The sequence below is a fragment of the Vibrio sp. 1401 genome (assembly GCF_033340295.1).
The window spans coordinates 1-43,303 of the sequence record NZ_JAWOWF010000045.1 but is presented as its reverse complement, the minus strand read 5'-3'; the positions used below and the strand labels follow the sequence as shown (position 1 = coordinate 43,303).

Annotated in this window: 42 protein-coding genes and 4 pseudogenes; 41 read left to right on the top strand and 5 right to left on the bottom strand. The window is 46.4% G+C overall.

The annotated features are described in order from the left end of the window. Nucleotides 1–311: 311 nt before the first annotated feature. Nucleotides 312–1,112: pseudogene (locus tag R7Z77_RS19310) on the bottom strand (IS110 family transposase); the annotation flags it as partial. Between the two features lie 278 nt (nt 1,113–1,390). On the opposite strand from R7Z77_RS19310, the gene R7Z77_RS19305 reads away from it, so the two are divergent. The 19 genes and pseudogenes from R7Z77_RS19305 (at nt 1,391) to R7Z77_RS19215 (ending at nt 17,001) form a co-directional block, all read left to right on the top strand. Next, on the top strand, nt 1,391–1,609 hold the full coding sequence (locus R7Z77_RS19305) for a Flp family type IVb pilin (RefSeq protein ID WP_318136790.1): 219 nt from the start codon (nt 1,391–1,393) through the stop codon (nt 1,607–1,609). Between the two features lie 2 nt (nt 1,610–1,611). Next, the gene (locus R7Z77_RS19300) at nt 1,612–2,037 is read left to right on the top strand and encodes a prepilin peptidase (RefSeq protein ID WP_213916492.1); all 426 of its coding nucleotides are present in this window, start codon (nt 1,612–1,614) and stop codon (nt 2,035–2,037) included. Nucleotides 2,038–2,257: 220 nt separating this feature from the next. Then, nucleotides 2,258–3,064 (top strand): Flp pilus assembly protein CpaB, encoded by an 807-nt coding sequence (gene cpaB, locus R7Z77_RS19295; protein ID WP_213916493.1) that lies wholly within the window; start codon nt 2,258–2,260, stop codon nt 3,062–3,064. Between the two features lie 11 nt (nt 3,065–3,075). Further along, nucleotides 3,076–4,404 carry a type II and III secretion system protein family protein gene (locus R7Z77_RS19290; protein WP_213916494.1) on the top strand — a complete coding sequence of 443 codons (1,329 nt, stop codon included), beginning with the start codon at nt 3,076–3,078 and terminating at the stop codon, nt 4,402–4,404. After that, nucleotides 4,401–4,931 (top strand): hypothetical protein, encoded by a 531-nt coding sequence (locus R7Z77_RS19285; protein WP_213916495.1) that lies wholly within the window; start codon nt 4,401–4,403, stop codon nt 4,929–4,931. Before R7Z77_RS19290 ends, R7Z77_RS19285 begins: the two co-directional genes overlap by 4 nt. Before the next feature lie 8 nt (nt 4,932–4,939). Further along, nucleotides 4,940–6,190, top strand: a complete 1,251-nt coding sequence (locus tag R7Z77_RS19280; RefSeq protein WP_262652115.1) for a CpaE family protein — start codon at nt 4,940–4,942, stop codon at nt 6,188–6,190. Continuing rightward, nucleotides 6,187–7,476 carry a CpaF family protein gene (locus R7Z77_RS19275; protein ID WP_262652114.1) on the top strand — a complete coding sequence of 430 codons (1,290 nt, stop codon included), beginning with the start codon at nt 6,187–6,189 and terminating at the stop codon, nt 7,474–7,476. Before R7Z77_RS19280 ends, R7Z77_RS19275 begins: the two co-directional genes overlap by 4 nt. After that, nucleotides 7,473–8,393: a type II secretion system F family protein gene (locus tag R7Z77_RS19270; RefSeq protein WP_213964794.1), complete on the top strand. Its 921-nt coding sequence runs from the start codon at nt 7,473–7,475 to the stop codon at nt 8,391–8,393. Before R7Z77_RS19275 ends, R7Z77_RS19270 begins: the two co-directional genes overlap by 4 nt. Further along, the gene (locus tag R7Z77_RS19265) at nt 8,383–9,291 is read left to right on the top strand and encodes a type II secretion system F family protein (protein ID WP_395237011.1); all 909 of its coding nucleotides are present in this window, start codon (nt 8,383–8,385) and stop codon (nt 9,289–9,291) included. The genes R7Z77_RS19270 and R7Z77_RS19265 overlap by 11 nt, the downstream gene beginning before the upstream one ends. Then, nucleotides 9,284–10,180 carry a tetratricopeptide repeat protein gene (locus R7Z77_RS19260; protein WP_213964795.1) on the top strand — a complete coding sequence of 299 codons (897 nt, stop codon included), beginning with the start codon at nt 9,284–9,286 and terminating at the stop codon, nt 10,178–10,180. The genes R7Z77_RS19265 and R7Z77_RS19260 overlap by 8 nt, the downstream gene beginning before the upstream one ends. Then, nucleotides 10,161–10,679 carry a TadE family protein gene (locus R7Z77_RS19255; RefSeq protein ID WP_213964796.1) on the top strand — a complete coding sequence of 173 codons (519 nt, stop codon included), beginning with the start codon at nt 10,161–10,163 and terminating at the stop codon, nt 10,677–10,679. Before R7Z77_RS19260 ends, R7Z77_RS19255 begins: the two co-directional genes overlap by 20 nt. Next, nucleotides 10,660–11,199, top strand: coding sequence for a tight adherence pilus pseudopilin TadF (gene tadF, locus R7Z77_RS19250; protein WP_213964797.1), 540 nt, complete (start codon nt 10,660–10,662; stop codon nt 11,197–11,199). Before R7Z77_RS19255 ends, tadF begins: the two co-directional genes overlap by 20 nt. 2 nt (nt 11,200–11,201) lie before the next feature. Beyond that, a complete protein-coding gene (locus R7Z77_RS19245) occupies nt 11,202–12,491 on the top strand; it encodes a TadE/TadG family type IV pilus assembly protein (RefSeq protein ID WP_213964798.1) in 1,290 nt (429 codons plus the stop codon). A gap of 367 nt (nt 12,492–12,858) precedes the next feature. Continuing rightward, entirely contained in the window at nt 12,859–13,500 is a 642-nt protein-coding gene (locus R7Z77_RS19240) for an OmpA family protein (RefSeq protein WP_064377408.1), read from the top strand. Between the two features lie 47 nt (nt 13,501–13,547). Continuing rightward, complete coding sequence (locus R7Z77_RS19235; RefSeq protein ID WP_161939216.1) at nt 13,548–13,697, top strand: hypothetical protein; 150 nt, start codon at nt 13,548–13,550, stop codon at nt 13,695–13,697. Nucleotides 13,698–13,831: 134 nt separating this feature from the next. After that, nucleotides 13,832–15,024, top strand: a pseudogene (locus R7Z77_RS19230) (IS4 family transposase). Between the two features lie 126 nt (nt 15,025–15,150). Continuing rightward, on the top strand, nt 15,151–16,566 hold the full coding sequence (locus tag R7Z77_RS19225; protein ID WP_311764737.1) for a DUF262 domain-containing protein: 1,416 nt from the start codon (nt 15,151–15,153) through the stop codon (nt 16,564–16,566). A 24-nt stretch (nt 16,567–16,590) separates the two neighbouring features. Continuing rightward, nucleotides 16,591–16,746, top strand: coding sequence for a hypothetical protein (locus R7Z77_RS19220; RefSeq protein WP_250154047.1), 156 nt, complete (start codon nt 16,591–16,593; stop codon nt 16,744–16,746). Between the two features lie 15 nt (nt 16,747–16,761). Next, nucleotides 16,762–17,001, top strand: coding sequence for a BREX-1 system adenine-specific DNA-methyltransferase PglX (locus R7Z77_RS19215; RefSeq protein WP_250154048.1), 240 nt, complete (start codon nt 16,762–16,764; stop codon nt 16,999–17,001). Here the strand turns inward: R7Z77_RS19215 and R7Z77_RS19210 are convergent. Next, nucleotides 16,998–17,915 (bottom strand): annotated as a pseudogene (locus tag R7Z77_RS19210) (IS5 family transposase). The gene R7Z77_RS19215 and the pseudogene R7Z77_RS19210 sit on opposite strands and share 4 nt — an antisense overlap. 112 nt (nt 17,916–18,027) lie before the next feature. Between R7Z77_RS19210 and R7Z77_RS19205 the strand changes: the two are divergent. From R7Z77_RS19205 to traA, 13 genes are all read left to right on the top strand, one after another. Continuing rightward, the gene (locus R7Z77_RS19205) at nt 18,028–19,062 is read left to right on the top strand and encodes an IS110 family transposase (RefSeq protein ID WP_064377512.1); all 1,035 of its coding nucleotides are present in this window, start codon (nt 18,028–18,030) and stop codon (nt 19,060–19,062) included. A 353-nt stretch (nt 19,063–19,415) separates the two neighbouring features. Beyond that, nucleotides 19,416–19,925 (top strand): hypothetical protein, encoded by a 510-nt coding sequence (locus R7Z77_RS19200; RefSeq protein ID WP_262652107.1) that lies wholly within the window; start codon nt 19,416–19,418, stop codon nt 19,923–19,925. A 90-nt stretch (nt 19,926–20,015) separates the two neighbouring features. Continuing rightward, on the top strand, nt 20,016–22,166 hold the full coding sequence (mobH, locus tag R7Z77_RS19195; protein ID WP_318136789.1) for a MobH family relaxase: 2,151 nt from the start codon (nt 20,016–20,018) through the stop codon (nt 22,164–22,166). Between the two features lie 48 nt (nt 22,167–22,214). Further along, nucleotides 22,215–24,035 carry a conjugative transfer system coupling protein TraD gene (gene traD, locus R7Z77_RS19190; protein ID WP_262652104.1) on the top strand — a complete coding sequence of 607 codons (1,821 nt, stop codon included), beginning with the start codon at nt 22,215–22,217 and terminating at the stop codon, nt 24,033–24,035. 9 nt (nt 24,036–24,044) lie between these two features. Continuing rightward, nucleotides 24,045–24,605 carry a conjugative transfer protein gene (locus tag R7Z77_RS19185; RefSeq protein ID WP_262652102.1) on the top strand — a complete coding sequence of 187 codons (561 nt, stop codon included), beginning with the start codon at nt 24,045–24,047 and terminating at the stop codon, nt 24,603–24,605. Continuing rightward, nucleotides 24,592–25,227, top strand: a complete 636-nt coding sequence (locus R7Z77_RS19180; protein WP_000033753.1) for a DUF4400 domain-containing protein — start codon at nt 24,592–24,594, stop codon at nt 25,225–25,227. The genes R7Z77_RS19185 and R7Z77_RS19180 overlap by 14 nt, the downstream gene beginning before the upstream one ends. A 131-nt stretch (nt 25,228–25,358) precedes the next feature. Beyond that, complete coding sequence (locus R7Z77_RS19175) at nt 25,359–26,465, top strand: Fic family protein (RefSeq protein ID WP_025586949.1); 1,107 nt, start codon at nt 25,359–25,361, stop codon at nt 26,463–26,465. Nucleotides 26,466–26,654: 189 nt separating this feature from the next. Next, complete coding sequence (gene traL, locus R7Z77_RS19170) at nt 26,655–26,936, top strand: type IV conjugative transfer system protein TraL (protein WP_000433891.1); 282 nt, start codon at nt 26,655–26,657, stop codon at nt 26,934–26,936. Beyond that, on the top strand, nt 26,933–27,559 hold the full coding sequence (locus tag R7Z77_RS19165; protein WP_025586950.1) for a TraE/TraK family type IV conjugative transfer system protein: 627 nt from the start codon (nt 26,933–26,935) through the stop codon (nt 27,557–27,559). The genes traL and R7Z77_RS19165 overlap by 4 nt, the downstream gene beginning before the upstream one ends. Beyond that, the gene (locus R7Z77_RS19160) at nt 27,543–28,442 is read left to right on the top strand and encodes a type-F conjugative transfer system secretin TraK (protein WP_262660573.1); all 900 of its coding nucleotides are present in this window, start codon (nt 27,543–27,545) and stop codon (nt 28,440–28,442) included. Before R7Z77_RS19165 ends, R7Z77_RS19160 begins: the two co-directional genes overlap by 17 nt. Next, entirely contained in the window at nt 28,442–29,731 is a 1,290-nt protein-coding gene (locus R7Z77_RS19155; RefSeq protein ID WP_025586952.1) for a TraB/VirB10 family protein, read from the top strand. The genes R7Z77_RS19160 and R7Z77_RS19155 overlap by 1 nt, the downstream gene beginning before the upstream one ends. A 74-nt stretch (nt 29,732–29,805) precedes the next feature. After that, nucleotides 29,806–30,378 carry a TraV family lipoprotein gene (locus R7Z77_RS19150; RefSeq protein ID WP_154216601.1) on the top strand — a complete coding sequence of 191 codons (573 nt, stop codon included), beginning with the start codon at nt 29,806–29,808 and terminating at the stop codon, nt 30,376–30,378. Further along, nucleotides 30,375–30,761 (top strand): TraA family conjugative transfer protein, encoded by a 387-nt coding sequence (gene traA / locus R7Z77_RS19145; RefSeq protein ID WP_025586954.1) that lies wholly within the window; start codon nt 30,375–30,377, stop codon nt 30,759–30,761. The genes R7Z77_RS19150 and traA overlap by 4 nt, the downstream gene beginning before the upstream one ends. Nucleotides 30,762–30,801: 40 nt before the next feature. On the opposite strand, the gene R7Z77_RS19140 is transcribed toward traA, so the two are convergent. Continuing rightward, on the bottom strand, nt 30,802–31,308 hold the full coding sequence (locus R7Z77_RS19140; protein WP_258500909.1) for a GNAT family N-acetyltransferase: 507 nt from the start codon (nt 31,306–31,308) through the stop codon (nt 30,802–30,804). Beyond that, entirely contained in the window at nt 31,299–31,565 is a 267-nt protein-coding gene (locus tag R7Z77_RS19135) for a DUF1778 domain-containing protein (RefSeq protein WP_169701085.1), read from the bottom strand. Before R7Z77_RS19135 ends, R7Z77_RS19140 begins: the two co-directional genes overlap by 10 nt. A gap of 368 nt (nt 31,566–31,933) precedes the next feature. Between R7Z77_RS19135 and R7Z77_RS19130 the strand changes: the two genes are divergently transcribed. From R7Z77_RS19130 to R7Z77_RS19090, 9 genes are all read left to right on the top strand, one after another. Beyond that, complete coding sequence (locus R7Z77_RS19130; RefSeq protein WP_005396831.1) at nt 31,934–32,626, top strand: DsbC family protein; 693 nt, start codon at nt 31,934–31,936, stop codon at nt 32,624–32,626. Then, complete coding sequence (traC, locus tag R7Z77_RS19125; protein ID WP_262660543.1) at nt 32,627–35,029, top strand: type IV secretion system protein TraC; 2,403 nt, start codon at nt 32,627–32,629, stop codon at nt 35,027–35,029. Beyond that, nucleotides 35,022–35,369 (top strand): plasmid-related protein, encoded by a 348-nt coding sequence (locus tag R7Z77_RS19120; protein ID WP_071701358.1) that lies wholly within the window; start codon nt 35,022–35,024, stop codon nt 35,367–35,369. Before traC ends, R7Z77_RS19120 begins: the two co-directional genes overlap by 8 nt. After that, nucleotides 35,353–35,865: a S26 family signal peptidase gene (locus R7Z77_RS19115; RefSeq protein ID WP_175542028.1), complete on the top strand. Its 513-nt coding sequence runs from the start codon at nt 35,353–35,355 to the stop codon at nt 35,863–35,865. Before R7Z77_RS19120 ends, R7Z77_RS19115 begins: the two co-directional genes overlap by 17 nt. Before the next feature lie 10 nt (nt 35,866–35,875). Further along, nucleotides 35,876–37,000: a TrbC family F-type conjugative pilus assembly protein gene (locus tag R7Z77_RS19110; protein WP_262660574.1), complete on the top strand. Its 1,125-nt coding sequence runs from the start codon at nt 35,876–35,878 to the stop codon at nt 36,998–37,000. Next, nucleotides 36,984–38,012 (top strand): TraU family protein, encoded by a 1,029-nt coding sequence (locus tag R7Z77_RS19105; RefSeq protein WP_262660544.1) that lies wholly within the window; start codon nt 36,984–36,986, stop codon nt 38,010–38,012. The genes R7Z77_RS19110 and R7Z77_RS19105 overlap by 17 nt, the downstream gene beginning before the upstream one ends. Nucleotides 38,013–38,014: 2 nt before the next feature. Beyond that, a complete protein-coding gene (traN, locus tag R7Z77_RS19100) occupies nt 38,015–41,707 on the top strand; it encodes a conjugal transfer protein TraN (RefSeq protein ID WP_262660545.1) in 3,693 nt (1,230 codons plus the stop codon). Nucleotides 41,708–41,937: 230 nt separating this feature from the next. Continuing rightward, nucleotides 41,938–42,270 (top strand): hypothetical protein, encoded by a 333-nt coding sequence (locus tag R7Z77_RS19095; RefSeq protein WP_065274332.1) that lies wholly within the window; start codon nt 41,938–41,940, stop codon nt 42,268–42,270. Nucleotides 42,271–42,300: 30 nt separating this feature from the next. Next, the gene (locus R7Z77_RS19090; protein WP_005396850.1) at nt 42,301–42,990 is read left to right on the top strand and encodes a hypothetical protein; all 690 of its coding nucleotides are present in this window, start codon (nt 42,301–42,303) and stop codon (nt 42,988–42,990) included. Here R7Z77_RS19090 and R7Z77_RS19085 read toward each other — a convergent pair. Next, nucleotides 42,968–43,228 (bottom strand): annotated as a pseudogene (locus tag R7Z77_RS19085) (transposase); the annotation flags it as partial. The gene R7Z77_RS19090 and the pseudogene R7Z77_RS19085 overlap by 23 nt on opposite strands. Between the last annotated feature and the right edge of the window lie 75 nt (nt 43,229–43,303).

Here is a 43,303-nt window from a genome sequence, read left to right as displayed (position 1 = left end):
TTTCGATGTAACGCTACCAGAAGTTGCAGGCTCATTGTCATCCAGAATTACGGATAACTTTCAGATATTGAAACCTGTATCTTCAAGTTGAATGGGTATAGCCATGTTATTCATGTTGGCAAACCTGTTTAAAGTAGACCAGATGTTGTGACGACAGCCAAGATCTGTCTGAAATCCGGGAATAGCCTGGAATAGGGCTAAAATCTGGCCTAAAACGCCCATTAATTGGCTTAAATTCGAAATTTAGCGTTTAAAATTTAGGCTGGTAAAGAGAAGGGCTTGATCAAGACCTAAATTGCAGGACTTATTCGCACCTTCCCTAGGCTACTTTTTCCACCCGAGCTATTTTGTTTGGGAACTAATCCACACCAAGCTGAGAATTGCCGACCATTTTGAAACTGTTTGCCAGAGCCTACTTCACTAATAATTGCAGCAGTCAAAATCGGACCAAAACCAGAGATATTCTTAACTGCCTCATACCTTGGATGTTGTTGGCTCAATCTGGTTATACTTTGAGTAACTTTATCAATTTCGTCGCTGATATTGATAAATTTACAGTACAGCGTTTGAAGTAAGCTTCTCATAACATGGGACAACTGATTCTCAGCATCTTCAATCGCTAACGGCAAATGACTCCGCAGTGATTTAATAGACAAAGGGAAAACCACTCCGTACTCAGCAGCAAGTCCTCTGATCTGATTAGCAAGCGCTGTTCTGTTTTCCACTAAACGTTTACGAACACTGCGTATAGCTTTGAGGTCTTGTTGCTCAACAGACTTAACGGGAACAAAATGAATATCGGGTCTTGAAAAGGCCTCGCAAATAGCTCTCGCATCGTTGGCATCGTTCTTTTGTCGCCCAACAAATGGTTTTACGTGCTGAGCTGGGATAAGAGCGACCCTATTGCCCAGCTCTTGAAATATTCTTCCCCAATGATGCGAAGTTGCGCATGATTCCATCGCAATAGCTGTTTGCTCTGGAAATTGACGTACTGTATTAAGAAGCTTGTCACGCTTTACCTTTCGGTTTGACAAGATTTGCCCATCAGCACTCAACACGCATACTTGAAAGAGGTTTTTGGCTATATCGATACCGACAACTTTAATAGACATGATGATTACTCCTGTTCTTACTGGTTGCACCATTAGTTTGGTACATCGGTGCTAGAAGGGAGATGCGTCCATCACATCAAAGCCGAGAGTAATGTAAATTCAGTGCAATATGCCTCATTTTTGAGATGATGCTAGTGAGTGTGTTGAGTTGAAAAACAAATTGTAATATTTACGATAGACATCAAGAGTTTTTTCGTTATGATAAAGACTGAAATCTGGGAAGTCTGGTTTGAGGTAAGACTTTTTCAAAAAATATTTAATTATGAAAAGGAAAAATCATGTTAACGAAAGCTTATGTAAAAACTCGTCTGCTGCTGGAATCGTTTGCCAAAGACCAACGCGGTGTCACCGCAATTGAATACGCGATTATTGGTGTGGCGGTTTCGGCAATTGTTTTAGCGATGTTTAATACGGATCTAAAAACTTCTTTGACTGGGGCTATGACTAAGATTACAACAGCGATAAATGGTGCTGATGCCGCTGCGCCTAAAAAATAACTTTGTTAGTTTTTCTCAATCTCCCCCTGCTACTCCTGATTGCCATAGACGACATCAAATCTCGTTTCATCGATAATCGCGCAGTGGTGGTTTTGGTTGTGCTGATTCTATTAGGCTGGTTCACCCAGCCTAATTGGCATATTTGGCCTTATACCTTGGCGATTGTGCTCGGTGGGCTGTTGCTTTTTCAGCTCGGTGTGCTTGGCGCTGGTGATACAAAACTTTTGGCGGTCATTAGCCTCGGTATTGATCCCAGCTACATGCCACTGACTTTAGTCGGCATCGCCATGGTTGGCGGGGTAATGGCGCTAGGTTATTTGCTGTATGGCTTATTGACGGATTTAACCAAAGTGCGCCAGCGTGGTATTCCTTATGGGGTGCCGATCTGTTTGGTCGGCGGCTTAGCCATTGTCGTTTCTGCGCTTTGAGCGTCATTAAGTGATTGCTGAGCGTTGAACAAAAAGGATTTTTATAATTTCCAAATAACGCCTGAAAAATTTCCCGTTTAATAACGTTGATATCCAACGGCAATGTAGCCACAAACTGCTTATTTAAAATAATCAACGCCATAGTTTGCTCTGACGCATCCATAATGGCGATGTTTAAACGACATTAAGATAAGCCATATTTCTCACTTGGGACGGTGATATGAACTCCAAGCTTTTAATTGCAGTGGCGCTGATGGTTATTGGTATTGGTGGCTATGGCTTGTTGACGCCGTCAGCACCGATCGCTTCTGCGCCTACTGAAGACGCGACACCCAACACGCCCATCAAGCAATATCAAGTGTGGCTGGCAAAACAGCCGCTACAAAAAGGCCAGTTAGTCAGCCGTACTGATCTTGAGCTGCGACGTATCGATGAGGCGCAAGCGCTCAGTCTGGGCGTGAATCAAGATATTGAACTCACTTTTGTGGCCGATCTACGTATCGAGAGAGATTTGGCTGCTGGCGAAGTGGTTTGGCCCGAGTGGTTGATAACCCCTGAACAGCCGGCGTATCTGGATCTAATTTTAACCCCTAACCATGTGCCATTTGCCATTCAGGTTAATCCTCAATCGGTGATTGGCGGTGTAATTCGCCCTGGTTCTTTGGTCGATATTCTTGCTCTTTCTTCTTTAAAGCAGAATCTGGCGACCGAAGAAACGGTGCGCAGTTTTGAAACCGTTTCGCTTACCCCAGTGCTAATGGGTGTCAAAGTGTTGCAAGTCAATCAACAGCCAACTACATCTAGCTCTGGGCGTAACGAAGAGTTGACCAGCCAAGCCAATGTGATTGTTGAGCTAACCCGTAAGCAAGTCGCAACGTTGACCATCGCTCGCCATATTGCCCAGTTGGAGATCCATCTTTCGACCGGCAACAGTTTAGCCAGCGACCTTTCCGCCAACGCAGGCGATGTATTAACCGATTATAAAGCGATTCAGGAGTTTCGTGCTGGCAGCGCGACAACACGTTAAGGATAGAGAAAATGAGACAACGTTATGTGTATGGCTTATTCGCGGTTTTGCTCAGTGTGATTGCCCTGCCCGCCGAAGCGCAGCGGATCCTCAATTTAGCTGAAGGGGATGCGCAAACGTTGCGTTTGGATAGAGAAATCCAATCGGTGTTTATTTCGGATCCGAAAGTCGCCGATTATCAGGTCATTGACCGTAAAACTGTGGTGATTTTCGGTAAACAAGTCGGTAATGCCAGCCTGTTGGTCTTTGGCGAAAACAGTGAAACCCTAGCCAGTCGCCGTTTGGTCGTTAACACCAGCATGGTACATATCCAGCAACAAATTGCGATCAAATATCCGCACGCTGAAGTCTCGATTTACAATCTAGGTCAACAGGTGGTGCTCAGTGGTACCGTTGCAACTGAAAAAGAGCGCGATGAAATTAACCTACTGGTGGGTGAACTGCTGGGAAAATCCTCAACCGACACGGATGTAGAATGGAAAATTGGTGATAACAGTTACAAAATGGACGTTATGCAAAAACGCCATTTTGAAGGGGTGGTCAACAACATTGAAGTCGCCAGTACTAAGCAAATCAATGTCAAACTATCGATAGCTGAAGTCTCGCAAACCTTTATGGAGAAGTTTGGTATTCAACTTGGCAGTATTGGTCAAAGTAGTGGCGTGTTTGTTAACCCATTAAGGCAATTTAGCAGCAGCGATATCATCACTTTAATCACGGCCATTGGCGATGATAACGTCGGGCAAGTACTTGCCGAGCCAAATCTGTCGGTGATTTCGGGTGAAACAGCCAGTTTCCTTGTCGGGGGTGAGTTACCCGTTGTAACCATCGTCGATGGCGGCACTAACGTTTTATATAAAGAGTTTGGTGTACGTTTAGAGATGATGGCCAAAGTGCAACGTGATGACAAAATTAGGCTATCGTTAATGCCTGAAGTCAGTTCACTCGATACCCAATACGCCAATTCAACTTATAATTTACCTGCGCTAAAAACTCGCCGCGCTCGTACTACGGTTGAACTCGGTGATGGTCAAAGCTTTGTATTGGGCGGCTTGCTTAATAAAGAAGAAGCAGAATTGCTGCGTAAAATTCCTTTTATTGGCGATGTTCCTATTCTGGGCGCTCTGTTTCGTCATACCGAAACTACCCGCAATAAAACGGAACTGGTGATCATTGCGACGGTAAATTTGGTACAGCCGATTGAGCCATCAAGTGTTCAACTGCCCACCATGCAGCGCAGCTCAACTTTGGAACGCTTCTTTGCATTGCCTAAAGAGCGTCCTGCCGTCGAACAGCAGCTTAGCCAACAAATCCTGGCGACGGGAGGGTTTAAACAATGAAAAATCCAACTTTGAATGTGCTTTTACTCAGTACTGCGCTATTAGGTTGCAGCTCAGGTTTGCCAGACAAACCCGGCCCGGCAATAGATGTCTACCCCGTGCACAGCGGTTTGTCTTTGCAAACCGATGCGAAACAAGTGACTCAAGCACAACGCTCTTTGGAGCAATTTTTGGCTCAACAACATCACCAGCTGACAACGCAAAACAGTGTGCTGTATTGGAGTACCAAGGCTGGCGAGCGCTTTGCGCTAAAAGCGGAAAAACAGCTGCGCAAACTAGGCGTCGCCCCAGAAAGTATTCGGGTAGAAAAAATGCCGGCAGGCTTTGGCCAACATTTCGATTTTAAAATTGAAATCGTCGCTCATCGTGTCGTCGTACCCTTGTGTGATACGGTAAATATTAGCCAGTTTAGCCAAGAAAGTAATGGTTGCGTGAGCGAGTCGTTGCGTTGGCAATCTATGGTTAACCCACAAAAAATGTTAACAAACCATCCAATTGCATCTCCAGAGATGGCTGTAGGGGAATAGCGCTTATTATGTTTGATTTAGTCGATCGATTAAGTAAAAAACAGTCTAGCGAAGTGATTGAACAACAGAAGATCACGACGGTACTGTTTCATCAAACCAGTGAATGCCAAGAGTTGGTTATGGAAGCCTATCGCTTTGAAGGGATAGTACCGCCTGCCACTGTTAAAAATAGCGATGAAGCGATAGCGGAGCATGTGCGCCAATCCGACATCGAAATTGTGATTGTGGAACTCAATAACAGTCTCAATATCAGCCAAGACGCGGAAAGAATCAGTCACCTACTGCCCAATCATGCTTCTGTGATCATTGTCGGTAGTGAAGATGCCATTTCGACCATTCGTAATTTAAAAAGCATGGGCTTTTACTACGTCTTTTGGCCAGTAACCAAACAAGAGCTGATTGATTTTGTTAAGAGTGTCTACGATAACCGCCAACGCAGTAGCCATCGCGGGCCAGGCCAGAAACGCAGAGCCAAGTATATCACGATACTCGGCAGCAAAGGGGGAGTGGGAACCAGTTTGATCACTGCCGAAGTAGCTCATCAACTCTCCAGTGTACGCAAAACCTCCTGTTTGATCGTTGAGCAGCATTTTCATGGCGGCAATTTAGACATTTTGCTTGGTATTCGCAAAATGGAAAAACGACGAATTCAGAAAGGCTCGCTCTCCTCTTCTCTCGACACTGCTTCCGCGCAGAGCATGGTCTATAAGCACAACAACATGCTGTCGATTTTAGCCTTAACCTCAGAGCAGCTCGACAGCCTATCTCTACTTGATTACAGCAACGCTGTCGTTGATCAGTTATCGGAGGATGTGAATTTCATCCTTGAAGATCTCTCTGCTTCGGTTGGTTTCGCTATTGAAGCAGATAAGTTCGTTGCTCAGGCGGATGTGGTGGTGGTGGTGATTGAACCGACCGTCTCTTCCGTGCGCGAAGCCGCTCGTTTAAAAGAGCGCATCAATAAATGCAACAGCAATCGCGCTCTACGTTTACTGACGGTGTTTAATCACACCTTGCCACTTAAGTTGCAATCCGCCACCAAACAAGATGCGGAAACGATTTTAAAACAAGCGATTGATATTGAAATTCCTTTTTGTGAAACCATCAATCGTACCGTTTTGGAAGATCAAAGAGTGGTGACTTCCAAGTTAAAGGCCGCGGAGCCATTGAAAAACCTTAGCGCCATGATCCTTGGCGAGACGATAAATAACACACCCAGTTTCTTCGCCTCCCTGAAGCAGAGGTTGTCGCGCTCATGATCGGTGCAAAAGCGATATATGTGGGCATTCGTAAGCAAATTTTCGATGCTCTAGAGCCCGAAGCGATCGCGCAGATGACCAAAGAACAACTGGCCAAGCAGTTGGATGGTGCCGTAGGGCTATTGATTGATCGCGAACGGTTAAGCGTGCCTAAAATCATCCGCGCTGAGTTTGTCAAAAACTTGGTGGATGAACTGATAGGCTTGGGGCCTCTACAAACCTTAATGGATGATGACACCATCAGTGACATTATGATCAACGGTCATCATAACGTCTTTATTGAACGTGGCGGTTTGGTGGAAAAGGCACAGATCGACTTTATTGACGAACGCCAGTTACTTGATATCGCTAAGCGAATTGCCTCACGGGTCGGTCGGCGGGTTGATGAATCCTCACCCACTTGTGATGCGCGTTTGCAAGATGGTAGCCGAGTTAACATTGTTATTCCGCCGATTGCCATTGATGGAACTGCCATTTCGATTCGTAAATTCAAAAAACAGAGTATCGACTTTACCAAGTTATGTGAATTTGGTGCCATGAGCCCCGAGATGGCGCAAGTGTTGATGGTGGCGGCAAGATGTCGTCTCAACATTTTGATTTCCGGTGGTACCGGTTCAGGTAAAACCACCATGCTCAACGCGCTCTCACAATTCATTTCAGAAAATGAACGCATTATCACCATCGAAGATGCCGCCGAGCTGCGCTTACAGCAGCCGCACGTTGTCCGTTTGGAAACGCGTACCGCAGGGATTGAAAATACCGGGATGATTAATCAGCGTGATTTGGTGATTAACTCACTGCGGATGCGACCCGATCGAATCATTGTCGGTGAGTGTCGAGGCGCAGAAGCGTTTGAAATGTTACAAGCGATGAATACCGGTCACGATGGTTCGATGTCGACTCTGCATGCCAATACACCAAGAGACGCACTGGCTCGTGTTGAGTCGATGGTGATGATGGCAACGAGTAGCCTTCCTTTGGAAGCGATCCGCCGCACGATAGTCAGCGCTGTGGATCTGATTATTCAGATCAGTCGTCTGCATGATGGTAGCCGTAAAGTGATGAGCATCACCGAAGTGATGGGGCTGGAAGGTTCGAGCGTGGTATTGGAAGAAATTTTCCGCTTCCAACCCAATTTGCGCCAAAGTGAAGATGGCAAAGTCAATGGCCATTTTATTACCTCTGGCTTAATGCAACGCTCGGTGTTGTATGAAAAAGCGCGCTTTTTTGGGTTGGAAGAGAAACTCGCTCAAGCCTTTCGTTCGTTAGAGGAGACATCGGCATGATGTGGTTGCTGCTGCTTATGTTCGGCATCCTGTTGCTGCTGGTGGGTTTGCGGCAAAGGAAAAATGCCCGATATGATTATCTTGCTGAATTTGCTAGAACGGTACATGTTGACTCTATGGTCGCTGAGCATCAAGCGATTGATATGAAGTCACTCTCCGATCGCACAATAAAAGACCGTCTGGATCAGAGTTGGAAAAACCTCAGTAAGCAGTTAGGGAAACTGGCGCTATTTAAGGTGCTTGGTTTTGTTGCCTTACTGATTTTTCTCGGCGTCGAATTTAACCAGCGTTTTGTCCGTGCTTCGGCGCTGATTGTGGTGGTTATTGTCGTTGCGGCAGGGCTAACCTTTGCCTATTTTTGGTTGCAAAAACGTGAACAGACTCAATTTGAAGACAGCTTTCCTGATGCCTTGAATATGCTCAGCAGTGCCGTCTCATCGGGCGAAAGTATCACTCACGCGATCATGTATGTCGGAAATACCTTAAATAGCGATGTTGGCAGAGAGTTCAAGATCATGGGCAAACGTCTGCAACTTGGCGAGTCGCCCGATGATGTGTTTCGTAAAGCTTGCCTGCGCTTTCCTTATCCTTCTTTTCATTTTTTTGTGATTACTTTGCGCGCCAATATGCAGCGTGGTGGTCAATTGAAAGAGGTGATTCTGCGCCTCAATCGCTTATTATTTAATGCTCGTTCGATTGAAAAAAAGAAATTTGCTTTGACCTCGGAAGCACGAACGTCAGCCAAAATTGTCGCTGCTATTCCGTTTTTCTTCTTATTTATGCTGCAATACCTTAGCCCTGAAAATTACGAGTTTGTGATGTTTGATCCTGCCGGTCGTCCCATCCTTTACTACGTACTGATCAGCGAAGCAATTGGTATTGCGATTGTATGGGGGTTAATGAAGAGTGTTCGCTAATGTTTCTTTGACCTCAATTGGTCAAGTTGGTCCACTTTTTTCTATTGCTCTACTACTGCTTGGTGTATTGCTGCTGCTTGCTTCGCTGCGCAAAGAGAAAAGAAGGCAGTTCTGGAAAGATTATTATCTGCATCAAACCGCAGAGCAGACCACGGTAAAAGTCAGCTTACTTGAACGCCTATCGGCAACGCTCAATCGGCTGTTTTCTTCTGACAAGCATCTGCAGCAGCAAAAGATGCTAGCGGCGGGTTTTTATAATGCCAAATTCGCCACCTATTTTATGCCGCTTAAGTATTCGCTATTGCTGTTAGGCGCGGCGGGAATTTATTTTTTATCGTTAAAAACCCTATGGTTGGCAGACAATCTGCTGTTATTTATGGCGCTATGGTTGGTGATCAGTCTAATTTTACCTGATAGTTATTTGGCGATTCGGGCAAAAAACCTGAGCCATAAAATTTCGAATAAACTGCCGTATCTGCTGGATTTAATGGCGGTATGTGTACAAACCGGTATGACGATTGAAGCCGCGATCAGCTATCTTGCCAAAGAGATGAAAGGGTTTGATAAAGACATCAGCTATTTATTGGTGAAAACCGATGATAGAGCGCGTTTAGTCGGTTTAGAGACTGCGCTCGATGAGCTTTACGCTAGGGTGCCCTCAAATGAAATGCGCAGCTTCGTTATGACCTTAAAGCAAAGTTTGCAATATGGCAGCTCGATTTACAGTGTTTTGACCACCTTATCGGCTGATATTCGAGAGGTACAAATGCTGCAGATCGAGGAAAAAATTGGCAAATTGGCGGCGAAAATGTCTATTCCTCTGATTGTCTTTATTATGGTGCCGATTGTGATTTTAATTGCTGCCCCTGGTGTGATGAGGATGATGATCAATGCCTAATAAAATGTCGCGTAAAATACACAGCGGCTTATGGCTGTTCTGTGTTTTATTACTTTCGGGTTGCAGTAGTTTCTATCAAGCGTTCAACAGTGAGGGAAGTCAGACACAAAATCTTGAGAAACCGTTGGACTTTGATCAGGAATCTTTACTAATCAAAACCAATAATCAAGCGGGTTTGATTGAGTTATATAAAACTCAACTTCAGCAGCAAGAAAATCCACAAATACGTTTTAAATTGGCTAACGCCTATTTCAATGGCAAAGATCCGGAATCGAGTCTATTTACCTTGGCTCCTTTGATGACGGCGAAGAGTAGTGTCGCTCGCGATGAGCTGTTTTTCCTTCAAGGTCGAGCACAATATCAACTGGGGCGGATAGAGCAGGCGCAACGTTCACTTTTAGCCGCTCTACAAGTGAACCCAAACAGTGCTAAGGCTTTAAATTCGATCAGCATTATCTATGCGCAGCAAGGGGAGTGGCGAAAAGCACGTGAAGGCTTTAATCGTGCTCGCGAGCTGATGTTTGATGATGTAACGGTCAAAAACAATTTGGCGCTGATTGATATATTAGAACAAGATTATCAAAGCGCCGCCGCGCGTTTATTACCGATTTATCTCAATGGCCAAGCGGATGACATGGTCACCGCGAATTTAGCCTTGATCATGGCCAAAATTGGCAGTTTTGAACACTTACGTTCTTTTTATGGTCAGCAATACAGCGATGAAGAACTATATCTGGCCTATCTTAACCTGCGTGAAATGCAATTAATGAATCACATGCCAGCAGAGGCATCGGCTAATTCAAAAAGCCATCTATTGCAGCCAAATAACAATCACACTGACATTGTTATTCCCGTTGAGGAGCCCAAAGATGCGTCGTTTGTTTTCTAAGCAATCGCCAGAGAGCGGATCAAAGCAATCGGGTGTCGCCACGATTGAGTTTGTCGGCGGTTTTTTTGCCTTCTGGTTAATGTGCATGGCTTGGGTGGAGATGAGTTTTCTTTCTTATGTCTCAAGTTTGGGTGATTTAGCGATTGCCACCGCGGCAAGGGAAACAAAAAAAATCGATGGCGATGATTATCAAGCGCAGTTTAAGACCATTTTGCAGCAGCAAAATAGCCTATGGCGCTATGTAGTAGACGCCAACAACTTCAAAACAAGCATCCAATATGTGAAAAAATTAGACGATTTACACAATTACGAAAAGACTTGCTTGGGTGAGAACGGCGATGAGCTGAACTGCAATGATGCAAAAAATATGGCGATTGCTGTCTATAGCATTAGCTATGATTACACACCGATTTTTAATTTCTTTTTGAATGATAAAACGGTGTTTGCCCGTGAGGCGATGGTGATTCAGGAGTATCAGCGTGAAAAGTTCACCCTCTAAGTTACAGCAGGGCAATTTTACCGTCGAATTTGCTATCGTCGGCGTTTTTTTTGCCTTGCTGTTGGTTTTTAGCGCGGATGTGGTGGTCAAACTTGCTTATAAAGGGAAATTAGAACGGCTTTCTTATTCTGCCGCCAGTATTATGAAAGAGCGTACAGAAATCTATGGTGCGGATCATTTTCCTTTTGAACCAGGAAAACCGATTGGTGCAGAAGCCACGCAATTGTATGACATTGTGCTGGCCTCGTTAAAAAGAACCTCAGGCAATTTCGATGCGGAAAAATTTGGGTTTCAAGTACGTATGGTGCGAGAAAATAAAAACGTGCGTGCGCCTTTCACCCAAGGCATCAATTGCAATAACAGCCAGTCACTGCAACCGCTGGACTTCGTTACGACCTTTGGCCGACATGCCACCCTTTACGAAGTGACATTGTGTTATGAGACACCGAGTTGGTATGGCAATTTAATTGGCAAAGAATTCTCTCGCGTCAGCAGCCGCTCAATCAGCATGGGGAGATAAAGATGAAGCAATATTGTCGTTTACACCGTCAATCCGGACATGCCGCGATTCTTTTTGCGCTGTTTATTCCTTTGTTGTTTGGGGTATTCACTCTAGGTACCGATGGTGCTCGGGCAGTGCAAGATAAAGCGCGCCTATTAGAAGCGGTGGAAGTGACGAGCCTTGCTGTCGCGGGGCAAGGTTCCGATAATGCAGCACTGGCAAAAAACTATTTAGAGTACTATTTCCCCTCCGCGACGATTAATAATAATGACATTCAAATTAAAAAAATTAACTGTGAAGACAACGCCAATTGTAAAAACACTAATCGCCGATTTTTTGAATATCAAGTGTCAGCCAAAATTAGCCAGCCAACCTGGTTCCCCGGTAATGATGCTATTATTGGTTTCGGCGAGAATTATGCGGTGGGTGGTTATTCATCAGCAAGGAAATTTCATGCTGAAACGGTCGATGTGGTTTTGGTTGCAGATTTCTCTGGTTCTATGGCATGGCGTTGGGATAAAAACGGGCCACAAAATTCGGCTAATCCAGTACGTTATATTATGATGAAAGAGATCATTACTGAGATTGCCGATGAACTGGAAAAATTTAATAAAAAAATGGTTAAGAAAAATAAACTGTCAGTTGTTGGATTTGACTATTTTACGGTTGAAAAGCAACCCAATGGTTCTTTCAAACATTATGATCACATAATATGCTCTAATAAGAGATGTAATAGTTATTATCAACCAGGTAAGAATAGTGATGTTTCTAAAAAAACAGTCGTTGACAACATCTTTAATTTGTCTCATATTTCCCATTCAGTTGAAAGGCTGACTACATATGGTGCTGCGTCTGGGGTTTCTACATTTTTTAATATTCCTCTTACTAATGATTTTGACTCTTTAAAAAAAGATGTCAATACATTTATTGTACAAGGAAGTTCTATCAGCGGGACTTCTTCTTATGCTGGTATTATTCGAGGTGCGCAACTTGCCATGGCAGGTGTAAACCCAAGACGATTAATTATCATTTTGTCAGATGGCGAAGATTCTTTTACCACGAATACTAATAATTTGATAGCGGCACGTATGTGTACGAAAATATTGGAGACCTTGAATGCTCAAATTGTTGGTGGAGAGAAAGTCAAAGCTAGGATGGTAGCGGTTGGTTTTGCGTACGATATCACTACTTACCCGCAGATGAAAAACTGCGTTGGTGAAGAGAATGTTTTTTCGGCAAAAAACAGAGACGATATCAAAAACAAAATCCTTGAGTTGATCACCGAAGAAATAGGCCATTTAGCGCTATGAAACACATTACCCTATTTTTGCTAATCAGCGTATTCACCACGCCAAGCTGGGCAGACAATTTATTGCTCTTTATTAATAGTGATGATCAGCTGCAACAACAGTAAGTTAATGTATTTAATCATCTGCTGTTTGAAGAGAAAATTCGTGGTTACGAGACGGTTTACATTATTGATTTAGCTCAAGAGCAACGCCCATTTCGTTGTGAAGCAGAATATATTCACGATGACCAAGGCTTTTACAGTGCTAAGTACCTACCCACTCAAACCCCACAAGTCATGGTGGTTGGCCGCCAAGGTGTGTGCCAATCCTATCGATTAACGGATTTTCTCGGCCACTATTTGTCCCCTTCAGCAAAGGAGTTTCCATAATGAACACAACCAAACGTCAGCTATCGCTTGCTTTATCACTACTTTGCTTTGGGGCTGCTTCGGTCTATGCATCGCCCAACCAAGATCAAAGCGCGTTTCATCATTACTGCAACGGCATCGACCTAGAGTTTGAGCAGAAAGTGCAAATCGCACCGGGTCGGCGCGTTCTACTTAACCACTCGGCTTTTCCGCTTATTGAACAAAGCAGAGAGCACCATGCCAGTGCCACTTTTATCGAACAACAGATGATTGCTGCCGGAGTGCAAGGCAATTGTGCTGAATATCTTTTGAGCCACGCTAAATCTTGGCAAGGGGAATCAAAAGAAGCGTTGGCGCGCGTCTACTTCTCGTTTAACAGTGCCGAATTAACTTCAGCTTCACGCTATTTACTCAACCAGCTTTTGGCACGGCTAAGAACCAATAATACGCTGACGGTAGAAGGGCATACCGATGATGTTGGTAGTGAAGAGTACAACTTTGCCCTAGGGCTACGTCGTGCTGAAAGTGTGGAAGCTTACTTAAAGCAATATGCTCAAACACCTGTGCAATTACAAAGCGTTTCTTACGGTGAAAAGCGCCCCATCACCACGAATGCCAGTGAAACTGGCCGAGCACAAAACCGAAGAGTGGAAATTAAGTGATAACTTAAGATGAAATTTTATAAGTTGGCTTAAACTAAGGAAGATGCATGTTGAGTGAGTGGATCGCAAAATGGCTTGCGCTGCGCGTCGATGATGAACGTTACAAGGATTACTGCTTCTTAGTGATGGCGTTGGTGGCGTTGACTGTCACCAATTTGTTTTTCCTCTTGTACAACATCTTTGCTATTCCTGATTAAATGATGCGAAGTACTGATTAATCCCCTAATGATTTTATAAAAATCATTAGGTTAAGGTAGATACACATCTTGTCATATGATCAAATGGTTTCGCCAAAAATCAATAATCAGACAACAAGACGTGCGAACTCGATATTTTACACGACTCTCTTTACCAATTCTGCCCCGAATTACACTTAAAACGACTCAACAGCTTAACGTTGGCTTGTCACGCATTACTTGACTGTAAACTCTCACTCTTACCGAACTTGGCCGTAACCTGCCAACCAAAGCGAGAACAAAACATAACATCAAACGAATCGACCGATTGTTAGGTAATCGTCACCTCCACAAAGAGCGACTCGCTGTATACCGTTGGCATGCTAGCTTTATCTGCTCGGGCAATACGATGCCCATTGTACTTGTTGACCGGTCTGATATTCGTGAGCAAAAGCGGCTTATGGTATTGCGAGCTTCAGTCGCACTACACGGTCGTTCTGTTACTCTTTATGAGAAAGCGTTCCCGCTTTCAGAGCAGTGTTCAAAGAAAGCTCATGACCAATTTCTAGCCGACCTTGCAAGCATTCTACCAAGTAACACCACACCGCTCATTGTCAGTGATGCTGGCTTTAAAGTGCCATGGTATAAATCCGTTGAGAAGCTGGGTTGGTACTGGTTAAGTCGAGTAAGAGGAAAAGTACAATATGCAGACCTAGGAGCGGAAAACTGGAAACCTATCAGCAACTTACACGACATTTCACCAAGTCACTCAAAGACTTTAGGCGATAAGAGGCTGACCAAAAGCAATCCAATCTCATGCCAAATTCTATTGTATAAATCTCGCCCTAAAGGCCGAAAAAATCAGCGCTCGACACGGACTCATTGTCATCACCCGTCACCTAAAATCTACTCAGCGTCGGCAAAAGAGCCATGGGTTCTAGCAACTAACTTACCTGTTGAAATTCGAACACCTAAACAACTTGTTAATATCTATTCGAAGCTAATGCAGATTGAAGAGGCCTTCCGAGATTTGAAAAGTCCTGCCTACGGACTAGGCCTACGCCATAGCCGAACGAGCAGCTCAGAGCGTTTTGATATCATGCTGCTAATCGCCCTGATGCTTCAACTAACATGTTGGCTTGCGGGCGTTCATGCTCAGAAACAAGGTTGGGACAAGCACTTCCAGGCTAACACAGTCAGAAATCGAAACGCACTCTCAACAGTTCGCTTAGGCATGGAAGTTTTGCGGCATTCTGGCTACACAATAACAAGGGAAGACTTACTCGTGGCTGCAACCCTGCCTGCTCAAAATCTATTCAAACATGGTTACGCTTTGGGGAAATTATGAGGGGATCTCTCAGGGCTATGCTTTAGCGTGAAAAACTGCATCATGTGCTAATTGAAGAAGTGAGCCCGGTTGCGTTTGAGCGACTAACACAGAGATTACCCGTTTGGGACCTTTCTATTCTGGAAGATAAAACCAGGGAACCGGGATAGCTATCAGTTTTATCAGTTCATGCAGCATTACCATGAGCGAGATAACTACCATTGTGAAAATGTCACTCAGTTACCGGAGCGCGAGTTCATTGCCGTCCTAGATGGACAGCAGCGGATTACTGCTTTGAATATCGGCTTACGCGGCTCATTTGCGTGGAAGCTGACAGGTAAATGGTGGAGTAATGATGACGCCTTCCCTGTGCGCAGGCTTCACTTAAATCTGTTAAGCCAGCCCGACTTAGAAACTGGGTCGATGTATGACTTTGAGTTCCTTACCGACGATAAAGCTTCTCTGGATGCTTCTGAACAATACAGGTTCCGTGTAGGCCGGATCATGGAAGAGGAAGAAGATGCACTTATCGATGAAGTTGCTGATGATGCTAGGTTGAGTTCGGAGCAACGCAAAGAGGCTCGCTCAACTCTTCGTCACTTGTATCGAACCATCCATGACAAAGACAAGATTTCGTTTTACGAAGAAAGTGATCAGAGCCTAGAACGTGTTCTGAATATATTTATCCGCATGAATAGCGGCGGTACTACCTTGTCCTACTCAGACTTACTACTTTCAATAGCAGTAGCCCAGTGGAGCTCGTTAGATGCCCGTGAAGAAATTCATGCATTAGTGGATGAGATGAACCGTGTTGGTGATGGATTCAACGTATCAAAAGATCTCGTCTTAAAAGCAGGCTTAATGCTCTCTGACATCGGTAGCGTGGGCTTTAAGGTTGAGAACTTTAACAAGGAAAACATGGCGATTCTGGAAAAGAACTGGACGCCAATTCGTGATGCGTTATTGCTCTCAATGCAGTTGCTGGCAAGTTTTGGTTTTAATGCACAAAACCTCAGAGCAACAAGTGCCATCCTCCCGTTGGCGTATTACCTGCACCACCGAAAGTTAACGGCAAGCTACCTTTCCAGGGTTGAATATGCGGTCGATAGAGAATGTATCAGAAACTGGCTCATTAGGTCCTTGTTGAAAGCGTCAGGCATCTGGGGAAGTGGTTTGGACACCCTGCTTATTATGCTTCGCTCAGACATTAAACAATCGGGTGATACGGGGTTCCCGCTAGCGAAAACTGAAGCGACCATGCAACAGCGTGGTAAATCCTTGCGCTTTGACCCAGAGGAAATTAGTGAACTAGCGCAGTTGGATTATGGTAATCCGCGTACCTTTGCCTTGTTAACTTTGTTGTTCCCCGGATTCGATTTTTCACGACACTTTCATGTGGATCACATTTACCCTCAAGGTTTGTTTACGCGTAACAAGCTTGCAAAAGTTGGTGTCCCAGCTGAACAGCTAGATGAACTCATCGAGGCATCTAACAAGCTGCCAAACCTTCAACTGTTGGAAGAGACAATCAACAACCAGAAGCGGCAAAAAATGCCCCATTAATGGTATGCGTAGCAGTGGCCTGATGTGAATGCAAGACAAGCACATCTGCAATCGCAAGCCATAACATCATTACCTGAACAACTAAACCAGTTTATGGACTTTTACCGCGAGCGTCAGGAAACACTGCTTGCCCGCATTAGAACTGCATTACAACCCGCAAGCAGCGTAGAGACAGAATAAGAGGCGCAAGAACATATGAATACGAACAACATTAAAAAATACGCACCAAAAGCGCGCCGCGAATTTATGGATGCGGTAGCTAAACGATTAAATACCTTTGGTATCACCGCGAATAAAAAGGGCGAGCTACAAATTGCAGAAGCGAATCTACAAGGTTCTGTGCTTCAAATCGCCGGTAACAGTTTTGACGGTAAACTGGCTTTGTTGCGTAATTCAAATGGAAAGCGAAGATGTCCAAAATTGAGTAATTATTAAACATCACACTGAGTTTTGGGCATACCTAGCCCTGTAAGTTTGTTCAACGCTTTGATCATTGCGTAAGTCTCGCCAACCTGAGCGTTGTAATTTCTTAGGCTTAGCTTTCCACCTAACAACTGTTTCACTCGATGCATTGCTGTCTCTGATAGCGAGCGCTTATGATAGCCATACCGCTTTTTCCACTTCTTGTTCGAGCCGTAAAGTTTCTGACAACCTACCGCTAAATTGCGAGGATGTCCTTGTTCCCAGAAGGCTGCTCCTTCCCTTGGTGGGATGAGCGGAACCGCTCGCTTGATCCGTATTGCAATAGCAATGTCTTGTGTCATAAGCACCATCACCTGATATCTCAGTGATTTTACGACGAGTCTGCTTAAGTAGATTGGGAAGAACTTCAGCATCGGTGACGTTAGATAAACTCAGTTCTGCTGCGACTATTTCGTGGGTGCTGGTATCTACTGCTAAATGTAGCTTACGCCAGACTCTGCGCTTCCCATCAGTACCATGCTTTTTGACCTTCCATTCACCTTCGCCATAAACCTTGAGACCAGTGGCATCAATAGCCAGATGTTGTATCACGCCTCTGGTTTTGGTTTTAAATGAAACCTCAACTTCCTTAGCTCGACGGCTTATACAAGTGTAATGCGGACAAACAAGCGGTATGTTAGCCAGCTTAAATACGGAGTCTAGGAAACCTTGTAGCGCTCTCAATGGCATAGAGAAAATGCGTTTTACCATCAGTGCGGTAGTAATAGCTAGGTCACTGAATTGACGAGGCCTGCCTCGTTGTCCTGTTTGCTTTGCTTCCATTCAGCTATCGTTTCCTCATCAATCCAAAAGGTCAGGGAACCACGGTTTATTAAGGCTTGATTGTATTGCTTCCAGTTGGTTGTTTTGTAACGAGGTCTTGGCATGAGGCCACATGAAGTTATGGGTGTAGCCAATGGTATGGACACCCCTCACCCTTATCACACTGGATTAGCTACATTATATAAACATGGTTTATTCGTAGGATGGGAGGCTCAGATGGGAACGATTATTCGTGTGGGTGTCGATTTGGCAAAAAATGTGTTCCATATTCATGCTGTTGATGAAAATGAAAAAACGACCTGGCAGGGAAAATATGCAAGAAACACATGGTTAAAAGCGATCATGAAACGAGTGCCTTTTACAGCAATCATTGGAATGGAAGCATGTGGTTCCTCTCATTACTGGGCAAGAGAACTTATCAAAGCGGGGTATACAGTGAAGCTTGTTGCAGGTCAATTTGTAAAGCCTTATGTCAAAACGAATAAAAATGACAAAGTCGATGCTGAAGCCATTTGCGAAGCGATAAACAGGCCGAATATGCGCTTTGTGTCTGTAAAGACGAGCGAGCAACAAGATATTCAATCAATGCACCGTGTCCGAGAAGAACTAATTGCTCAGAGGACTGCCAGGGCTAATCAGATTAGAGGCTTAACCGCTGAATATGGAATCGTTGCACCTGTTGGTATCAGTAATTTGAGAAAACATATTCCCTACTGGTTAGAAGACGTAGAAAACTCGTTATCATTCCAATTTAGGGAGTTGCTACAAGTATTGTACGAAGATTTAATCACGCTAGATGAACGCATTGATAAGGTAACTAATAAGATAAAATTGAGTCTTAGTGACAACCCTGTTGCTCAAAGATTAATGAAAATCATCGGCATTGGCCCACTCGTTTGCAGTGCACTACTTATTGACCTTGGTGATGGCATGAGTTTTAAAAGAGGTCGAGATTTTTCGGCATCATTAGGGTTGGTTCCTCGACAATACAGTACTGGGGGACGAGAGAGGTTATTAGGTATAAGCAAAAGAGGCAATGGATACCTGAGAAAGTTATTGGTTCATGGCGCCAGAGCTGCATTTCGCTATGTTAAGGATAAAACAGACGCCTTAAGTTTATGGATCAAAAAGCTAAGTATCACTAAGCATCCGAACGTAGCGATCATCGCGCTTGCGAACAAGTTGGCAAGGATCTCGTGGGCTATTGTTGCCAAAGACGTTGAGTATGACGCATCTCGCGCTGCGGCTTAAATGTTATTGATTTTTGAAAACAGTTATATGAAGAATTGCATAGTAAAGAAATGATGGAAAATAGGTCAAACCAACATTATCAAAACCCAACCTGATCAAAGAGCTAATAGCTCGTGTAGCCGTTTGGGAGTTAATGTGCGGATAACGCCATTATGGTTCGATGCGCAATTAAGGCATCACTAATAAAACCGAATACACGTGGGCAGTTATACCTTCATTTTCATTAAAATTTACTTGCAATAGAGGGAGTGTCCATACACGATCAGATCGTAAATTCCTGATTAAGTTCAATTGAATTACGCAACAAAGCCTTCGCCATCGGTAATGCCGAACTGCCATACCAACAAGAGCTGTTGGAGAATGTCATCGACCCCATTGATAATGAGGGCCTGACCAGATCCATTACCATGGAGGTTTTGTCGATAGCTTTTTGGCGTTCCAAAACACTGATCAACAAATTGACTAAAGAGGATCTCGTAGCTTTATCTGGAGGCTTATATGGCTGCCTTGAGTTCGACATCCATAAGGTTGTTAATGATGGGAAAGGATATCAGATCGCGACTCTCTGTAAGCACTTGGAACTTCTTCTTGCACTCCTGAGAAGCCGACGGATTGAAGACGAAGAGTTCAAAATGATTTTCGCCCCAGATAATGACCTGACTAAAAAATATGTGGCATTGGTAGATGATGTTTCCAAAATAGTTATCGAAAGTGACATCGAGCTTAAGTCCCGAATCAGCCTTCAAATTGAAAAGCCTGAAATGTTCCGCAACACTCCCGATCTGTTATACGCATTGCGGATGTATCTAACGGGAGACGCTGGTGCAAGCTCGATAGGAATTACATCTGTTTCGGATGACTAGATTGTCAAGTTAACTAAGTTCTATTTCTTATTACCTATCTTGTTATCGTCTTCTTAGTGAACCTTCACACTATCGTGTCGGAGGTTCACTATGTTCAAAAACCTATTTTTTCAAGCCAAAGCACTACCAGAACTGTCATCGCAACTGGATGCGGAAATTCCACGCTACCCGCCATTCCTGAAGGGGTTGCCAGCTGCGTCACCCGAGGATTTGCAGTCCACACAAGACGAGCTAATTGCCAAACTGCGCCAGGTACTTGGCTTTAATCAGCGTGAGTTTCAAAGGCTGATTCAGCCCTGCATTGATCATCTGGCTGCTTATGTACACTTGTTGCCAGCTTCTGAGCATCATCATCACAGTGGTGCTGGTGGTTTATTACGTCATTCGTTGGAAGTTGCTTTCTGGGCGGCACAAGCAGCTGAAGGGATCATCTTTGTTGCCAGTGGCACACCTGTTGAGAAAAAAGAGCTTGAACCAAGGTGGCGTGTTGCGGCGGCTCTTGGCGGTTTGTTCCACGATATTGGTAAGCCAGTTTCAGACCTGTCTATCACAGACGAAGATGGACGCTATCAGTGGAACCCTTTTTTGGAAACCTTATCTCAGTGGACCACAAATAACAGCATTGAACGCTATTTCATTCGCTGGCGCGACGGACGGTGCAAACGGCACGAGCAATTCTCAATTCTGGTTTTAAACCGGGTGATGACGCCTGAGTTGCTCGCCTGGTTAACACAACCTGGCCCTGAAATTTTGCAAGCCATGCTGGAAGCAATTGGCAATACCGATCCAGAGCATGTCCTGTCTAAATTGGTTATTGAAGCTGACCAAACCAGTGTCCAGCGAGACCTGAAAGCTCAACGAATTTCCGTTGACGACAATGCCCTTGGTGTCCCAGTCGAACGCTATCTACTTGATGCCATGAGGCGATTACTTGCCAGTTCCCAGTGGTTAGTCAATCAGCGAGATGCCAGAGTTTGGATACGAAAATCGAATCAATCAACCCATCTTTACCTGGTTTGGAAAAGTGCGGCTAAGGACATCATTGAGCTGTTGGCCAAAGACAAGATACCTGGCATTCCAAGAGATCCCGATACCCTTGCGGACATCCTCATTGAGCGAGGATTGGCCACTAAATCCGCCTCAAATGAGCGATATGAAAGCCTTGCCCCTGAAGTTCTGATCAAAGACGACAAGCCAATCTGGTTACCCATGCTGCATATATCTGAGGCCGATTTATTGTTCAGCTCGAATGTGCCAAGTAGCGTGGCACTGTTTAGCAAATCTGAATGGGAAGCAAGAAAGCAAACACAAGCAGAGCCACAGAGTCGCTCCAGTGAGCAGCCAGGCTTGCCTGAAGCGTCATCATCAATTGAACTCAGTAATTCGACTGAGTCGCCATCGACAAAACCGTCCGACCAAGATGATGAACTTCGTCATGCCAGTGATGTTAATCACCTTCAGGCAACTGAAAATGCTCCAGGTGATGGATGTGAAAAGCCTAACAATTCTCATGATGACGCTATCTCAAATAACGTAAACCAGTACGATACAGAAGCAGTGAATCTGCCTGAATCTTTGGCGTGGCTCCCAAAGGCCAACAGTGCGTTGATTATGGTTGGTGAACAGCTTCTGATCCGCTATCCCGATGCCGTAAGACCTTGGTGTGCACCTCGAAAACTGCTTGCTGAACTCAGTCAATTAGATTGGCTTGAACTAGATCCCGCAAACCCGAAACGTAAGGCCAGAACTGTGACTACGAAAGATGGCGTTCAGGAGCAAGGGTTGCTGCTGAAAGTATCGATTTCTAAAGGGCTTACTGCACTGATTGACCTTCTCAAACAAGACGCAGAATCAGCGGCAGCAATTCAGAACAAAGAGGCTTCACCGCGACCGAGTCGAACTGAGACAACCAATGCCCAAGCAAAAGAGCCCGCCACAAGAGCGGAGCGTAAGCAAAAGCCGATTGCGCCCAATGCGAAATCGAGTACAGACCCCAAACACGTGCAGCGGCAACAGATGGTTAGTTTTGTGAAAGATTTGCCCATCTTACTGACCGATGGCGATTACCCAGACGTGGATCATAGTGCCGATGGTATTCGCGTCACAATTCAAACCTTACGCCAAGTCGCCAATGCGCATGGCATTCCAGCCGGACAGCTGCTTCGGGGGATCTCGGCCAGTGACCAATGCCAGTTTGATGAGGGGGAAACGGTTCTGTTTACCGCTCACGCTGAACGTTAATCCATTTGAAATTAATCGGATTGCAAACGGTTATTTTGCGGAGCATGAATGAAAGAAAATGCATATGAGATGCCCTGGCGCACGAACTATGAAGCCATGGCAGCAGCAGGTTGGCTGGTTGGAGCCACTGGGGCGATTGCCGCAGAAATGCTGACAGAGTTACCGCCCGAACCATTTTGGTGGATGACAGGGATTTCCTCGGGCATGGCGTTGTATCGCCTGCCTGAGGCTTACCGTCTTTATAAGTTGCAGAAGGGGCTAAAAGGCAAGCCATTGGCATTTATGGAGCTGTCGCATTTGCAAAAGGTGATGACAAAACATCCAGATGAACTGTGGTTAGGGTATGGCTTTGAGTGGGACCAACGTCATGCCCAACGTGCTTATGAAATCCTAAAGCGGGATAAGCAAACCTTGCTTAACCAAGGTCACGGCAAACAAATGGGTTCGACCTGGATTCATGGAGTCGAGCCCAAAGAAGAAGATGTTTACCAGCCAGTTGGTCACACAGAGGGGCATACCTTAATTGTCGGCACGACCGGTGCCGGAAAAACCCGATGCTTTGATGCGATGATCACTCAGGCCATTTTGCGCAATGAAGCCGTGATTATTATTGATCCTAAGGGAGACAAAGAACTTAAGGATAATGCGCTGCGAGCCTGTATTGCCGCCGGTAGTCCTGAGCGCTTTGTGTATTTTCATCCGGGTTTTACTGAGCATTCGGTACGGCTTAATCCCCTTAGAAACTTTAACCGGGGTACTGAAATCGCCAGCCGAATTGCGGCATTAATACCATCTGAAACCGGTGCTGATCCATTTAAAGCTTTTGGCCAAATGGCACTGAATAACATCGTGCAAGGTTTGTTGCTTACTTCACAGCGTCCTGATCTGAAAACACTGAGACGATTCTTGGAAGGTGGCCCAGAAGGCTTGGTAGTAAAAGCCGTCACGGCTTGGGGGGAGCAGGTGTATCCGAACTTTAGTGTGGAGATCAAGCGCTTTACCGAAAAGGCCAATACCTTGGCTAAACAAGCCATGGCGATGCTGCTTTTTTACTACGAACGCATTCAGCCCATTGCCGCCAATACCGATTTGGAAGGCCTTTTGAGCATGTTTGAGCATGACAGAACCCACTATTCCAAGATGGTGGCCTCACTGATGCCGGTACTCAATATGCTCACATCAAGTGAACTAGGCCCATTGCTATCACCGATTGCAAACGATGTGGATGACAGCCGGTTAATTACGGATTCTGGCCGTATTATCAACAATGCCCAAGTGGCGTATATCGGGTTGGATTCATTGACCGACGCCATGGTTGGCAGCGCCATTGGTTCGTTGCTTTTATCCGATCTCACCGCCGTGGCCGGTGACCGCTATAACTATGGTGTTGAAAATCGTCCCGTAAATATCTTCATCGATGAGGCGGCTGAAGTCGTCAACGATCCCTTCATTCAACTGCTCAACAAAGGCCGTGGCGCAAAAATGCGTTGTGTAATTGCTACTCAGACCTTTGCTGACTTTGCAGCTCGTACAGGCAGTGAAGCTAAGGCTCGCCAGGTGTTAGGTAACATCAACAACTTGATAGCCCTTCGGGTGATGGACGCCGAAACCCAGCAGTACATTACTGACAATCTGCCAAAGACTCGGTTGCAGTACATCATGCAAACTCAGGGTATGTCGTCCAACTCGGACAGCCCCGCGTTATTTACCGGCAATCATGGCGAACGCTTGATGGAGGAAGAAGGCGATATGTTTCCACCGCAGTTATTAGGCCAGCTTCCCAACCTGGAGTACATCGCCAAGCTTTCAGGTGGCCGTGTGATCAAAGGTCGCATTCCTATATTAACCAGCTCTACACAGGCAGCATAAGGAGTCTGTATGCATCATTCTGTCTGTCTGAAAATGACAACACTTACCAGTAAAGAAATGCTCGCTCAGTGGCAGCAACATAACCCTCAGTTCAAGGAAGCTTTAAGACTGCTTGAAACCGACTGGCCTCATGCTTTGGCCTCGGTGTATTGCTTGGCGGACTACTTAACGGATGCGTTCACGTTAGATGGCCATTCCATCTTTGATTTGTGTCTGTGCAATGGCTTGGGCAGTTATGAAGAAGTTAGTTGTGATGATGACAATGTACGCCTTTGGCATTTCATTGAGGCACTGACCTGGACTGCCGCCAGTGCTTTAACTGGGATTCGCCTGAGAGACCCTGACCATTTCGAGTGGGCTGCAGTAGATGGTGTGTATTTCCACACCTGGATGCGTAATCGTCCAAATCGGATGGCGTATTTGGCTGAAGGACGCATCGACGTGCGTTATGTCAGCGGTCATACGACGACAAAGCGGCTTCAACAAGTGATTAAAGCCCGGATTATGACGCCAACCGTTGCAGCCATGCTGGCCCGAGTAGAAGAGGATGTTTGGCATGAGCAAGCATAAGTCGGTTTGGCTACTATGTCTGGCACTGATGCTGGAGATTATTGCTATTGGCGTGTTAGTGCCCGGTGATTGGACTGGCCGGGTCATTAGTAAAGAGAAGCAGATGATCCAAAATCAGTTGGGCGCTCAAACAAGCTATTGGATAGGTCAAACTAGCCATGGCTGGTATCAATCATGGGTTGTGGATACGCAGATGGAGCAATCTGTGCGTGACTTTCTAATCCCCACTGAAGAGCAGCGACTGCGCTCTAAAGGGATGGAGAATATGGGAGGCTTTTGGTTTGTGTGGGTAGAAGACCGTATTCAGGCATTTTTTGATGTGCTGTACCAAGTGTTCACTCGATTTGCTTTGCTGATGGTCTGGTTGCCCTTTGCGCTTATTCTCATGTTACCGGCGCTGTGGGACGGATTGATGACCTGGAAGATTAAGAAGACAACCTTTGATTTTTCGAGCCCTATCATTCACCGCTACAGCATGATTATCCTGGGCTCAGGCGTTATTTTGCTGTTTATGGGATTGTTCGCCCCGCTGGCTATTCCACCGGTGGTACTACCTTCGCTGATCATCGGCTTGGCATTGATGGCGGGGTTGGCGTTAAGTCACTTGCAGAAGAAAATCTAAATTGATAGTTACCAAGACAGGATGATATGAATATCTGACTTATTCATATCATGATTTGATTCGATTATGAGTTTTATTCCAATCATGTTATGATTTGAATAGGCTGTTATTTAAATCAAAAAGGCGACAAGATGTGGATCTGGCAACAAGCTGACTGGCCGAACTTTATCTGGGATGAAAAAGTCATTGAACCCAAGTTACGCGACATTCGCTTTCACCAAGGAATGTTGTTGGGCAAGATGTCGAGCCAACCTAAAGACCAAAAGCAAAGTATGTTAGACACGCTATTGGCGAACATTATTCATTCGAGTGCCATTGAAGGTGAGAAGCTCAATGCTTTTTCTGTTCGCTCGTCCTTGGCTAATAAGCTCGGTCTTTCTGAAGAAAAACCATTTCCAACTACTGAACGCACTGATGGCTTAGCAGAAATAATGCTAGATGCGGTGGAGAATTTAGACTCGCCGCTCTCACTTGAGAGAATATTGCAGTGGCATAAACGACTGTTTCCTGAGGGTTACACCTTGTTCAATCCTGTTATAGGAGGGCAGTTGCGCGGGGACGAGCCAATGCAGGTTGTGTCGGGAAGAATAGATAAACCCACTGTGCATTTTGAAGCGCCGAGCCGAGATGTGCTTGAGTCTGAACTGGACGTGTTTATTCGCTGGTTTAATGACTCTCGTGAGGATCCAGCTTTAGATCCATTGCTTAGAGCGGCGATAACACATCTTTGGTTTGTGACGCTCCATCCTTTAGATGACGGCAATGGCAGGATCACCCGCTTACTCACTGATTTGGCGCTTGCCCAGGCTGAGCGCCAATCTGTCCGTTTCTATGCAATGTCAGTGGCGATTTTAGCCAACCGTAAAAGCTACTACGAAATATTAGAGCAATCCCAGAAAGGTGAACTTGATATTACCGCTTGGCTTATGTGGTTTTTAAACACCTTAGGTGAAACATTCACCAATGTGCTTGAAGAAATCGACCAAACGGTTTTTAAAACAAACTTCTGGCGAAATGTCGATCAAACGCGACTGTCCTCGGAACAAGTAAAAGTGCTCAATCGAATGCTTGATGGAGATTTTGACCAAGGCATTAATACGTCGCAATATCATAAAGTGGCGAAAGTGAGTAAGCCAACCGCTTCTCGTCATTTAGCGGCTTTGGTCGAGCTTGGTTGCTTGGTAAAAAGTGAAGCCGGGGGGAGGAGTACTCGTTATAAGCTCGCGCACTTGTGTTAAAAACACGAACATTGAGAGCCAATTATCGTGCACTAATTGTAACCATTAAGCTTACGATATCAATATGATTGTAAGAGCAGAATCACAAAGCCACCTCAAAACCTTCAAGAATTCGGCATCTAGCTGACCACTGAACCTGCCAATCCCAAGGCATCCTTCACTTCTCAATTCAAACAACGAGGAGTGACTATGGAACCTGTGAGTATTCCGTCCTATATCGATGACCCGCCGCACTTCCTGCTTTGGAGTGCCGACGAGATGGCTCCCATTCTGTTGGGGCTAGTGATCGGCATTTTTACCGGTAATGCCTTGGTTTTATGCCTGTTGGGGTTGGTGACAACCAAGCTCTATCGGCGTTTTCGTGATGGTCGCCCGGATGGTTTTATTCTTCACGCCATCTACTGGGCCGGACTGTTGCCAACCAAAGCCAAGACGATCCCTAACCCATTTATCAGGAGCTATCTGCCGTGAAGTTCGACGTGTTTTTAAAATCATGGCAAGGCACGCAATTAGAGAACCGATGGCAACGGTTTCTGATTGCAGTGCTGGTGCTATCTAACTTGCTGCTTGCGGTTGCGGCATTTTCTCGCAATACCGTGGTAGCCATTCAACCACCAACCTTGTCTGAAACGGCTGAAGTGTCACGAAACCAAGCCACTCAACCTTACCTGAAGTCCTGGGGGCTCTACCTGGCTGAGCTTATGGGCAACGTGACGCCGGGTAATGTGTCTTTCATCCGAGTTGCTATCGAGCCGCTGCTTTCTCCAGCGGTGTACCAGCAAGTAGTCGATGCACTGGAGATTCAGGCAAGACAAATCCGCGAAGACCGAGTCACGCTCAAATTCCAACCCAGACAAGTGGAGTATGAGTATGAAACCGGCCATGTCTTTGTGACCGGTTATTCCTTGGTCTCTGGGCCATCTGGAGATGAACAGCGCCAAACTCGCACCTATGAGTTTGACATCGATATTGAGCAATACCGTCCAAAACTTAGCTGGATGGATACGTATGAGGGGCAAGCTAGAACGAAGCGCGTTCGTGAAAAGTTGACTCAAGAGCAAAACCGGAGGGTGAATGATGCGAACCAAAATTAGTCGATGGATGACACCAAGCTTAATCGCAATGAGCTTGAGTGGCGTCCTGTTATCTCAAGCGTCGCATGCAGACGTGGAATTGCCGATTGTGCCAGCCAGTGTGATGAAGCAGTCTGCTACTGCAAATCCACCGGTTCAAACCAATACGGTTTCAACGGATGTGCCAACAACGCTACTGATGACACCGGGTGTTAATGAACTGATCCCTGTAGCACTTGGTCATCTGAATCGGATTGTGACGCCGTTTGAATCGCCTCAGGTGAGAACAACCAGTGATGCTCAGACGCAAATCAAGGGGAATGTTGTATATGTGGCCACGGACAAAGAATCACCGGTTTCACTTTACATCACTCCGCCTGGTCAGGAAGCGCCCGCATTATCTGTCACCTTAGTACCCCGTCGTATTCCACCGCGTGAAATCACCTTAGCTATTGATGGTCAGCAGTGGCCTATTAAGGGCGTCGTGAACCGAAAAGCCGTCACTTGGGAAACGGCTCAGCCATACGTCGATAGCTTACGTGATTTACTCAGACGCCTTGCAATAAATGAGTTACCACAAGGCTATGACATCCGTTTAGCTGACCAAACTGACAAAAGCCCGAAATGTTTTCAGCCGGGCTTAAAGTTTGGTTTTAAGCAGGGGCAAATTGTGACGGGACATTACTTCACCGTCTATGTAGGACTGGTTGAAAGCTTTGCCGATGAGCCGATAGAAGCCAGTGAAATAGCCTGTCATACACCAGATATAGTGGCAAGCGCCTACTGGCCTCGCAATATCTTGTTTCCGGGTGAAAAGACTGAGTTGTATGTGGTTGTTCGCAATCATCGTGAAGAAGCGGTGGAAAGTCAGCGACCTTCGCTTCTTGTGGGAGGTGAGCTTTGATGAAAGCACAATGGGAACAAATGAGCCCGAACATGAAGCGGGGTCTATCGGTTGCTGGTATTGCTGGTGGTCTCATTCTTATGGTGATGGTGTTTTCACCTAATCCTGACGATGGCTCAAGCAGTCGGAACCGGCAGGAAACGATCCGGCACATTCTTACGGATACCAATACTCGTGATGTTGGGGTCGATAGTTTGGCTGCGAACGTAAAACTACTCAGTGAGCGCAATGAACAGTTACGTCGTGAAGTTGAGCGCTTGCGTCGTGACGTCGATTCAGGACGGCTAAGCCCAGGTTCGCCTTCTATTCCAAGTGAGGTCAATGCGGAGTTGGCCCGCCTTAGAGCGGAACTTGATGATGTTCGCGCTGGAGGTGATGCAGCAGTTGAAGGCACAAATAGTCGTTTTGAAGTGCCTTTATCTGCCATGGAATTACCTAAAGACGAAAAGCCGCTGCCATCTAACCCAGACGATTATTTTGCCAATGCGCCGCTGCCTGATCCGCTCTATCAGCAGCCAGCCAATGGCCAAGGTACACGAGCTCGGGATGTTCCATTGCCGCCAATCACGATTCGTATGATTGAGCCTGAAGTGGTTGCTGAACCAGAGGTTGTTGTGCAAGAAGCGCCGCCTTTGTATCTACCGGCGGGCAGCATCATCTCAGGTACTTTGATCACGGGTTTGGATGCCCCTACTCACGAGTCCGCAAGACGCGAGCCTTTTCCTGCATTGCTGAGGATTCAAAAGGAAGCCATTTTACCCAACCGATTTAGAGCGGATATCAAAGAATGTTTCTTGATCGCCGCAGGTTACGGTGATTTGAGCTCTGAGCGTGCTTATTTGCGAGGCGAGACCATTTCATGTGTGAGAGAAGATGGCGGCGTCATTGAAACACGACTGGATTCTTATGCCGTGGGTGAAGACGGCAAAGCCGGTATTCGTGGCCGATTAGTGTCGAAACAAGGCCAACTGGTGGCCAAATCAATGATGGCCGGATTCCTTCAGGGCTTGGCAGGCGCATTTGATGTAAATCCTGTACCGACGATTCAGACGGGTAATGCCGGTGATACTCAGCTGTACCAGCAAGTCATGAGCCAAGAAGCATTACAGGGCGCTGCGATTAAAGGCACAGGTAAAGCATTGGATCGAGTGGCCAAGTTCTATTTGGACATGGCTGAAAATATGTTCCCAGTCATAGAGGTAGACGCTGCAAGGAAAATTGAAGTCATAGTCACTCGTGGGGCCTCGTTGTCGTTGGCCACTTCGCAATGGGGAGGTGCAAGAAGATGAAAAAATCCTGCATGTTGCTAACCGATCGAAGTCCGTTTCAGACAATAACATGTGTATCCAGAGGAGAGTTAACTATGACGACATCAATGCAGTACAACCCAAAGCACCAGTCAAAACAGTGGTCTAAAGCTGGATTACTTTTATTGGCAGTCGGCTCAACCTTATTGTCTGGCTGTAGTTCATTGGGTCTTGGGAGTAGTGAATATGGATGCCCAGGTATGCCTGACGGTGTGCGCTGTTTATCCGCTCGTGAAGTCTATGAGCTGACCAGTAATGGCGCTGCTCCCAAGACGATTGATGCTGTGGCGACTCGAATTGGTTCTCCCTCTGGGTATTCACAATCTGATTTAGAGACAGGACTGCTGAGCCATCCAGCATTACCTGAGATGCAGCAATCTGCACCTATTCGCATTCCTTCAAGGGTGATGCGGATTTGGATTGCGCCTTGGGAGGATGACCGTGGAGATCTGAATTTATCCAGCTACGTGTTTACCGAAATTGAACCGCGCCGGTGGGATATTGGGGTGTCCGCACCTCGAACGGTTTCGCCAGTGCTACGTCCACTTCAGACTCAAAGCGATTCAGCCTCAGCGGGAGCTGATGGTAAGCGCGATAACTTGAGTATCTACGGAGAAACTAACGAATGACAAATGCAGTTCGCACCATTCAAACTCAGCGCCTAATGACTATTAGTGCGCTTGGTTTAATGGCGTTAATGATTTCGGAGCCCTCATTTGCGGGCACCGGTGGTGATGCTTTCACCGATGTGTGGGATACCCTAAAAGACTGGACCCAAGGTACTTTGGGACGGATCGTAGCGGGAGCCATGGTACTGGTGGGTATTGTGGGCGGTATCGCTCGCCAAAGCTTGATGGCTTTTGCCTTAGGCATTGGTGGCGGTATGGGTCTCTACAATACGCCAACAGTCGTTGAAAGTGTCATGTCTGCAACTTTACCTGTTGTTGCCAGTACTCAAGAAGTCATTGGCACAGCAGTTCCAGCGATCAGCGCCGTTTTACTGGGCACCTGATAATATTGACGGCTTCTCTTGTGAAAGGGGAGCCGTCATCTCAGTCTATCGACAATGATTTTTCGATATCGCAGATCCTTGCCATGAGTACTAAAGGATCAAACGTCGATTCTTTGAAGCCAAATTTCTTGTAGAACGTTTGCGCACTACCATCAATAGCATGGACTAAGATTCCAGCTCCACCGACAGCGTTCATTGCTTGTACTGAGCGAATGATACAATCTTTTAAAAGACCTGCCGCAATGCCTTGACCTTGATAGGCGTTATCTACTCCAAGCCTGGCTAGAATCACCATGGGAATGGGATCTGGACTATTTCTTCTTAATGAACTGAAAGCTTGCTCTCTGGAAACCGATCCCATGGCAATGGCATAGTACCCGACCACTTGATGGGCGTCAGTGTCATTGACCACATACACCCTCGCGGTTCCCCGCTTTTGACTCTTTAACGCCTGTTTTCTTAACCAATTATCGAGCTCTTCAATGCCACATTGAAAGGCATTAAGCTGGTGCTCATCAGTGAGGAGGGTTGGTGCACTTATTCCCAAGGCGCTTTCCTCTTAAACAGATCTTTCATACCTTCAAGAGTCTGTGGCTCTGCACGAAGTTCGTTATCAAACGCTTCAAAAGCCTTTGCTTCTAGAACAAAATCGCGCTGTTCTGCCAGTATACTATGCGCTTCATTGAGTGCTGCTTGCTGAATGAACGCGGTTCTATCAACTTTTTTTAAACTTGCTGCGGCATCGATGATGTCTCTTACCGATGGCAGTACTCGCATGTTGATTGGGGCTGTCTTTGTAGCCATGACACCATCCTCTGTATATCTATTTAATACACAGTTTAAATGACTTTTCTGTGTAGTCAATAGATATACGAATTGTTGGGCATGAAACTTTGAGAGTAGGTCTGTTTGATTTCGAGGGGATGTCACTCTTTCTGGTTTAAAACATTGCAAAAATTAACACCTAAGGTATGAAAAAAAGGAATCAGCTAAACCAGATGACTTGAGGGGAAGCCTGTAAGGCTGCCAGAATGAAAGCTATACCTGAACTAATAGTGCGTAACAACAAGTGGCACCCTAGCAAGGCACCCAATTCTTCAATCTATCTAACCGAGTCCACATAGGACAACTGCATAGACTGGAGCCTCGATTTACATTAACGAGGACTCCTCATGCGAAAACTATCTCCAATTATTCTGGCGCTTGCGCTGTCTCCTTTGGTTCAAGCTGAACCTGTGTCTGAAGTGTCGCCCGTTGGCAAAATTGACGGCATGGTTTCTTTGCCGGTCACGGGTATGAAAGCGGTCGAAAGCAATGGCCGTATTGTTTTCATGTCAGACAGTGGCCGGTTCGTCATTGATGGCACGCTCTATGATGCCTGGTCCAAAAAGCCGCTTACCAGCCTTGAAGAAATTCGTGAAGCGGGGAACACGCTGGACTTAAGTCGTCTTGGCTTAAAAATGGATGATTTGAACCCACTGACGCTGGGCGAAGGCAAAAAGAAAGTGGTGGTCTTTGTTGACCCACGATGCCCGCACTGCCATGAGCTTTTGAAACAAGCTTTACCGCTAACCAAAGAATACACCTTCCAAATACTCCCTGTGCCAGTGCTTGGTCCTGATTCAGAGCGTCAGGTTCGCCAGCTTGGCTGTGCGCGTGACAAGAAAGCGGCCACCGATGCATTGCTCAATGGCCGGATTGGTAACCTAGAGCAGGATGATGCCTGCAACTTAGAACCAATGCAGCGTGCCTTGGTGACGGCTCAAATCCTAGGCATTCAAGGTGTGCCTTTCGTTGTCGCCAATGATGGTCGCATCAGCCGAGGCCGTCCTTATGACCTTTCTGCTTGGTTGGAGGGGATTTAGATGAAAGCCTCTCTGTATTCAGGGCAACGCGCTTCAGAGCTCTTGCCAGTATTGGCCTATTCAGACGATGAGCAACTGTTTTTCATGGAAGACCAGAGTGTTGGCTTTGGTTTTCTATGTGACCCATTGCCGGGTGGTGATGAGTCTGTTGCAGACAGGGTTAATGTTCTACTCAACAACGACTGGCCAACAGACACTTTGCTGCAATTTGGCCTGTACGCCTCGCCCGATATTCAAACCGACCTTCAGCGCATGATGGGCTTACGGCATCGTCAATCCGATCCATTGCTCAGGGCGTCGATTCGCAAACGTGCGGATTTCCTCGATGGGGGCACGGTTCAACCGATAGAAGAATCGACCCAGACTCAGGTACGCAACTTTCAACTGATCGTCACCTGCAAATTGCCTTTGGAAAGTCCTATACCGACGGAGCGTGAGTTGAGTCGAGCATCCGCGCTGCGGGCTTCTTTCTCTCAAGCGCTGGCAACGGTTGGTTTTCGCGTTACTGAGTTGACTGACCGAAACTGGCTCGCGGCATTAAGTGCGCAGCTTAACTGGGGAAAAGATGCTTCCTGGCGTAATCCATCACCAATCCGCAGTGAGGCAGATAAACCACTTAGGGAGCAAGTGTTGGATTATGACCGAGCTATCAAGGTGGATAGCCAAGGTCTGATGCTGGGTGATTACCGAGTTAAAACCTTATCATTTAAGCGCTTGCCTGAGCGGATCTGGTTTGGTCATGCCGCAAGTTTTGCGGGCGATATGATGACGGGCAGTCGAGGTTTACGCGGAAGCTTTTTGCTGAATGTCACCATTCACTTTCCTTCAGCTGAGGCCATGCGATCTCGTTTAGAGACGAAGCGTCAATGGGCGGTCAATCAGGCCTATGGCCCGATGCTCAAGTTTGTGCCGGTGCTTGCAGCCAAGAAAAAGGGATTTGATGTTCTTTTTGAAGCCTTGCAAGAAGGTGATCGTCCTATTCGGGCAAATATGACTTTGACGCTGTTTTCACCAACGGAAGAAGCGTCCATCAGCTCTGTTTCAAATGCCCGAACTTACTTCAAAGAACTTGGATTTGAGCTGATGGAAGACAAGTATTTCTGTTTGCCCATTTTCCTGAATGCCTTGCCATTTGGTGCTGACCGCCAGGCGATGAACGACTTGTTTCGATTCAAGACCATGGCGACACGGCATGTGATCCCTCTGTTGCCTTTGTTTGCGGATTGGAAAGGTACAGGCACGCCAGTGATTAACTTTGTTTCCCGTAATGGCCAGATCATGAGTGTATCCCTTTATGACTCGGGCAGTAATTACAACTGTTGCATAGCTGCGCAATCTGGGTCGGGCAAGTCTTTCCTGGTGAACGAAATCATCTCCTCCTACTTATCAGAAGGCGGGCAATGCTGGGTGATTGATGTTGGCCGCTCTTATGAAAAGCTGTGTGAAGTCTATGACGGTGAGTTCTTACAGTTCGGGCGAGACAGTGGCATTTGCTTAAATCCGTTTGAAATCGTTGAGGACTATGACGAAGAAGCGGATGTGTTGGTTGGGTTATTGGCCGCAATGGCCGCACCTACGCAGTCATTAACCGATTTTCAGATGGCAAACCTAAAGCGTCAGACCCGTGAACTGTGGGAGAAAAAAGGTCGTGCCATGTTGGTTGATGATGTGGCAGAGGCCTTGAAAAATCACGAAGACCGACGTGTGCAAGACGTGGGTGAGCAGCTTTATCCGTTTACGACACAGGGCGAATATGGCCGATTCTTTAATGGCCACAACAATATTCGCTTCAAAAACCGTTTCACCGTTCTGGAGTTAGAAGAGCTTAAGGGGCGTAAGCATCTACAACAAGTAGTGTTGCTTCAGCTTATCTACCAAATCCAACAAGAGATGTACTTAGGTGAGCGGGATCGTCGCAAGATTGTGTTCATTGACGAAGCTTGGGATCTGCTGACTCAAGGTGATGTCGGTAAGTTCATCGAAACCGGTTACCGTCGATTTCGAAAATATGGCGGCAGTGCTGTAACGGTAACGCAGTCGGTCAACGATTTATACGACAGCCCAACAGGTAAAGCCATCGCTGAAAACTCGGCCAATATGTACCTGCTTGGCCAAAAAGCTGAAACCATCAACGCACTCAAAAAAGAAGGTCGCTTGCCACTAGGTGAAGGCGGTTATGAATACCTGAAAACGGTTCATACCGTCACGGGTGTCTATTCAGAAATTTTCTTTATTACCGAAATGGGCACCGGGATTGGCCGCCTCATCGTCGATCCGTTTCACAAGCTGTTGTACTCGTCCCGTGCAGAAGATGTAAACGCGATTAAACAGTTAACGCGCAAAGGCCTTTCTGTTGCTGATGCCATCTCTCAGTTGTTGAAGGAGCGAGGCTTTGATGAATAAGACCACGCTTTGGCCATTTATGGCCTCTATTACTTTGTCTATTGCTGGTAGCGGTTTAATGACCAGCTGGCTTTTAATGAAAACACTCGAACCCATCCACAGCCAGTTGGCGTTAAGTACGCCCATTGCAGTCGTAGATTTTGGGGAGGCGGTGTTGTCACTGGGCCCCAATGCCAGCGAACAAGACATCGAGTCCAGGTTGCTTCAGACCAATCAGCAAATTGAAAAGTTAAAAAAAGCCGGTTTTATCGTGCTGGATGCCCAAGCGGTGGTGGGTGCTGATGATTCCGTATTTGTGCCAGTAGGCTCAAAGGAGGTGTCTCATGCAGATACTCCGTAAAAGAATGCCTTGGCGGCCATACCTCATCCGGTTGACTGTTCTTGCGTTAATCATGGCCTTGGTAGGCACCTACGCCATGATGCGCTACCGAATAGGTATTGATACCCAGCAAGAGCGCTGCCTGCCTGATACCACGGTGTATCTGATTGACCTATGGAATAAAGAGCCCGTTAAGGATGGTTTGTATGCCTTCCACTCAAAAGGACTCGCTCCGTTATATAACGACGGTACTCGGATGCTGAAACGCCTAACAGGGATGCCTGGGGATGAAGTCAATGTGACGCCTGATCATGTGCTGGTGAACGGTGCTGAAGTCTCTACCGGCATGGCATTAGCCCAGCGTCTTGGTGTGGCCGAATCACAATTTAGCCGCTCATTGACGCTGCAAGAAAACGAATATTGGTTTTCCGGCGAGGCTGCAACGAGTTTCGACTCCCGCTATTGGAATGCCGTTAAGCGCGAGCAGATTGTCGGTCGCGCTTGGCCGCTTTGGTAGGAGGTAGATGATGCAAAGACTATATCTCTTATTTTTGTTGGTTGCTCCATTGGCTTGGGTTCAAGTGTCCTGGGCACAAGAGCCTTATCCGTTGTCTGCCGAGGACAAAAAGATCGTCGAAATGAGCCGCAGCATTTTACAAAGTGCTGTGGATGGTTCATCTGAATTTATAGAGCCTTTTGCACCGGTTGAACAACCTGCGTCGCTCAAACACAGCGATGAATGGTTGATATTTGCGTCGTCTTCACTGGGGGATTCCTCACTGAAGCAGCTTTTCAAAGAGGCCAGTGCTACCGGCGCTATTGTGCTGTTTCGGGGAATTCCTGAAGGAAAGACCTTGGGGGCGGCTATCCGTGATTGGCATACGCTGATGACGGGGCTTGATCCTGTTCCTCAGGTTCGAATCGATCCGAAAGCTTTTGTGCACTGGCGGGTGACTAGCGTGCCTGCCATTTTCCGCATAGAAGATGACAAGGTGACTGCAAGTGCACTAGGGGTTTACAGCAAGGACTGGTTGCAGCGTCAAATTGAAACAGGCAATACCGGTTCATTGGGTCAACGCGGTCCAATTCATTCGATTTTAGAACCGGATTTGATGCAAGTGGCGATGCAGCGTTTACAGTCGCTTGACCTGGGCGCGTTAAAGAAAAAAGCCATTGAGCGTTTCTGGTCTCGCCAAACATTTACTGATTTACCCAAAGCCACGCAGTATCGGATAAGAACGGTTGATCCAACCATCGTCATGCAGCGGCCACTATTGGATGCCAATGGTCGAACATTGATCCCAGCAGGAACGCGTATTAACCCGCTAAAAGCCTTGCCGTTTACTCAGCAGCTTGTGGTGTTTAATGCGTCGAACGCTGAAGAAGTGGACGCAGTAGCGCATTGGCTTGAGACGCAAGATAGGACACTGCGCCGCATTACGCTTATCACCACGCAGCTCGACCGTACTCAAGGCTGGAATCGCCTCAATGCGCTTGAAAAGACATTGGACAGTCCGGTTTACCTTCTCAATGCCTCGCTAAAGCAGCGCTTTGATCTGCAAGTCACCCCATCGTTTGTTCAAGCAAAGGGGCTCGCGTTTGAAATAGAAGAAATTCCAGCAAAGGAGCTTGTTCATGAAAAAGCTCAATAATACGTATCGTCTGTTGCGGACTCTCGTTGTCATGTTTGTCCTTGGCGCATCTATTCCTGCAAAAGCCGACCTGACCTGCCCAGATGCTGGGTTATTGTCCGGCAAGTTGCTGACGGATGTTTGCTGGTCATGCATTTTTCCTATCCGGGTTGCCGGTCTTCCTCTTGGTTCTGGGTATGTCCCAAGCGGCGCATCAAACAAGTCATTTTGCTTATGTGAAGACAACTTAGGCGTGCCAAGGCCAGGTATTGTTACCAGCATGTGGGAGCCAGCGCGTTTGATTGAACTGGTCAGAACGCCAGGTTGTTCGCCTTCCCTGGGAGGGATTCGTTTACCGTTAGGTGATAGACGATTGCAAGGTGGTCATGGTGAAGGCGAATACGATACCGGTGATCTTGCGTTCTACCATTACCATTATTACGCCTTTCCGCTTTTGGTCATGCTCGATTTGTTCATGGATGGCAATTGCAATGCCGATGGTTACATGGACTTTGACTTGATGTATTTGTCGGAATTGGACCCAACATGGCTGAACGATGAACTGGCCTTTTTTACTCAGCCTGAAGCGGCTGCCGTTGCCAATCCATTGGCTATATCTGCTTGTACCGCTGACGCTGCTTCATCAATGCTTGGTAAACCCATCGACCAGTTGTTTTGGTGTGCTGGCAGTTGGGGCCATCTCTACCCGTTATCTGGCCACACCTTAGCCTTTGGCTCATTAGCAGAAAACACCAGCCATTTAGCGGCGCGTGCAATCGCGGCTCAACACAGGCGTGGTCTTGCAAGGCGAACAATGGGGAACAGTGCGCTATGCCGACCTGTTATCGATCCCATGCTGCCGAAATCCCAATACAAAATGAGTATGTTCTTCCCAGTACCGGAAACTGAAAGTGCGCATGTCATCGGTGAAAGCACCATGAAATGGGGAGAGTGGCGAACGATCCCCGGTGCCGGTGAAGATGCGCTCTACATTTTGTGGCGCTGGCAAGACTGCTGTAACTCGGGAGGTTAACTATGAAACCAACACTTTTTACCCGAGTTTTAGCGGGTGTTTTATCAATCACTATGGCGTGCTTGCCCTTACATGGTGTGGCCGCTGATGTGCAGCGCCAATCCGGCTTAAGCGGACAACAAGAAGCTAAGCAATTGCTGCAAAACTGGACGATGCCCGCACTTAACGGCAATACATTGTTGGTGCCGAGTGGCAGTGGTAATGAGTCCATTAACTTGCAAGAGCTATTTCCTGGTATGGATCAGGGCTCATTAGATGTCTTAACGGGCGTTTATGGCTCTGATACCAGCATGAATCAATTGGGGACGCAGCGTCAAGAGAGCATGGCATCCGAGAGTGGCGCTACGGGTGAGGCGTTTCGTTCGCTACAGGAAATCAAAGACAGGTCGCGGCCAGATATGGTCAATGATCCGCTTTGGGCATTAACTGATGTGGTTCAAACTGACCCCAATCTATTAACCCAAAGCTTCCCCGGCTGTGAGTCTCAAGGTGAAGGCAGCCCAAATTACCAGCAATGTGACAGGCTCAATACAGCGGTTAACAGCTGCACTATTACTCACGATTACACGGCAGGCATTATTGAGCATGTTTCAGGACCGATGAACCTTCGCTCTTGTGGTGAGGGGTGTCTTGAAGTTTGGATAGGACGTATTGGCGACAACTACTGGAGTGGCCGTTGTAAAGTGTTTGAACAGGCCATCACACTCAAAGTTGTGAACCCCGATGCGATTACCTCAGCCGTTCTTGAGTACGCTAAATGGGATGACTACATGCAAGTTTGGCTTGGCGATCAGAAAGTCTGGTCTGGGCCGAACAATAATTTTCCACCAGAAACGGCAGGTCGCTGCGAGCTCAGTACCAGTTGGGAGCGCAATCCAAATACCGATCTCACTGCCAAGCTAAAAGCGGTAGAGCCCGGTTTAGAAGTGCCGGTAAAAATTCGCGTATCGGTTACGGGTAGTGGTGAGGGGTATGCTCGCATCAAGGTGCGCTTTGATCCAACCAAGGTGGTGATGAATGATGGTTGGTCGCCACAGTCCTGTATCGAACAAGCCGCGGATATACCGGCGAAGTTTTCAGATTATAGTATTCAATGCACGGATCAGCCTTCTTCAACCAACGGATGTACGGTGGTCAATGGTGTTTCAGTTTGTGAATCCTACTTTGCCCCTAGCCCTGTGGCTGGCATATCGCCTTTGTGTCGGCGTGTACAAGTGAGTGTGGATGACGAAAGCTATAAGGGAATTGAAAATCAGGCCTGCCAAGTGCTTGAAGCGAACCCTTCTTGTGGCTTCATGTCGTCAGAATGTGCTGAAACCAATGATAGAGGTGAATGCATTCGTTTTACCGATACTTATGACTGTGGATTACAAACCAGCGATCCAAAGTGCGTAGTATCCAATCTTATGCCGAGTAGTTTTGAGGCCTGTGAGCCTACTCAGACGATTACGCCATTTACTGAAACCAAGCATGTACCGGATTACCAGGTGTGCGAGAAGATCAGCACGCTTACTCAGTGTCAGTTAGAGCGACGTGTATCCGCTGAAACCCATCAACAAAGCTGGTCCATTGAGCGTGGTTGCTTTAGCTCCGAAACGCTCAGTTTTGTTCCACAGCACAACAGTACTATGCAAACTGGAAACGCGACGCTGAGGATTTTTGATAATCAAAATACTGAGATAAAAATCACCGAGTCGCCATCCAAGGCAAATGGTTGGAAAACGACACTCTCACTGACGGGCAATAAGGAAACGGTGACTGAGACGAAACCGTCCATTAAGTACCCTGAAATGACCTGTCCAAAAGGAACCTTGGTTGGCTCATTGTGCAAGGTCGTTAATGGGTCGATTATTTCGTGGCATGAACCGCAGGAAGTCACGCGTTCCAGATGTGAGTCCGGCTGGAACAAAGTCGATTTCGATACTTGCAGCCGAGAAGTTCAGAAGTGTTTGGCTCCTGCGAAACTGAGCGCTTCATTGACCTTCTCTGGCAAGTATTTAGAGCAGGAGGTAGTTCATCAATCAAGTGATCCGGGCATAGACCAATGCTTGATGCAAACGGATCAGTTTACTGCGGTGCAGTGGCAGTGTTTGGATACGGGCACAAAACGAATCGACGGGTTAACGGTTGGTAGTGGCGAGTTGGCCAATCTAGGAAGCCTTTATCCGGCGGTTGTTTCGTCTCCTGCTCATTTAACCAGTCGTGGGAGCTCTGATGGACTGGGACTCTCATGCTGGAGGGCAAGAGCGACCTACAATGCTTCGACTGCTCATCCAGAGTTCAACATGGGCAGCTCAGATAGTTGGGTAGATGCCAATGGTAATACGCAAACCATCGTCAATAATGGACAAAACACGACCACCAATACGTGTTCTGCGCTAGAGCAAAACCCGGCCTGCCAGTATGTCAGAACCGAATGCACTGAAGGTGGGGCTGGTCATGAAGGCTTCTGCTATATCCAAAGTTTGGTGTATGACTGCGGACAAAGCGTTGAAGTGCAAAACGCTCGAATGGAAACTCAATACAACTGTGTGGGGCCTGTTCGCTGCATGGGCACAGATTGTTTAGAGCCAGAGTCAATCAAGCAGGCTAACTTTGCAGAAGCCGCTGCCATGCTTAATGCGGCGCAGTTTATGACCAATGATATGTCATGCACGGGAGCTGATGGCCAAGACAACGTCGAGTGTACGGTCTTTAAAGGTAATGCTGGCCAGTGCAAAAAAGCCGTTGGCGGCATAGTGGATTGCTGTGAAAAGCCAAGTGGCGTGTCGTTATCGGACTACATCACGATGATAGTGGCGGTCAACAAGCTTGATACGGCAGTCATGGCCATGAATCCGTCTTCGGCAATCTATGGTTCGTGGAATACGCTCAGGGAACCAATCACAAGTACCTGGAGTGCGGTCAAAGAGCCCTTTGTGTCTGCATGGGACTCTCTCATGGGGGCTGGTCCATCAACGGCTGCTGGTGCGGGAGCAGAGCAAGCAGCGACAGGCTTCATGCAGGTGTTGACCAACAAAACGGCTGAATGGGTAGGTACGACCTTTGGTTCGGGGGCGCAATCGGCACTGTTTAGTAACGTTGGTGGCGCGGTTGGAGCCGATGGTGTTGTTTCGGGTGGTAACTTCGCGCTGGGTGGCGCTGCGGGCGCGGTTCTGAGTACGGTTATGACGGCCTACATGATTTATTCAGTCACCATGATCCTCATTCAGCTTATCTGGAAATGTGAGCAGAGTGAGTTTGAGATGAACGCCAAGCGAGTATTGAAGAGTTGCCACTATGTAGGTTCTTACTGCAAGTCTAAGTTCTTAGGTGCCTGTGTTGAGAAACGGCAATCATATTGCTGCTTTACTTCGCCGCTTTCACGGATCATTCAGGAACAAGTACGTCCGCAATTGGGCCTTGGCTGGGGCAGTGCCAAGTCACCAAACTGTGAAGGTTTGACCGCTAGTCAGTTAAACCAGGTGGATTGGAGCCAAGTCAATCTGGATGAATGGATAGGTATCTTATCGATCACGGGCAACCTACCCGAAGTACCATCACTGGATCTGGAACGACTCACAGGCTCAGGAAGTACGCTAAACGTGGATGGAAGCCGTCAAAGTGCCGCAGACCGAGCTATTGAAAGGCTAAACGGAATGGATGCTCAGAAACTGCGTCAGGAGGCGACGGAAGAAATTTCGGGGAATAATTGAGCACGTCCTTCTAAAATAGCTGCGCCAATAATGTTCCATTTTGGTTACTTTAATGAGCGTAATTTGCCTTAAGGTAACCAATTTGGCACTTTGTGTCTTTTATACTATCTGTTCAGCGTGTACGCAATCTACTCTGAGTTTTTACTATTTTCAGACTTAGGAGGCTGCTGCAAAAAGGAAAAGCTGATAGTCTGGCATATATCAAATTTATGATAAAAGGAAAATTAATAGTGCCTAATTTCGATCAAAATTTTGAAGCTACTCGCTTGGCTATGCTTTCAAAACAACACCCTGACATTGTGAAGGTGTCGGGTGAGGTAGTGTTTCGTGCGGAAGATGACGAAGACCGCCTAAGCGGAACATCTTGGACTCTTGAAGATGACATTTTTGATCAGGTCACCGAGTCAGGCTTCAAACTACACTTGCTTGAACTTCTGGATAATTTCATAGAATACCGAGGTCAATGTAACGTGCTTCCGAAAAAGGAAGGGATTGTACGTTTCGGTGGTGGCACTTTAAATATTGAATGGCTACCTAATGGAACTACTCATCTATCCAAATGATGTTTTATAAGAACCAGCCTGAGTTTTCCTATGGATGATAAATATGTTTCAGAAATAGACTGTCTTGATAAGTTAATGGTTGCATGGTCAGAGGCATTCCCGAAGGATTGGTATTTCAACTACGATGGAGTGATTTCAACTGAGGACTGGGATAGTTGTGGTAAAAAAGTTTTGTTTGTTTTAAAGGAAACAAATGAAGCAAAGCAAAATATTGTCAACGCTATTAATAGAGCTATTGAGGTGAAGGCAAGTGGATGGTGGCGAGGAAAGGTTCTTCGTCGGGTGGGGCGTTGGGCTTACGGACTTCAAAAATATGATGGGGCTGTGCCGTCACTGAGAGATGCTAAATTAAATGAAAAAAATGCAGTTAAGAATATTGCATACATAAATATAAGGAAAACATCTGGAAGTGCGCGAACCGACCAAAAATCATTTGACGCCCATGCCAAAGAATTTGCCCCTTTTGTTCGAAGGCAAATTGAGTTGATTAACCCTGACATTGTTGTGCTTTGCGGCACATATAATCAAGTTAAACGTTACGTATTCCCTGAGCTTAAAAAAGTTAGCGAACGAGTGCATGTTAATGACGGGGTTGTCTTCATCAATGCCTTCCATCCTGCCGCAAGAAAAAAGTCGGCAATGCTTTATCATCAGGTACTTGATAACTACCACGCTTACAAAAATCATATATACCGAATCAACTTGAAGATGCTGGCTTGAGAACCTGAAAATTATCATTAATTCGAGATGTCAAGGAGCCTGCGATCTCTGGAAGAGTCACTGCAAAAAATTGGTCTATTGCCGCCTTGAAGTCCCGTTTTCTTTTGAAGTAAACGTTGTTCCTCGACTTCTCATTCATTACTTTCCATAGCCGCTCGATTGGGTTGAGGTTTGGACTGTAAGGTGGAAGATAATGCAGTTCAATATTCAGGACAAACGCCGCATCTTTGACTAAGTCCGTCATTCCGCAGCCAATTTCAGAATTAAAACAATGTGATCCAGTGATCGTTTACAAATGTTAGTGCGACAGACC

Coding starts and splice junctions, on each gene's coding strand:
- R7Z77_RS19260 (WP_213964795.1), top strand. CDS start 9,284: ATGCCTAATAAAATGTCGCGTAAAATACACAGCGGCTTATGGCTGTTC.
- R7Z77_RS19115 (WP_175542028.1), top strand. CDS start 35,353: ATGCAGATACTCCGTAAAAGAATGCCTTGGCGGCCATACCTCATCCGG.
- R7Z77_RS19305 (WP_318136790.1), top strand. CDS start 1,391: ATGTTAACGAAAGCTTATGTAAAAACTCGTCTGCTGCTGGAATCGTTT.
- mobH (WP_318136789.1), top strand. CDS start 20,016: ATGTTCAAAAACCTATTTTTTCAAGCCAAAGCACTACCAGAACTGTCA.
- R7Z77_RS19180 (WP_000033753.1), top strand. CDS start 24,592: ATGAGCAAGCATAAGTCGGTTTGGCTACTATGTCTGGCACTGATGCTG.
- R7Z77_RS19270 (WP_213964794.1), top strand. CDS start 7,473: ATGATGTGGTTGCTGCTGCTTATGTTCGGCATCCTGTTGCTGCTGGTG.
- R7Z77_RS19285 (WP_213916495.1), top strand. CDS start 4,401: ATGAAAAATCCAACTTTGAATGTGCTTTTACTCAGTACTGCGCTATTA.
- R7Z77_RS19135 (WP_169701085.1), bottom strand. CDS start 31,565: ATGGCTACAAAGACAGCCCCAATCAACATGCGAGTACTGCCATCGGTA.
- R7Z77_RS19205 (WP_064377512.1), top strand. CDS start 18,028: ATGGGAACGATTATTCGTGTGGGTGTCGATTTGGCAAAAAATGTGTTC.
- R7Z77_RS19175 (WP_025586949.1), top strand. CDS start 25,359: ATGTGGATCTGGCAACAAGCTGACTGGCCGAACTTTATCTGGGATGAA.
- R7Z77_RS19185 (WP_262652102.1), top strand. CDS start 24,045: ATGCATCATTCTGTCTGTCTGAAAATGACAACACTTACCAGTAAAGAA.
- R7Z77_RS19245 (WP_213964798.1), top strand. CDS start 11,202: ATGAAGCAATATTGTCGTTTACACCGTCAATCCGGACATGCCGCGATT.
- R7Z77_RS19105 (WP_262660544.1), top strand. CDS start 36,984: ATGAAAAAGCTCAATAATACGTATCGTCTGTTGCGGACTCTCGTTGTC.
- traD (WP_262652104.1), top strand. CDS start 22,215: ATGAAAGAAAATGCATATGAGATGCCCTGGCGCACGAACTATGAAGCC.
- R7Z77_RS19150 (WP_154216601.1), top strand. CDS start 29,806: ATGACGACATCAATGCAGTACAACCCAAAGCACCAGTCAAAACAGTGG.
- R7Z77_RS19120 (WP_071701358.1), top strand. CDS start 35,022: ATGAATAAGACCACGCTTTGGCCATTTATGGCCTCTATTACTTTGTCT.
- R7Z77_RS19160 (WP_262660573.1), top strand. CDS start 27,543: ATGCGAACCAAAATTAGTCGATGGATGACACCAAGCTTAATCGCAATG.
- traC (WP_262660543.1), top strand. CDS start 32,627: ATGAAAGCCTCTCTGTATTCAGGGCAACGCGCTTCAGAGCTCTTGCCA.
- R7Z77_RS19275 (WP_262652114.1), top strand. CDS start 6,187: ATGATCGGTGCAAAAGCGATATATGTGGGCATTCGTAAGCAAATTTTC.
- R7Z77_RS19235 (WP_161939216.1), top strand. CDS start 13,548: ATGTTGAGTGAGTGGATCGCAAAATGGCTTGCGCTGCGCGTCGATGAT.
- R7Z77_RS19240 (WP_064377408.1), top strand. CDS start 12,859: ATGAACACAACCAAACGTCAGCTATCGCTTGCTTTATCACTACTTTGC.
- R7Z77_RS19130 (WP_005396831.1), top strand. CDS start 31,934: ATGCGAAAACTATCTCCAATTATTCTGGCGCTTGCGCTGTCTCCTTTG.
- cpaB (WP_213916493.1), top strand. CDS start 2,258: ATGAACTCCAAGCTTTTAATTGCAGTGGCGCTGATGGTTATTGGTATT.
- R7Z77_RS19110 (WP_262660574.1), top strand. CDS start 35,876: ATGCAAAGACTATATCTCTTATTTTTGTTGGTTGCTCCATTGGCTTGG.
- R7Z77_RS19215 (WP_250154048.1), top strand. CDS start 16,762: ATGAATACGAACAACATTAAAAAATACGCACCAAAAGCGCGCCGCGAA.
- R7Z77_RS19155 (WP_025586952.1), top strand. CDS start 28,442: ATGAAAGCACAATGGGAACAAATGAGCCCGAACATGAAGCGGGGTCTA.
- traA (WP_025586954.1), top strand. CDS start 30,375: ATGACAAATGCAGTTCGCACCATTCAAACTCAGCGCCTAATGACTATT.
- R7Z77_RS19290 (WP_213916494.1), top strand. CDS start 3,076: ATGAGACAACGTTATGTGTATGGCTTATTCGCGGTTTTGCTCAGTGTG.
- traN (WP_262660545.1), top strand. CDS start 38,015: ATGAAACCAACACTTTTTACCCGAGTTTTAGCGGGTGTTTTATCAATC.
- R7Z77_RS19090 (WP_005396850.1), top strand. CDS start 42,301: ATGGATGATAAATATGTTTCAGAAATAGACTGTCTTGATAAGTTAATG.
- R7Z77_RS19255 (WP_213964796.1), top strand. CDS start 10,161: ATGCGTCGTTTGTTTTCTAAGCAATCGCCAGAGAGCGGATCAAAGCAA.
- traL (WP_000433891.1), top strand. CDS start 26,655: ATGGAACCTGTGAGTATTCCGTCCTATATCGATGACCCGCCGCACTTC.
- R7Z77_RS19280 (WP_262652115.1), top strand. CDS start 4,940: ATGTTTGATTTAGTCGATCGATTAAGTAAAAAACAGTCTAGCGAAGTG.